The following is a 57,671-nucleotide window of genomic DNA, read 5'->3' on the forward strand; positions in this document are numbered from 1 at the left end:
ATTTTATTCTGCAAATTACCAAATACTAATTGGTTTAACTTTTGAAAGAATGATTGGCGATTAAAATTTTTAACCGTTGCTATACCTTGCATAGAACTAATATAATTACTCTCACTGAGTGCGTAACTTTGCATTACTTCTTTTTGTGATTTTATAATTCTAGCATTAAAACCATACACAATAAAAAAGTAAATAGGTAAACTTATTAAAGCTATCATTCCTACTTTCCAAGAGTAAAAGAATAAGAAACCAAAAGAAACCAATACTACTAAAACATCAATAATAAAGTTACTCGCTATGAATTTAATTACTTTTTGTACCCTATTAGTATCATTTAACCTTGCTACAAGCTCACCTATTTTTCTGGTGTCAAAAAAAGCTTTGGGTAAGTGTAGCAACGATGAATAAAAAGAATCAATAATTCGGTTATTAAAATGTTTAGATTGCCGTATAAGCAACAATTCTTTTAAAGCAGTAAAGCCAACCCTTACTAACAATAAGAAAGTTAATAGCCCAATACCAAAAATTAATTTTTTTGTGTTTTGAGAAGGTAAAATGTCATCAATTAATTTTTGAGAAAACACTGACATAGCCATACTTAATAAGGCAATACCAATTCCTAGAACAATACTTATTATTAATAATTTTTTATCTTCTTTGAGAAGTTTTATAAACCACTCTTTTTTTGATTTTCTTTTTATTGTTGCTTTTAAAAAACTGTCATTAGGAGTTAAGGTTAAACAAGTTTTAGACACCCATAGTTTTTCTAATTCTTCTTTTGAATACTGGACAATTCCTTTTGCTGGGTCACCAACAACAAACTGATTATTTTTATAACCATAGCACACAACATAATGCTGTAATTTATCATCAATTATTACATGTAAAATAACTGGCTCACCATGGTCAATTAGGGCTTGTATATCCGCTTCATTACCTTCTGCTGTAAAACCTATTTTATTTGCTGTTTGATATAACCCTAAAAGCGTAGTACCTTGTCTTGTAGTACCACTTAACTCTCTTAACTTTTCTATAGAGTTCACCCCTCCATAATATTGTATTAAAGAAAGTAAGCACGCTACTCCACAATCAGACTGATCATGTTGTAAAACATGTGATTTTATTATTAATTTCTGATTCATATAAATTATTATACCTGCTATTAGCAGGTATTTATTTTAATTATTAATGATATATTTTTATTCTAAGTACTTCAAAATATCATCAATTCTAGTTATTCCTTTAAATTTTTTGAGAAGTTTATGATTCTTATCATAAACAACAATGTATGGTATTGAATGTACATCGAAAAGCTTAGAAAACTCACCTTTTCTATCCTCTAAAAACACAATGTTTTTATAAACATTAAACCCATACTTATCTTCAAACAGCTTAATCTTTTCTTTAGCTTCTATAGAAATGAAAATTAACTGGCAGTTTTTAAATTCATTTAATCTTTCCTTAATTTTAGTAGCTTCTGAATGACAATAATCACAATCTGAATTAAAATATACAAAAACAACTGGTTTTAGTAGTAAATCTTTATCTGTGTAATTATCACCAACCATATTCTCGAATGTGAAAGTAGGTATGGTTTTAGTATTCTCTACAATTTGTTTTTTATAGTTTATTTTATTACTAATTTTATAACTTAAAAAAAACAAAATACTACTAATCAAAAGAATTAAAGCTAATTTAATTTTCCATTTCATTTGCTAAGTAATATTCAGTATTAAAAACATAACTAACCCTAACCATATAGCCAAACCAGTACCATAACTTACTGCTACTATTTCAAAACTTTTCCAATATTTATTTTTTAACAACTTGTGTAAACCATATACCAAAACAAAAAAATAAACTACTTCAAATAAGTTTATTGTTTGCAAAGGATATATAAGCCATGGAGTTAAACTTCCAATATCAAGAAAATTAATGTAGCTTAATGGATAATATTCTTCCACATCTCTTAATACAAAATCATTTTTAACAAAAGCAAAATAAAATAATTTAAAATATACTACTAAAACTAAAACAAACTCTCCTTGTAAAGTAATATTAAGAAACAATTTAAATTTCAAATCTTTATCAAGGTCATAAAAAAATGCTCCAACACTTAAACAAATGGCTACTAAACTGGATCTAGTAATAATTATTAAAGGAATAATTACAAAACCTAACCATTCCCATTTTTTTTGATTTGCTATAATAGCATCGACTTGATCTTGAGTAAAACTTTCAATTAAATCATTATAAACCAACCTATCCATTCCTAAGAAATAATTATTAATAAAAACAGAAAGTATATACAATGAAAATAAAATTAAAAAAAATTTAAAGTTATTTATTCTCTTTTCCAATCTCTAAATATTAAATAAATTATAGTAATAAATAATAATATGTAATCCCATTTATTTACTTTGTTTGAAAAAAAAATCATTCTTAAAACATAATAAATAAAAGGTATAGAGAAAATTATATCAAAAGTTTTTATTTTTTTCATATTGAACATATAATTTTAAATACAGGTAACCCCTATTTTAAGAAGAAGTTACCTATATTATTAAAAATATTAATTTTATGATGCATTTGCTACACCATAACTAAGTAAATAAACATAACATCCATAAGATAATCCCTTTAAAACTGGATGAGCATTACTAATAACCTTAAAAAGTACTAATCCTGTATAAGCTGAACATCCACCTGCTATCGTCTCCCATATATCTCCTCCTTGAAGATTTTCCATTTTATTAATTTCTAATTTTTTCATATTATATTCTTAATTAATGTTGACTAACTTTTGCTCCAACTGTAGCGATACAACCTCCTCCTCCTATAGAGCTGATTAACAAAGGTGCAACAGCAATTGCTCCACCACCACTAGCAATCATAAATGCAGCAAAACCTCCAATTGCTGCTACACAAGTTAAGCCCATAATAAAATCATTACTTCCCTGAAATTTTTCCATTTCATTTAATTCTAATTTTTTCATACTTAAATAGTTTTTAATAAAACACTATTAATTATCATTTTATAGTATTTTAAATTCATAACATTCTACGATTTCTTTTATGTCACTCATAGCTTTATGACTTGTCATTGCAATAACTAGGATAAATTTCAAACTTTATTTTATTTTACACAAACCACTCAGGTTTTAAATAATAGCCTGTAGTTTTAAAATACAACCTTAGGTTTTGATTTTCTTAAAATTCACTTTTTAAACTGTTTTTATAAACTTTAATTTAATAAATTTGTTAGGCTATATTCTCCCAACTTATACAAACTAATTATTTATTGTCTTGATATATAAGACATATTGAAAAGTATGGATGAGAATATTAAAATTATTACAGAAAATATACGCTTAGAACGTTTAAGGAAAGGACTCTCTCAAGATAAGATGGCTAATCTACTTCAAATTAGTCAAAATGCTTACAGTAAGATAGAAAGTGGTAAAACTACCTTAACTATTATTCGCTTGCATCAAATAGCTAAAGTATTAGAAATACCATTTGAAAAACTATTTTTAGGATAATTAACATCACAAAAAAAGCTACAATGATTATTATTCATTATAGCTTATATAGTATTCTTAGTTTGTACTAAATTTTTATTCTATTTTTCTCCACTTATCTTTATAAGTTGGTGCTACTTTTTCTAGTACGCTTCTCATTTCTTGAACTTTTCTAGTTGGTTTACCATCAGAAAATATTCTTGCTATTTCATCTCCTTTAGCATCTAAGAAAACACGAATCATATAATTTCCGATAGCTACATTATGTAACTTATCTAAGTTTATAACACTCGATTCTATAACTTCTTTTGCTCCATCAGGGCTATCAGCAAAATTATCAAAACCTTTTCTATGGTAATCGTAATAAATAGTACGCAAAGGAGTAAAATTTGACGATAATAAATTATCTATCAACGCAAACCTATTTTGTTTTCCTACTTGGTTTTGCCAACCTGTTTCTCCATTTGATTGAGCTTGTAACATTACATTTTCGGCTTGTTGCAAATAATTGGTCCCTCCTTTTAAAGCAAAGGTATCTGCATCAACTCCTAAAATAACATATACATAAAATGCAATTGTAGATATTAAATTTGATTCATAAACATTAGGATTAAAGTTTAACGGATCAAATTCATTATAACGAAAATTAAAATTAGTATCGTTAATATTTAAAATTGGCGATGCATATGTTGAATTATAAACTGGTCGTGTAGATTGTATTTGTAAGCTAGCTTTAAAATTATTTCCGCTTTGCTCGTCTACTATAATTGTAAATGCACAATTAATACGTTCCTGTTGTTTAAATTTTTTATTTGTCCATTGCTTATCATTAATAAATTCTGTTAATGCTTTTTGCAATGTTTCATAAACTTGTTTATTACTACTCTGAACTTTATCTGCATTAATAGTTACTAAAGCATTTAATTCTTGTGATTGAATTGTAAAAACTGATGATAAAATAAAAATTAAAAAAAGAAACTTACGCATTTAGTTTATGTATTATTTCGTTAATTATATCTTTTGATACTTCTTTCTTCGATTTTAAATCGAATGATTTTTCGTTGAAATTGGCATCAATTATAGTTATCTTATTAGTATCGGTAGCAAAACCAGCACCTTTATCTTGTAACGAATTTAATACAATTAAATCTAAATTTTTACGTGCAATTTTACTTTTTGCATTTTCTACTTCATTATTTGTTTCTAATGCAAATCCTACCAACAATTGATTTTCTTTTATCTCACCAAGTGATTTTAAAATATCCTTTGTTGGTTCTAACTCAATTGTTAACGCTGTTTCTTTCTTTTTTATTTTCTGAGTAGCTATATTTTTTGGTCTATAATCAGCAACAGCCGCAGATAAAATTGCAATATCTACATCTTTATAGTATTTATGACAAGCCTCATACATGTCTTGTGCCGACTTTACATCTATTCTATGAATAAATGAATGGCTAACCTTTTGATGTGAAGGTCCTGCTACTAAATAAACTTCAGCACCTAAGTTAGCTGCTGTTTTGGCTACTTCAAACCCCATTTTTCCTGAGGAATGATTTCCAATAAAACGAACAGGATCTATAGCTTCATAGGTAGGTCCTGCTGTTAACAATACTTTTTTTCCTCGGAGTGGTAATTTTGAAACAATATCATTTTCAATAAACGATACTATATCCTCTGGTTCAGCCATACGACCTTCTCCTACAAGTCCACTAGCCAATTCACCTGAAGCTGCTGGTATTAATATATTACCAAAGCTTTCCAAGCTATTTATACTGCCTTTTGTTGATGGATGTTGATACATATCTAAATCCATTGCAGGAGCAAAATATACTGGACATTTTGCAGATAAATAAGTTGCTAACAACAGATTATCGCAAGTACCATTAGTCATTTTAGACAAGGTATTTGCAGTTGCTGGGGCAATTATCATTAAATCTGCCCACAATCCTAAATCGACGTGATTATTCCAAAGTTCATTTTCATCTTCTTTTTCATAAAAAGTTGAATGAACTGGATTTTTAGATAATGTAGATAATGTAAGAGGAGTAATAAAATCTTTAGACGCAGGAGTCATTACTACTTTAACTTCTGCGCCTGATTTTATAAATAAACGAACTAAGTTCGCTGTTTTGTATGCAGCTATACCAGCGGTAACGCCAAGTAAAACTTTTTTACCGCTTAATACAGACATATTATTCTGAGTCTGGAGTTCTGTGATATACTCTATCATTTAACCATTCTTCCACTGCAATTGCGTGTGGCTTTGGTAAACGCTCGTAAAACTTAGAAACTTCAATTTGTTCTTTATTCTCAAAGATTTCTTCTAAACTGTCATTATAAGTAGCAAATTCGTCTAACTTATCTACCAATTCTTTCTTTAAATCAGAATTGATTTGTGCAGCTCTTTTAGCTATAATTGAAATAGCTTCATAGATATTATCAGTTGGAGCTTCGATAGCTTCTTTGTCATAAGTTATAGTACTTAATGCTGCTTTCGTTTCTTTATAATCCATTTTCTAACTTTTAACTAATTGTTCTTGTTCTTTATTTAATGTAGATAACATTATATCAGATTCTTTCATGAATTTAGATTCAGGAAAGCTCTTCTTTAATTTTTCGTAAGCTTTAATAGCCGCTTTAATTCTTTCTGCTTTTCTACGTTCTGTACTTTTTAAAACAAAATCATGAGCTGCTTTTAAACGATAGAATAAAGCTTCTTCTTTATATTTTGTTCCTAAATAATCTGACAACAAATTATCGAAAGCAACTATTGCTGCTCTATAATTTCTTGAGTCATAATCTGCCGTACGATAATATGTTTTTGCTATTTCAAAAGCTTTCTTTTCTAATTTACCACGCAACTCTGCATAATATTTATTAGCCTCTACTAATTTTTCTGAATTAGGATAATTATCTATAAAATCTTGAAAAGATTGTAAAGCTTTTTTAGTGTCTGAAGGATCTAAACTAAAACGAGGAGATGCTTTATAATAACTTAATGCCGATAAAAAAGCAGATTCTTCCTTTTTTGAGCTTTTAGGATAATTTCTTGTAAATCTCTTGAAATAATATCCTGCTGATGTATAATCTTTTACATTAAAACTTGATTGAGCAATCATAAACTGTATACGTTCCATTTGTGGTTTTCCTCGATAAGAAGGTGTTATCTTTTCAAATAAACGTAAGGCCTTACTGTACTTTTGCGCTTCGTACATTCTCACAGCCATTTTATATTGTTCTTCTACAGTTCCTCTATTCAATACTTTTTGATATTCCCCGCAAGAAGATAATACTAAAAGCATGACAAATAAGTACGCTAAATTTTTAATTTTTTGCATCTGGCAAAATTAGTGATTATTTATGGATTATTAAAACGATTTTTTACTCTAAATAGAGCATTGCAATAAACTATAAAATCTGTTATAAAAAATCCAAAGATTTCCTAAATGTTTGTTAATCTTACTCTGCCGTATTATCAGCTCCTTGAACAACTATTTGCTTTACATCATTATCAAACAAATATAACCCTCCTTTATCATCTCCAATTAAATTGATTTTATCTAAAATAGTTCTTGCTAATGCTTCTTCTTCTATTTGCTCAGAAACATACCACTGTAAGAAATTATGTGTTGCATAGTCTCTTTCTTCCAATGTAATATGCACTAAATCGTTTATTGATTTTGACACCATTACTTCGTGATCGAATAATGTTTGAAACATATCTTTAAATGACCCAAATTCTGTTGGTGGTGCTGCTAATTCTGATACATGAGCATGCCCTCCTCTTTCATTTACAAACTTTACCAATTTCAACATATGCATACGTTCCTCATCTGAATGAGCATACATAAATTGTGCAACTCCTTCAAATCCTTGAATTTCTGCCCAACATGCCATTGATAAGTATACTTGTGATGATTCTGCTTCTATTTTTATTTGCTCGTTTAAAGCTTTTTCGATTTTTTTTGATAACATATTTACTCTCTATTCTATTTAACTAGATCTTTCTTTATACAAAGATGCTAAAAAAAGACTACAATTAAACAATTGTAGTCTTAGTTATATTGAATTTTTCTTTAGACAAATTATAGATTATCTATAAAGTCTGAAATTTTAGTTTGTAACTCTTCTGTAGCAGTAACCAAAGGTAAACGCACTTTATCTAAACAAATTCCTTGTTTTTCTAATACTGCTTTTATTCCTGCTGGATTATTTTCTTCAAAAATATAATTTACAATATCCATTAATTTATAATGAATTTCATACCCTTCTTTATTTTTTCCTTCTAAACCTAATTGAATCATTCTAGAAAATTCTTTAGGTAACCCTTGACCTATTACAGATATTACTCCCGATCCTCCTGCTAATACTACACCTAATGCTAAATCATCATCACCAGAAATGATTAAAAAATCTTCAGGTTTATTTTTTAATAATTCTAAATATTGTTGTTGGTTATTTCCTGCTTCTTTTACCGCTATAATATTTTCAAAATCATTCGCTAAACGTAAAGTTGTTGCAGGCTCCATATTCTTTGAAGTTCTACCTGGTACATTATATAAAATAATAGGTTTCGGGCTTGCTAATGAAATTGCTTTATAATGCTCATAAAAACCTTCTTGCGTAGGTTTACTGTAGTAAGGTGCTACTGATAAAATTGCATCTATATCTGATAAATCTAACGATTTTAACTCATCTACAACTATTTGAGTGTTATTTCCACCTACCCCTAACACTAAAGGTAATCGTCCTTTGTTCTCTTCAACTATTACCTTAATAATTTCTTCCTTTTCTTGTTTTGTTATAGTACCGCTTTCTCCGGTTGTTCCATTAATAACCAAATAATTAATTCCGTTATCAATATTAAAGTTTACTAACCTTCTTAGTGCATCAAAATCTACACTTAAGTCTTCGTTAAAAGGAGTAACTAAAGCAACTCCAGTACCAACAAATTTTTGCATTATATTTTATTTAAAATCGTTAAATATTTTTTTAGTTCCTGATTTAAAATTGCTTCATTTTGACCTTCATCTGATATAACAATATCATATAATCTATCGTCAATATTTGCAAAACCTGCTTTTAAATCAGATTGTGATAACAAAGTTACCATATTCGTATATAAATTAGGAGTCTTTGTATAATTAATAAGTAAATCATACTCTTTTTTAACGAACTCTTTTAAATTGTCTGATTTTAAACTCGCATTAAAGCCAAAATCATTGTCTGAAAAAAACAGTGGAGATTCTTCATCTTTTTTAGAATACTCTCTAAATATTAGTACTGTAATATTTTCTTTTTTAAAAGGTAATTTACTTGTTAAATTAGATATCATTACATTAACCAGAGACTCATTATCTAATAAAATAGCAACCTTTTTTATTAAATTACTTTTATGGTTTTTATGTATATTCTTGTCTACAAAACCATTATAAGCCTTCTGAATCGATTTATATTTGAATTTACTTATCATTTTAAAAAATTACGAATGCTAATGTACATTATTTATCCACTATTTCTAATAATAAAAACTGATTTAGTTGTTTTCCATATACTTGAAAATTATCATCAGCAACTAAAATTAATGATTGATTACCATTAGATAATTTAGGCCCTAAAGTAATACCTTCAATATTATCTATAAATCCTTCTCCCAACTGATTCTTAACATTGTTGAAATCGAAAAGCAACTCTTTTTTTAAAGGCACATATTTTTCATTTTTTAACGATGACATACTTAGAGTGTTTGTTGATTCTTTTGTTATTCTAGCTTTGAAAATTCTAATCGTATTTCCATAACTTCCATAACCACTTTGGTATATCCTTTCAACAATAAAAAAACTATTTTCAGCATACTCTAAAATGGCAGTAGCTCCATTTAAATTTATTTTTCCTTTTGCTGGTTTATCAATTTTTTCTAGTTGATACGCAAACTGTTTAGTTGCTTTTTGAGTTACATTGTCAAAATATGTAATTCTAATAGGTGATTTAGTTTCATGAAATGTTGGTTCTTCTCCATCTGCTTCTAATGGTGCTTCCATTGCTGCCCAAAACCCTTTGTTATCAAAACTTTTAGATGAACTTTCAAAAGCTCCATTATGTTTTGGTTTTGCTTTAGAATTTGCTTCAAAGTAACTTGGTATTGTTATTTCTTCTTCAAATTCACCTTGCATATTTGTTGTAAATATCGATGGATTTTTCCCTCTTCTTATAGAACCTTCACTAACTAAATTAAACTGATTATTGTGTACTAAAACTGACTCTAAATCCAATACATTATCCTTATAAAAAGAACTTGTGGTATCTTTTATTTCAATTGTTTTTTTGAATTCTACCGATTTTATTGAATCTTTTTCAATAAGTATATCTCCAACTAAAATTCTTGGATTTCTGGCATCGTCAACTACCATATAATACTCATTATTATAATAATCTATTCCTGAAATTCCTCCAACAATTGCATTTTCAAACTGTAAAGAATCTTTAACAACAAATTCATTCAAAAAATTTAATGACATTTTTTCGGTTTTGCATCCTGTTAATACCGAAAATACTAGTAGGTAAAATATAATTTTTCTCATAAAGCAAAAATAGTACTTTATGTATATGTAAGGAATAAAAAAGAGCTCGTCTAAAACAACAAAACCAATAATAATGAAAAAATATTTACCACTTATTTTAAAACTGATAGCTGCTATTATTATGCTACAAACTTTGTTTTTTAAATTCTCTGGTGCTCAAGAAAGTATAGATTTATTTACTAAACTAGCTGGAGAAAATGAAGCTAGTATGAGAATAGGAACCGGAGTTTTAGAGTTGATAGCTTCAATTTTATTATTCATTCCTAAAAAAACATGGCTAGGAGCTATTTTAACTGTTGGTCTTATGGGTGGTGCTATTATGGGACACTTGACAAAGCTAGGAATAGAGCATAATAATGATGGAGGTGCTTTATTTATTAGTGCAGTTATAACTTTAATTGCTGGTATTATTTTATTAATTATAAATAGAAAAGATATTCCTTTTATAGGAAACAAATTATAATTTCCTTTTTTGAATTTGTTAACTGAAAAGCGAGTTTAGAACTTTCTAAACTCGCTTTTTTTAATGCAATTTCATTGCCATATCAAAAATCTGATGAATCTTTTCTATAGGAATATCTTCATTCGGATTTATTAGTAACAACTTTACAAAAGTTCTATTTCCTTGAATCAAATCTGGATGTTCTATTTTAACTCCATTTCCTATAGCTATATACGGGAACTGAGTTTTTCTATCTAACCACAAATAACAAAATATTTTATTCTTTAACATAAAACAAGGCAACCGATACTTCCATTGTTCTTTTAAATCTGAATGATAATTTTGGATAATACTTTTTAACGCCAATAAACAACCTTTAACTGGTTCTTCTTTATCGAAATAAAAGTTATCTAAATTTGTCATTTATTGAACTGCTATAAATATTTCTGCTTCTCCATTTGTTGGGTCTTGAGCTTTGCTCCCGTAGACTTCAAAATCGGATGTATAAGTTCTGTTAATATCCGAATTCCATATTTTCATCCATTCATCAACAACTGCTGTTTTTGTTAAATCACCCTTCGCTACAAATTTTTCATAACTAGAGGCTTCTATTTTTTTACCAATCATTCCTTCTGGGATGCTTTCTAAGTTTTCTACTTCGTATCCTAAAATCATTGTATAAGGCTTTGTATGATCTTTTTCATAGTCTGTATAAACAGCATAACTTTCATCTCCTACTCTATTTGAAAGCTTGTTTATAACACCCTCTTTCATAAACCGTTGCCATAATGCAGGAATATCTTGCATTGCTTTTCCGTTTTCATTTGTAGTTCTTATTGAAATTCCAACTACATAAAATGCTTCTTTTTTTAATGTGTTCATTGTTATATTTTTTAATGTTTACACAAAAATAAAAGCAGCTTATGACAAGGGTTTGTCAGGGGTATCAGAATATTTTTGAATATACATCTTAAAATAATCTTCCAAAGTCATATTATGAGACTCAAAGTGTTCTCCAGTTACAACAACTTTTTGTATACAATCTATTCGAAATGCTCTAAATTCATTACGCAACCTACAAAAAGCTATTAACAACCAATTTAAATTGGTACTATACATGGCAAATGGTTCAACAAACCTTTTGGTTGTTTTATTTTGAAGTGAATGATATTCTATTTCTAACAACTGAAAATTTGTAATTGCTGTTTGTAACTGCATCAAATAATTACTCGATTGCTCTTTTTCTTGATTGAATCGAAATACAATTCTTTTTGAAAGTAAATCTGCTTTATCTTTTTGTGAATATTTTAAAACAGCTTTTATTTTAGTAATTGCATTTGAATAGTTTTCTACAAATGAGGTATCCTTGTTTTTTATAATTAATTGTTCAGCTGTAATTAAAGCATTTGCTTCTTCTTCCGAAAACATTACTGGCGGTAACTGATACCCTTCCTGTAAAAAATATCCTTTTCCTTCCTCAGTAACAATAGGCACTCCTGAATTTTCTAAAGTTCTAATATCTCTATAAATAGTTCGGATACTTACATTGAACTTTTCTGCCAACTCTCTTGCTGTTATCAATCGTTTAGATTGTAACATAGTTACTAATTGTGTTAACCGAGAAAGTCTTGGCTTTTCCATTTTAAAATTACTGTTTTTTAGCTATCATAGCTTTTACTATTAAGTATTGAGATACCACATATAATACTATAATAGCTATTACGAATAATTTTTTAGGTGTATAGAAATTATTTAAAGCGATTAAACTATCAGAGGCAATAAATAAAATTGCTCCTAATAATAACCAGGTGTTTTCTGTTGATTTTTCTTGTTGATAATTTAATAAAGCACTTGTTCCAAAAGCTGAAATTGCCACACCATACACTATTACTGGCAACAACATCTCTCCTAAGTTATCAATAATTAAGAATAATACTCCTCCAAATAATGCAATAAAAATAATTGCTGCTTTTAGTATCTTATTTATAGATGGCTTTTTTAAAAGCTGCGATGTCATTTTGATATACATTATATGTGCTATTAAAAATGACCCTAGCCCAAACACAAAATAATTTGCTTCATCTAACAAAAACACATCTCCCCAAAATGAAAAAAACAACGCGGAAATCAGCCAAAAATTAGGCTTTTTTACTGAAACCAAGTACACTATTGCTAGTGTTGTCATTAATAATGGTTTAAAAATTATTTCTAAACTTTTAGTTTCTGTTATCACTGCATATACATCTGCTATGGCTACTAACAAAAATAATATTGATGTAATAGCGATTTTGGTTTGTTTGGTCATGTTAATTATTTAAACGTTTTTTATTATTTAAACTTTTAGATATCAGAAATAAACCTATAAAAAATAAAAGAACTCCAATCATTTGAATAACTGACCCAATAGAACTTACTTTCTTCCATTTTTCTATATTTTCTATATCAAACGCTAAGCCTCTAATCAATCCTCCTACTATAAAAGTTAATATACTACAGGCTATAAGTATTATTGCTTTTCTTTTACTCTTGTTATTCATTTTTTAATCAATCATATCAATAAAATCTTGTTCTGAAATAATCGGAATTCCTAAGTTTTCTGCTTTTGTTAGCTTGCTAGGCCCCATATTATCTCCTGCTACTATGTATGTTGTTTTTTTAGAAATTGATGAACTTACCTTACCTCCGTTGTCTTCAATTGCTTTTTTCAATTCATTTCGGCTCATCTGATGAAAAACTCCTGAAACTACAAACACTTTTCCTTGTAATTTATCGGTTTGATTTTCTAAACTTTCTGCTGAAACTTCCAATTGCACTCCATAAGCTTTTAGTCGATCTATCAACTGAATATTTCCTAAATCGTTAGAAAAATCAATAATACTTTGAGCTATTCTATCTCCTATTTCATCAACAGCAACTAACGTTTCAAAATCGGCAGCCATTAAATTATCTATAGACTTAAAATGTTTTGCTAATTTTTTTGCTACTGTTTCTCCTACAAATCGAATTCCTAGTGCAAATAATACTTTTTCAAATGGAATCTCTTTCGACTTCTCTATTCCATCTACCATATTTTGAGCTGACTTTTCAGCCATTCTCTCTAAAGGAATTACTTGCTCAACTTTTAAATCATATAAATCGGCATAATTCTGAATCAAACCTTCTTTACGTAATAAATCAACAGTTTCTCCTCCTAAACCATCAATATCCATAGCTTTTCTACTGATATAATGCTGAATTCTTCCTGTTATTTGTGGTGCACAACCAAACTCATTTGGACAATAATGTTTGGCATCACCTTCTGTTCTTATCAACTCAGTATCACATTCAGGGCAATTTGTAGCGTATTTGGTAGGTTCTGAATCTTCTGGTCTTTTTGATAAATCTACCTTAATAATTTTAGGAATAATTTCCCCTCCTTTTTCTACAAAAACGGTATCATTTATTCGAATATCTAATTTCTCTATCTGATCAGCATTATGCAATGAAGCTCTTTTAACAATTGTTCCCGCTAATTCTACTGGCTCTAAATTTGCTACTGGAGTAACAGCTCCCGTTCTTCCTACTTGATAAGTAATTTCATTTAAAACTGTAGAAACTTGTTCTGCTTTAAACTTATATGCTATTGCCCAACGTGGAGCCTTTGCTGTATATCCTAATTCTTCTTGCTGCTGTAAATTATTTACTTTGATTACAACTCCATCTGTTTCATAAGGTAAATCATGCCGCTTTTCATCCCAATGATTGACAAACTCAAAAACTTCATCTATCGATTTTGCCAATGCAATTGTTTTTGGAACTTTAAATCCCACTTTCCTTGCATTTTCTAAACTTTCAAAATGTGTTTTATATTTACGCTCATCGGTAACTACTTGGTATAATAAACAATCTAACGGGCGTTTTGCTACTTCAGCGCTATCTTGCAATTTCAAACTTCCACTTGCTGTATTTCTAGGATTCCTATAAGCTTCTTCTCCTTTTGCTAAACGCTCTTCATTCATTTTATTAAACCCATCGAGTGGTAAAATAATTTCTCCTCTCATTTCAAAATCAGAAACAAAATCACCTTTTGGTTTCAGTGGAATTGATTTTATGGTACGAATATTAGTAGTTACATTATCTCCTTGAAAACCATCTCCACGAGTTACTGCCTTTACAAACTCTCCTTTTTCAAAAGTTAAATTTATAGAAGCTCCATCATATTTTAATTCACAGGTATACTCAATATCTTCTGTTCCTAAAATCTTTTGAATTCGTTTTTCCCAGTCTAACAAATCTTCTTTTGAATAAGAATTATCTAAAGAATACATTCTGTTTTTATGAGTAACCGTTTCAAAGTTTTTAGTAATTCCTCCCCCAACTCGTTGTGTTGGTGAATTCGCATCAAAAAACTGTGGATTTTCTTCCTCTAGCTTTTCAAGTTCTTTTAATTTTATATCAAACTCATAATCAGATATTGTTGCATTATCCAACACATAATAATTATGATTATGTTCTCTTAATTCCTCTCTTAATTGTTGTATTTTTTGTTCAGTTGTCATTAATTTGGATTAAAGTTCTCCATTGAGATTAAAACACCTTTTAGTAAATCCGATTTTTTAGTCTTTTCTTTTAAAAACACTAAATCTGGCCCATAAGAATTATAAATACCTAAAACTCCATACTCTTCATTAAATAAAATTGGTTGAGTTTGGTGGCTAGCATTAATTCCTTGCCAATAAAAATTAAACTTATTTTTAGTCTCCTTAACTAAAAGCTCTCCTTCTTTTTTTGTAAAAAATTGCGAACCAAAATTTAAAGTTTTTTCTTTATTATTAAACCTAAGAATGATATTCTTTTTTCTATCATCAAGATTTTCATAGAAATAAACAGTATATTTTTCTTTGCTTTTTATTGATAAACTATAGTTCTCTATTCTTATTTTATCAAACGACGTAAAAAAATACAGAACTCTTTTTTCTTTTATTTCACTTATCTCTTGCTTATTAATACTTGATAAAACTTTATCAGTTCTATTTTCACTCTGCTCACAAGAATAAAATAAAAAAACTAATACAAAGAAAGAAACTACTTTCATTTATTTCCTAACTGTCCCTGTTAAAAAACTAGGTCCTTTTGGTAATGGATTACCAGCTGTACGTCTGAAAGAAACTACTTGTCCTACGTGCCAGATTGCATCTGCTATTGGTCCGTTTAATTGATTCCAGAATGGATATTCTTGTACTTTTCCATTTCCTCTATTTATTTTCATTACGTATTTTGAAAGATCATTAGAGGTTCTTAAAATATCGCTTGACTTTTTAAAGTTTTCTAATGTTAGTTTACGCATCTCAGCAAACGTTAACGAACCTTCTTTTGGAAACTTCATTTCTGTTTCTTCAACAGCGCTTAAAGTCATTATTGACAACACTAAAATATGATCAAGGGTATCAAACATATTTCTAGCCTCTTTACTTGGCTTGTATTGTAAATCTTTTTCTTTTAATCCTTCAGTAGCCCAATAATAACGAAACCCTAATCCATCTATCATTCTACTTGCTACAGTTCCTTCTGTGTATTCTTTAGGTGCTTGAGGAATCTCATAATAAGGTAGTTCTTGTGAATTCATAGTTTTTGTAATTAATAAAAATAATAGTGTTGTTATTAGTGTTCTCATATACGTAGTTTAATTGCTAAATTAAGGAAAAGATTTTTAGATTTTAACTCCATAAAAACATCTTATAAACAAAAAAGCCGAAGTCTAAACTTCGGCTTTTTAAATACTTTTAAGATTAATACTACTTACTCAACTTCATTGAATAAGCAACATCACCATCGGTTGCAGAAAATAAAAGTTCTGTTTCGCTTAAAACTTCAATTTTTAAATCTGTCTCTTGGCTTTCTTCTTCTAAAATTACTTTATGCTCTTTATTCAATTTCCAATGACCATTCTTTTCATGGCTACTCATAACCACTTGATAATTTCCATCGGCATGAAAAACCATCCAACTGTCTTTTTGAGAAAATTTTTGAACTTCATTACCTATTTGAACAGTTTCTACAAACCATTTACCTGAAGTTAAAAATTCTTTTTCGTTAATTTCTTGAGAGTTGGCTTCTTGAGAATAAGAAACAGAAGCGAAGCTAAGTATCAACACAAATATTGTGATTACTTTTTTCATTTTTAGGGGGTTTTAGGGGATTAATCTACCCAAAAATAAAAAAAAAGCCGAAACAAACAAATGTTTCGGCTTTTATTATTAATTTCTTAATATTCTAATAATATGTATAACGACGAACTTTAGCTATGTGTTTAGCTAAACGCATTACTTGATGAGAATACCCATATTCATTATCATACCATATATATATTACAATTGTATCTCCGTCTGCAATTGTAGCTTTACTATCAAAAATTGATGGTGCAGTTGTCCCTACAATATCAGAAGACACTAATTCATTACTTAATGAATATTGAATTTGCTCTACTAAATCTCCTTCTAATGCATACTGTTTCATAATAGCATTAACTGCTTCAACAGTTGTGTTAGAATTTAACTGTAAATTTAAAATTGCTAAAGATCCGTTTGGCACTGGTACACGAATAGCACTTGAAGTTAATTTTCCTTCTAGTGCTGGTAAAGCTTTTGCTACTGCTTTCCCTGCTCCTGTTTCTGTAATTACCATATTTAAAGCAGCTGCTCTACCTCTACGGTATTTTTTATGCATGTTATCCACTAAGTTCTGATCGTTAGTATATGCATGTATTGTTTCTAAATGCCCTTTCTTAATTCCGAAATTATCTTCTAAAACTTTTAAGATTGGTGTAATTGCATTTGTTGTACAAGATGCTGCTGAGAAAATATCTACATTATCAGGATTGTTTTCTTTATGGTTTACACCATGTACGATGTTAGGAATTCCTTTCCCTGGTGCCGTTAACAATACTTTACTTGCTCCATTAGGCACTAAGTGTCTTGCTAAAGCTTTATCGTCTCTAAAAGCACCTGTATTATCAATAATTAAAGCATCGTTAATTCCATAAGCTGTATAGTCGATATCTTCTGGTTTAGCAGCAGAAATCATATACACAGTAGTTCCGTTAATAACTAATGCGTTATTATCAGCATCAACTTGAACAGTTCCTAAGAAATCTCCGTGAACAGAATCAATACTTAATAAAGAAGCTCTTTTTTCTAATACCGCTTCGTTAATTTCACCACGAGTAACTACAGCTCTTAATCTTAACTGAGAACCTTTACCCATTTTAGTCATTAACTCACGAGCTAATAAACGTCCAATACGTCCAAAACCATATAATACTACATCTTTTGGCTGAATACTTTCTGCTCCAGTAGCATCACTTAATTGATTTTGTACAAATGAAACTTTGTCAGCACTCTCATCATCTTGTAAATGATACTCGTAAGCTAATTTACCAATATCTAATTTTGATGGTGGTAAATCGATTGACTGAATTGCCTTTGCTATTTCTAAAGCATCGCTAATAGAAATTGGCTTAGCTACGAATTCTTTTGCGTAATCAATTAAATTTAAAACTTCACTAGCTCTTTTATCTACTAATGGATTTCTAAATAAAACTAATTCGATAGACTTATCGTACCATAAATCGTTAACGATGTTAATAAACTCAACCGTAGCTCTTCGAACTTGCGCTTGACTTACTACTTCTTTTTCGTAATTTGTTATTGTTGACATAGTTGTGTGTTAACTAAAATTTTTAAATTTTGCTGCAAAAATACTTATTTCAAACGATTTCGTAAACGTTTATAAATAAAAAATCTCGTTAAAATTATTTAACGAGATTTTGTTTATTTTAATAACATATAAAGCTTAATACCTAAATCTTTCTATTTCTCCTGAAGGACTAATCATTTCGATAAGGAATCTTCTATTAGTATTACTATCTAATATTCTAACTGCTTCAGCGGCTGAAGAAATCTTTTTTCCATTAATTTTTGTTAAGATATAGCCTTTCCCTATGCCATATTCTTTAAAATCTCTGTTTTCTGTTCTTTTAATCTTTGCTCCACCATCAACACTATACTTCTTTTTATCTTTAGAATTTACATCCTCAAACTCAGTCCTTAAGTATCTACTTATAGGTAATTTAACCAACTTTGTTAGTTTTACAACTTTAGTTAACTCTTCTCCATCTCTATCCACTGTAACATTAATATAATCACCTGGTCGTTTTGCTGTTAACTGTCCTTTTAAATCTGAGAACTTAGATATTTTCACATTATTTACTCCTTTAATAACATCTCCTTTTCTTAACCCTGCTTTTAATGCTTCACTATCTTCAGTAATTTCTCCAATTTTCACTCCTTCAATATCATTAGCACTAGTATCAATATTAATTCCAATAATTGCTTGTTGCACAGAACCAAACTCTAATAAATCATCTACAATTTTCTTTGCAATATTAGATGGTACTGCAAAAGAATACCCAATAAAAGAACCTGTTTTAGAAGATATTGCAGTATTAATCCCTACTAACTCTCCTCTTGTATTTACTAAGGCTCCTCCACTATTTCCTGGATTTACTGCAGCATCAGTTTGTATAAAAGCTTCTATATTTCCATTACCTTTTAAATCTCTTCCTTTTGCACTTACAATTCCAGCTGTTACTGTTGATGTTAAATTATATGGGTTTCCAACCGCTAATACCCATTCCCCTATTTTTGCATTATCTGAATTTCCAAATGGTAAATTAGGTAAATCCTCATCTGTTTCTACTTTTAATAAAGCAATATCATTATCCTTATCTGCACCTACTAATTCAGCCTTTAATTTCTTACGGTTATTTAATGTTATTTCAATTTCACTAGCTCCCTCAATTACATGATTGTTTGTTACAATATATCCATCAGGAGAAATTATTACTCCACTTCCTGTTCCTACTTGTTGATATTTTTTAGTTCCGCTTCCACTTCCATAAAACAATTCTGCCCATGGATTTTGCTGCGTTCTAATTGCTGTATTTTTTACGTGTACTACCGCATTTACCGTTTTTTCAGCCGCTTCTGTAAAATCAGTTGGTTTAGACGATGAATTAATTACGGTTGGTGTATAACTCGCCTTTACTGTTTGTAAAGTTGGTTCTACAGTTTTTTCTACTATTACTTGAGGTTTCTCAATGGCTATTTTATATCCTGCAAGTGCAACAACTCCACCAAAAAACGCTATCCCTAAGGTTCTAAATACTTTTTTCATATTCTTACAAAATTTAATATCTCAAATATACTATTTTAACATTTTCGTCAAATCTGTTTAACTTCTTTTTAACTGATTTTAACCGCTATTTAACACTGCTGCTCAACAAAGAAAATATGTATCTTTGCCTCGTATGAAGATGACATTTTACAAATATCAAGGAACAGGAAATGACTTTATTATAGTCGATAATAGAACAAAAACCTTTCCAAAAAATAACGTTGACATTATTACTAAATTATGTGACAGACATTTTGGAATTGGTGCAGATGGTGTGATTCTTTTAGAAAATGATACTGCTACAGATTTTAGAATGATTTATTTTAATGCCGATGGTAGTGAAACAATGTGTGGTAATGGTGGAAGATGTGCCGTTGCTTTTGCTAAACAGTTAAACATTATTGATTCTAAAACAACCTTTACTGCTTTTGATGGTAAGCATTATGCTGAAATAAACAATGGATTAGTTTCTCTTCATATGATAGATGTTAATGAAATAATCGTAAAAGACACCTATACATTTGCGAACACTGGTACTCAACATCATGTAGAAATGGTAGACAACTTAGATAACTTTCCTGTTTTTGAAAAAGGGAAAGACATTCGTTATAACATATATGGTGAAACGGGCAGTAATGTTAATTTTGTTGAACAACTTACCACCGATACTTTTAGAGTTAGAACCTATGAAAAAGGTGTTGAAGACGAAACCTTAGCTTGTGGCACTGGCGTTACTGCTGTTGCTATTGCTATGCATGCCACTAAAAAAACAACTGAAACCTCAATTAACCTTCCTGTTGAAGGTGGTTTATTAAAAGTTCATTTTGAAGAAAACAATGGTAATTATTCTAATATATTTTTAGAAGGACCAGCTGTTTGTGTATTCAAAGGTGAAATAGAATTATAATGAATACTTTAAAAGGTACACATATAAACTTAAGAGCTCTTGAGCCTGAAGATTTAGAGTTTTTGTTTCAAATTGAAAACAATGAAGCTTTTTGGGAAGTGAGTCATACACAAGCACCCTTTTCTAAATACCTTTTAAAACAATATTTAGAAAATGCTCATTTAGATATTTTTGAAGCAAAACAACTACGTTTAGTTATTGAAGATCAAGCCTCACTAAAAACTATGGGAATGATTGATCTTTTTGATTTTAATCCTTTACACAAAAGAGCAGGAATAGGTATCTTAATTCACCCTGACTTTCAAAAAAACGGATTTGCTTCAGAAGCTCTTCAACTTTTAATTAATTATAGTTTTACACATTTGCAACTACATCAATTGTATGCTAATATTACTTTTGATAATACTAACAGTATAGCTCTTTTTTCGAAACATAACTTTCAGAAAATTGGTATCAAAAAAGACTGGATTTTAAACAAAGGAATTTATAAAGACGAAATTTTATTTCAATTAATCAATGAATAAAAAAATAATATACGGAGTAATCGCCATCTTATTTGTAGTTGGTGGAATTATTGGTTTTAACTTTTACCAAAAAATATTTGGAAACGCAGTAAAAAAAGATGGAGCCATTTATATTGGTTCCAACTATCATCTAATAGATGTGAAAAAACTTTTGACCGAATACATTAATAAACCTGAAAATTTTATTTGGGTGGCCGAAAAGAAAAAGTTTACCAAACCTAAAGGTGGTAAATACATTCTTAAAAAAGGAATGAGCATGAATGATGTTGTAAACTTATTAAGAAGCGGTAATCAAACTCCTGTAAAAGTCTCTTTCAATAATCAAGATACCTTAGAAAAATTAGCAGGAAGAATTGCGCAACAAATTGAAACCGATTCTATTTCTTTATTACAAGCTATGATAGATGAAACGTTCTTAGCTAAAAACGGATTCAACAAACAAACCGCTTTAGAAATCTACATTCCAAATAGCTATCAATTTTACTGGAATACTTCTGCAAATAAGTTTCGTGATAAAATGTTGCGTGAATACAAACGTTTTTGGAATCAATCAAGATTAGATAAAGCTAAAAAACTAAACTTAACTAAAAGTGAAGTTATAGCACTTGCTTCAATTGTACAAAAAGAAACAGCTCAAAAAAGTGAGCGCCCTATTGTAGCTGGATTATATCTAAATCGATTAAAAGATAATTGGCCATTACAAGCCGACCCAACTCTTATATACGCTATAAAACAATTAAAAGGTCAGGATTTTGTTGTAAAACGTGTATTGAATAAAGACAAAGAAATAAAATCTCCCTACAATACTTATATGCATACAGGGCTTCCACCGTCTTTAATTGCAATGCCTGATGTTTCTTCTATAGACGCTGTTTTAAACTATAAAAAACACAATTATTATTACATGTGTGCAAGTACAGAAAAAATTGGTTTTCACGATTTTGCAAAGTCATTAGCGCAACATAACAGAAACGCAGCTAAGTATCAAAAATGGATTAGTCAAAGAGGTATAAGACGTTAAATTTAACAAAAATTTATTTTCATAAAAAAATCTTAATTCCTGATAATAAATCAAAAAAAGAGGTTTTTCTTTATTCAATTCTCAGAAAAAAAATGATTTTATTTTTATTTTGACAATTCACAAAAACACCTAACATACTGAGTTATAAATAGTTACAAAAAATAGTTGTATATTTGCAGCGCTAAACAGAAAGTAACTAATTATCAGATATTTAATATTTGTTTTTATAGGTTTTGTATTATTTGCTAGTTTTACAACACCAGGGGAAAAAAAAGAAAAAGAGATTACTACCAATACTACACCAATAGTCGAATATCGTACTACTGGAGTTAACATACCTTTTTTATTAAAAGATTTTGTTGGTTTTAAAGAAGCATTAGCTTTTAAAGAATCTCAAGGAAGGTACCGAGTTATTAATAAACTTGGTTATTTAGGTAAATACCAATTCGGAAAAGAAACTCTAAAAAGATTTAGAATTTACAACACTAATCAGTTTTTAAAAAATCCAGAATTACAAGAAAAAGCTTTTATAGCTTACTGTAAAGTAAACAAATGGATTCTTAGAAAAGACATCAGAAGAAGTGTTGGTAAAACTATTAACGGAGTAAAAATAACCGAGTCTGGTATTTTAGCCGCAGCACATTTAAGTGGTGCAGGTAATGTTAAAAAGTATTTACGCTCAAATGGAGTGTTCCAATTCAATGATGCATTTGGTACTTCTATACAATCGTACATGAAGAAGTTTGCTGGTTATGATGTTTCAAACATTACAGCAAATAAAAAGCCCACTGTATAAACCAAAATTAATTAATGTTATAAAAAAAGACATCTTGATAAGATGTCTTTTTTTTATTTATGAATTATAAATATCGTAGGTCGTTTGTGTAAATCTGGCTTTACGCTTTTCCATTGTTTTGCCGTATGTGTTTTAATATACTCAGATGGTAATGTTATATCACAAGCCACACAAATACGAGTATCCGGCGATAAGGTAGCACGTAAATCGTCTAACATTTTTTCATTTCTATAAGGCGTTTCAATAAAAATTTGAGATTGATTTTTATCCCTAGAAAGCTTCTCTAAATCTTTAATAGCTCTCTTTCTTTCTGATTTATCTATAGGCAAATATCCATTAAAAGCAAAATTTTGTCCATTCATTCCAGACCCCATCATTGCTAATAAAATAGAAGAAGGTCCTACTAACGGTACCACTTGCACTCCTTTTTCATGTGCTAATTTTACAATTGTAGCTCCAGGATCAGCAACAGCAGGAACTCCTGCTTCAGATAACAAACCTATAGAAACTCCTTTATCACAAATATCTAAATAATTTTGTGTTTCAAAATCATCAGAATACTTATCTAATAACATTAATTGTAATGAAGATTGAGCTTTTGTAGGCGTAATTCTTTTTATAAATCTTCTTGCTGATTTTTCATTTTCAACAATAAAATAATCAAGATGCTCAATTACTTTTTTTACCGATAATGGCATTACCTCTAAAGGTTCTGTATCTCCTAATGTAGTAGGAATTAAGTATAATTTCCCTTTCATTATTTCTCTAATTTTGATGCAACAATACTACATGCTTCATCTAACATTCTATATACATTCTCGAAACCTTGATCTCCTCCGTAGTATGGATCAGGTACACTCCTATTTTCATTAGGATATAACTCGTTCAAAATCATTTTTACTTTCTGAATTTCATTATAATCATCAGTCATAGAAACGATGTTATTATAATTACTCTCATCCATAGCATAGATTAAATCAAAATCTTCAAAGTCTGATTTAACAAACTTTCTCGATTGTTGATTGGTAATATCAATACCATATTTCTTTGCTACTTCAATTGATCTTCTATCAGGTAACTCACCTACATGATATCCAGCAGTACCAGCAGAATCAACAAAAAATGATTGTGACGATAATTTAGATTGTAAAATACCTTCGGCTAAAGGGGAACGACAAATATTCCCTAAACAAACCATCAGTATTTTTTTCATAAAATCGTATTACAAAGTTAATTTCTTTCTTAAATCTTCTACGTATTTCTTAAACTGTTTATCCGTCTCAGTTAAGTTATCAACTGTTTTACAAGCATGCAATACAGTAGCATGATCTCTCTTACCTATCTGACTTCCAATACTAGCTAAAGACGACTTAGTCATACGTTTTGCAAAATACATTGCTAATTGACGTGCTTGAACTATATGTCTTTTACGTGTTTTTGACTGTAAAGTAGCAACATCCATATCAAAATATTTAGATACTACTTTTTGAATGTAATCTATAGAAAGTTCTTTCTTAGTATTCTTCACAAACTTATCTACAATTTGTTTCGCTAACTCAATTGTAAATTCTTTTCTATTAAAAGACGCTTGTGCAATCATAGAAATAATAACACCTTCTAATTCACGAACATTCGATTTAATATTCTTTGCAATATATTCAACTATTTCTTCAGGCATTTCTACTCCATCTCTATATAACTTATTTTGAAGTATAGAAATACGAGTTTCAAAATCTGGAGATTGTAGTTCAGCAGATAACCCCCATTTAAAACGAGATAATAATCGCTGCTCAATATCTTGCATGTCAACAGGCGCTTTATCAGAAGTTAAAATTACCTGTTTACCATTTTGATGTAAATGATTGAATATATGGAAAAACACATCTTGTGTACCTGCTTTTCCTGAAAGGAATTGTACATCATCAATAATTAATACATCAATCATTTGATAGAAATGAATAAAATCATTTCTAGTATTTGATTTTACCGAATCGATAAACTGTTGTGTAAATTTCTCAGAAGAAATATATAAAACTGTTTTATCTGGGTATTTATCTTTTATTTCAACACCAATAGCGTGACCTAAATGTGTTTTACCTAATCCAACTCCACCATATATTAATAATGGATTAAATGAAGTTCCTCCAGGCTTGTTAGCAACTGCCATACTGGCAGAACGAGCTAACCTATTAGAATCACCCTCTACAAAATTTGCAAAATTATAGTTTGGATTTAATTGAGATTCTATCTTAACTTTTTGTAATCCAGGAATTATAAAAGGGTTTTTTAATTCTCTTTTAGATTCCAAAGGCATTGTTACCTTTTGAGGCTTCAATGGGTTACGATTAGAACTTGGAATTTTAACTGTTTGTGGACTATTACTGCTGTATGTATTTTCCATACGAACATCATAAATCAGTTTAGCATCATTTCCTAATTCACGAACTAGAGCTACTCTTAATAACTTAATATAATGTTCCTCTAACCATTCATAAAAAAATTTACTTGGCACTTGTACCGTAAGCGCTTCCCCGGCCAATTTTATAGGCTTAATAGGTTCGAACCAAGTTTTGTATGCTTGGGGTTTAATATTATCTTTTATAAAAGATAAACATTCCATCCAAACTGAATCAGCAGTTTTTGTCATTTGAGTTAAAAACTATTTTAAAGTTGTTAAATTTTTATTCAGATCTATTGGGGACTCCAGACTCTCCGTCTGGCTGAACAAAAGTGTGAATAAAATTCAGTATAAAAAAATCAAATTGCTATTGATTTTTAATTATTTTTTCCGTAACGTTAATTATAATTAAAATACAAAAAACATTTTGAAAAAACATAAAACTTCGGTTCGAGTACGATATGCAGAAACCGATCAAATGGGCGTTGTTTACCATGGTAATTATGCGCAATTTTTTGAAATTGGCCGAACCGAGTGGCTACGCTCTTTAGGCGTTACATACAAATATATGGAAAAAACAGGTGTGATGCTTCCTGTAATTTCATTATCTTGTAAATTTAAAAAATCAGCCTTATATGATGATGAATTAACTATTAGTACATTTATCAAAAAAGCACCTTCTATAAAAATAGAATTTGACTATGAAATCACAAACCAAGAAGGAGAGTTAATATGTACAGGTAATACTATTTTGGCTTTTATTGATATGAAAACAAAAAAGCCAATTCGTTGTCCAGAATATATAATGGAGAAGTTAAATAAATACGAACACGAATATTAAAAAATAATTAATGAAAATATACACTAAAACAGGAGACAAAGGTTCTACTTCTCTTTTTGGAGGAACTCGAGTTCCTAAACATCATTTAAGAATAGAAAGTTATGGTACTGTAGACGAACTTAATTCTTATATTGGTTTAATTAGAGATCAAGATATTGATACGTTAACAAAAAGTACACTTTCCAAAATCCAAAGTGATTTATTTACTTTGGGAGCTATGTTAGCTACACCTCCAGAAAAAGAAACTTTAAAAAGTGGAAAAGAACGATTAAATATTTATAAAATCTCTGATGATTCTATCCAGTTTTTAGAAAATGAAATTGATTTAATGAATAAAACATTACCTCAAATGACTCATTTTATTTTACCTGGAGGACATCAAACTGTGTCATTTTGTCACATAGCACGATGTGTATGTCGTAGAGCCGAACGTTTATCGGTGGCTTTAAACGAAGAAGAAACCATTAATGACAGTATTTTAATGTATTTAAACAGACTTTCTGACTATCTTTTTGTACTGGCACGAAAGTTGACCCAAGATTTAAAAGCGGAAGAAGTTAAATGGATTCCGGAAAAATTATAACTAAGTTCTTTTTTTATTGATTTAACATTTTTTAAAAAAAACTTGACTTTTTACAAAAAAAAATTATTTTTGCGAAAATCTTAATAAACAGATAAAGAAATGTATTGGACACTTGAACTAGCATCATATTTAGCAGATGCACCTTGGCCTGCAACTAAAGACGAATTAATCGATTACGCTATTCGTACTGGGGCACCCTTAGAAGTGGTAGAAAATTTACAGGATATTGAAGATGAAGGTGAGGCATACGATTCTATAATTGAAATTTGGCCAGATTATCCGACTGAAGAAGATTATCTTTGGAACGAAGACGAATACTAAAAATACAACCATAAAAAGTCTCTATTAGAGGCTTTTTTTTTGCTTACTTTTAAGCACATAAATTATAAACATACAGCAGTAGATTAAAAACAACTTTAATCTACTATAAAACAATATTTTACAAATGAGCGTTTTAAATTCGATTCTAAAACTATTTGTTGGTGATAAACAACAAAAAGACTTAAAGTCTCTACAACCGATCGTTGAAAAAGTACGATCTTTTGAGAGTTCATTAAACAATTTATCTAATGATGACCTTCGGGCTAAAACAATCGAATTTAAATCTAAAATAAAGGAAGCTACTAAATCATTCAATGATTCTATAGCTACTTTAGAAGAAGAAGCTTTAAACGCAGACATAGATCGTCAAGAAGAAATTTATGCAGAAATTGACAAATTAAAAGACGAAGCTTATGAAGCTTCTGAAGCTGTATTATTAGACATTATGCCTGAAGCTTTTGCTCTTGTAAAAGAAACAGCTAGACGTTTTACCAAAAACGAAGAATTAGAAGTTACTGCAACTGCTTTTGATAGAGAATTATCTGCAACCAGAGAACACGTAAATTTAGAAGATGATAAAGCTTACTGGGCTAATTCATGGGATGCAGCAGGTAAAGAAGTTACTTGGGATATGATTCATTACGACGTGCAGTTAATTGGTGGTTCTGTTTTACACCAAGGTAAAATTGCAGAAATGATGACTGGGGAAGGAAAAACATTAGTATCTACCCTACCAGTATACTTAAACGCTTTAACAGGTAACGGAGTTCACGTAGTAACTGTAAACGATTACTTAGCTAAACGTGACCGTGCTTGGATGGCTCCTATATTTGAGTTCCATGGATTATCTACAGACTGTATCGATTTCCACCAGCCAAATTCTGAAGCTCGTAGAAAAGCATATAACGCAGATATCACTTATGGTACAAATAACGAATTTGGGTTCGATTATTTACGTGATAATATGGCTAGCTCTAAAGAAGATTTAGTTCAAAGAGCTCCTAACTATGCAATTATTGATGAAGTTGACTCGGTTTTAGTTGATGATGCTCGTACTCCTTTAATTATTTCTGGACCAGTTCCTCAAGGAGACCGTCATGAATTTAACGAATTAAAACCTTTAGTTGCCGATTTAGTTTCTCTTCAAAACAAATATTTAGTTGGTGTATTAGCAGAAGCTAAAGCCTTATTAAAAGAAGGTGATACTAAAGAAGGAGGATTCTTATTATTGAGAGTTTACAGAGGTTTACCAAAAAACAAAGCTTTAATCAAGTTTTTATCTCAAGAAGGAATCAAACAAATTCTTCAAAAGACTGAAAACTTCTACATGCAAGATAACAATAAGTTAATGCCAGAAGTAGATGCTGAGTTATGGTTTACTGTTGAAGAAAAAAATAATCAAATTGATTTAACCGATAAAGGTATTGCTCACTTATCAGAAAAAACGCAAAACAATACTTTCTTTGTTTTACCTGATATTAGTGTTAAAGTTGGAGAAATTGACAATAGTGATGTTACTCCAGAAGAAAAAGCAAACCAAAAAGAAGAATTATACAGAGATTTTAGTGTAAAGAGTGAGCGTATTCATACTATGAATCAACTTTTAAAAGCATATACTGTTTTTGAAAAAGATGTTGAGTATGTAGTTATGGACAACAAGGTAATGATTGTAGATGAGCAAACAGGTCGTATTATGGACGGTCGTCGTTACTCAGATGGATTACACCAAGCAATAGAAGCAAAAGAAAATGTAAAAATTGAAGATGCTACTCAAACTTTTGCTACTGTTACACTACAAAACTACTTCAGAATGTACCGTAAGTTATCTGGAATGACAGGTACGGCAATTACGGAAGCTGGTGAATTCTGGGAAATCTATAAATTAGATGTAGTTGAAATCCCTACTAATAAACCAATTGCTCGTGACGACAAACAAGATTTAGTTTATAAAACAACGAGAGAAAAATACAACGCTGTAATTGAAGATGTTGTTGAATTATCTAAGCAAGGGCGTCCAGTTTTAATTGGAACAACATCAGTAGAAATTTCAGAATTATTAGGTAGAATGTTACAAATGCGTAAGATTCCCCACAATATATTAAATGCAAAATTACACAAACGTGAAGCAGATGTAGTTGCTGAAGCTGGTAAACCAGGAGTTGTAACAATTGCAACCAACATGGCAGGTCGTGGTACAGATATTAAATTATCAGACGAAGTAAAAGCTGCCGGAGGTTTAGCTATTATTGGTACAGAGCGTCATGACTCTCGTCGTGTTGACCGTCAGTTACGTGGTCGTGCAGGACGTCAAGGAGACGTTGGTTCTTCACAATTCTATGTTGCCTTAGACGATAACTTAATGCGTTTATTTGGTTCTGATAGAATTGCTAAAATGATGGATAGAATGGGATTAAAAGAAGGTGAAGTAATTCAACATTCTATGATCACCAAATCTATTGAAAGAGCACAAAAGAAAGTAGAAGAAAACAATTTTGGTATTCGTAAGCGTTTATTAGAATATGACGATATTATGAATGCACAACGTGAGTTTGTTTACAAACGTCGTCGTCATGCATTAGATGGACAACGCTTACAGATTGATATTGCAAACATGATTTATGACACTTGCGATTCAATTGTAAAACAAAACAAAATGAATAGCGATTATCAAAACTTTGAGTTTGAATTAATTCGTTTTTCATCAATGACTTCTCCTTTCTCTGAAGAAGAGTTTAATAAATTATCAGAACAAGAATTAACAGATAAGTTATACGTTATTGTTTCTGATCATTATAAAAATGATACTGAAAGACACGCACACAATGCTTTCCCAGTAATTAAAAATGTTTTTGAAACTGAAGGTGATCGTTACGAGCGTATTGTAGTTCCTTTTACGGATGGTACTAAAACTTTACAAGTAGTTACTAACTTAAAAGAAGCATACGAGTCTGAAGGAAAATCATTAGTAAACGATTTTGAAAAGAACATTACTTTATCAATTATAGATGAAAACTGGAAAGATCATTTACGTAAAATGGACGAGTTAAAACAAACTGTTCAAAATGCTACGTATGAACAAAAAGACCCTTTATTAGTTTATAAGTTTGAAGCTTTTGAGTTATTCCAAGAAACTATAGATAAGGTAAATAAAGAAGTATTATCTTTCTTATTCAAAGGTCAATTACCAAGTCAAGATGCATCACAAGTATCTGAAGCTCGTGAACAAAAACGTGAGCAATTAGATACTCGTAAAGATGAAGTTCAAAACTCAACTCAACAAGCAATGAGTAGAGCTAGAAATCAGCAAACTCAAGAACAACAAGTTGTAGAAACTATTGTTCGTGAGCAACCAAAAATTGGTAGAAACGAAAGAGTTACCATCAAAAATGTAATGACTGGTGAAGAGAAAGAAGTAAAGTATAAACAAGCACTTCCTTTACTAGAACAAGGAACTTGGGTATTACATAACAGATAATACTTTTAGAACACATCATAAAAAAGCTCGGACATTCCGAGCTTTTTACTTTTACATAACTTTCCCATTACAGATTAATGATTTTCTAATTACCAACAGTTTACAATTAGTTTAACATTCAAAAACATTTGAAAAGTACATTTGTTTAAACGCAATAGTACATTTCAGAATGAAGAAAAATAAAAAACGTAAACTAGATGTTGTTGTTATTTCCGATGTCCACTTAGGTACTTATGGTTGTAGAGCTACCGAACTTCACAATTATTTAAAAACGATCAATCCAAAGATTTTAATTTTAAATGGAGATATCATAGACATTTGGCAATTTAAAAAACGTTATTTCCCTAAACCACACATGAAGATTATAAAACAAATAATGTCTTTTATAACTTCAGGTACTAAAGTGTACTACATTACAGGAAACCATGATGAAATGCTTCGAAAGTTTAAAGGCTTTAGACTTGGAAGCTTTGAAATAGTTAATAAAGTAGTTTTAGATCTTGATGGCAAAAAAGGATGGTTTTTCCATGGAGATGTATTTGATGTAACTATGCAACATTCAAAATGGTTAGCAAAATTAGGTAGCATTGGTTACGATACCTTAATCATTATAAATACTGCTGTCAATTGGTTTAGCAAACAATTAGGATACGGTAGATTGTCTTTTTCAAAAAAAATAAAAAACAGTGTTAAAAGCGCTGTAAAATTTATTAATAATTTTGAAGAAACAGCTTCAGACATAGCCATTTCTAAAGGATATGATTATGTTGTTTGTGGACATATTCACCACCCAGAAATTAAACATATTGAAAACGAAAATGGACATACAACATATTTGAACTCTGGCGACTGGATAGAAAATTTATCCGCTTTAGAATACCATAATAAATCCTGGTCATTGTATGAATATGAAAAAGATGAGCTTGTACAAAACCAACATATGAATCTACAAGTAAACGATGCTGAATTTATTGCTTCAGAAAGCAGCAACAGCATGCTATTTGAAGAACTTTTAAAAGAATTCAATATTGAAAAACACTAAGAGGTAATTATGAAGATTTTATACGCTTTTCAAGGAACAGGTAACGGACATGCTAGTAGAGCAATAGAAATAATTCCATATTTACAACAAAAAGCAGATGTAGATATCCTAATTAGTGGCTACCAATGTGAACTTCAACTTCCTTTTGAAGTAAAATATAAATACTACGGATTGAGCTTTATATTTGGTAAAAAAGGTGGTATTGATTTTTGGAATACTTTAAAAAAAGCTAAGCTTAAAAATCTATATTCAGAAGTTAAATCTGTCCCTTTAGAGAACTATGATTTAGTAATCAATGATTTTGAACCTGTTACAGCTTGGTCCGCAATATTTAAAAACATTCCAATCATATCCTTAAGTCATCAAAATGCAGTATTAGACAAAAACGCACCTAAATACGGAACATATAGATTTGAACGATTAATTTTAAAATACTATGCCCCAGCTAAAGTAAAATTTGGTTTTCATTTTAGCACATACTCGTCAGCTACCTTCCCTCCTATAATTCGAAAAAAGATAAGATATAGCAACGTAACTAAAAAAGGTCATTATACAGTTTATCTTCCAGCATATGGAGATAAAAAAATTATAAAAGTATTATCTCAAATAGAAGACGTTAAATGGGAAGTATTTTCTAAACACACTAAAAAACACATTTTTAAAAATAATATTATTATAAAACCCATTAACGGAAACGATTTTATAAAAAGTATTAGCTCTTCTAAAGGGGTTATCTGTGGCGCGGGATTTGAAACTCCAGCAGAGGCTTTATTTTTAAGAAAAAAACTACTTGTTATCCCAATGAAAAACCAATACGAACAACAATGTAATGCCTTAGCGTTAAAACAAATTGGAGTACCTGTATTGAAAAAATTCAATAAAAAACAATTACCTAAAATATCTAAATGGGTAAATTCTAAAAAAATTGTAGAGGTAAATTATCCAGATGTTACAGAAGATATTCTTGAAGCCTTAATTTTACCTTATTACAATCAAACAATTTTACCACAAATTACCATTGTATAGTAGCTAAATTTAAATCTTTTAAAATGGCATTCGTTTTAGAAAAATGTTTATTTCCAAACCAATAACCTCTATTTGCACTTAAAGGAGAAGGATGTCCAGATGTTAATACATGATGTTTTTTAGTATCAATTAACTTCACCTTCTTTTTAGCAAAACCTCCCCAAAGTAAAAAAACCACATCTTTTTTCTCGTCAGAAACTTTTCTAATTACTGCATCTGTAAACTCTTCCCACCCTTGTTTTTGATGACTTCCTGCTTCTGATTCTCTTACTGTTAAAGTAGCATTCAACAATAAAACACCTTGCTTGGCCCAACGAGATAAATCACCTGATTTAGGATAAGAAATACCTAAATCAGTTTCAATTTCTTTAAAAATATTAATTAATGATGGTGGATGCTGAATTTGATCATGTACCGAAAAACACAAACCATTTGCTTGTCCTTTTCCATGATAAGGATCTTGTCCTAAGATAACAACTTTCAAATCATCCAATGAACAAGCATCAAATGCTGCAAAAACTTCTGAACCTTTAGGATAACATACTCTTGTACTGTATTCGTTCTTAACAAACGATGTTAAGTTTTTGAAATAATCTTTTTCAAATTCAGACTGTAAAATATTTTTCCAACTATCTGCTATTTTTACTTGCATTCTTTCCTATTTTTGCTTTGGTTTCAAATATACTATTTTGGCTAAAAACATTTCAGAAAAGACACTTCAAGATTTAGAATTTACAACAGTTTTAGAACAAGTTGCGGAATACAGTATTTCAAATTTAGGTAAGGAAAAAACCTTACAAATACAGCCTATTTCCAATAAAAGAAAATTATTTTTCGAACTAAACCTTGTAAATGAATATCTTTCTTCTTTTGAAAATGAAAATAGGATTCCAAATCATTATTTTGAAGATATTACTGAAGAAACCAAACGTTTAGCTATAGAAAATAGTTTTTTAGAAACAGAAGCATTTTTAAAAGTAGCGACAGTTTCTGATACTGTAAACGAACAAAAAAAGTTTCTAAAAAAATTTGAAACCTACTACCCTACTCTTTTTACTTTAAGTGAAAATATTGAGTTTACTACTTTTGTTTCCGACAGTATCAAAAAAATAATTACTTCTTATGGTGAAGTCGCAGATAACGCCTCACCTGTTTTAAAACAAATAAGAAAAGATATTAATAGTGTTCGTGGAAAAATTTCAGAAAGTTTTTCTAGAGCGCTAAGTAGAAACTTGACCAGTGGTTATTTAGATGATATTAAAGAAACAATTATTGACAACCAACGTGTTTTAGCCGTTACTGCTATGCATCGTAGAAAAGTTAAAGGAAGTTTACTAGGTTCATCTAAATCAGGAAGCATCGTTTATATTGCTCCACAAGCCACTTTAGCTTATAGTAGAGAGCTACAAAATTTAGTATACGAAGAGAAACAAGAAATTGTAAAAATATTAAGAGCTTTAGCAGACGAAATTCGTCCTTATACTTCTTTACTAAACGAGTATGTAGACTTTCTAACTCATTTAGATGTTATTGCTTCTAAAGCTAAATATGCACATAGCATTAATGGTTTACTTCCAAAAATTACGAAAGAGAAAAAAGTATTTTTAAAAGACGCTTTTCACCCTGTTTTATGGAAGAAAAATAATGAACAAAACATTAAAACTATTTCACAAACCATTAGACTAGACGAAAAACAACAAATAATTGTTATTTCTGGTCCAAATGCTGGTGGAAAAAGTATTACATTAAAAACAATTGGACTTCTTCAACTTATGTTACAAAGTGGATTATTAATCCCTGTACATGAACGAAGTGAAACAACTCTTTTTAATACTATATTAACTGATATTGGTGATAACCAATCTATAGAAAATCAATTAAGTACTTATAGTTATCGATTAAAAAACATGCGTTATTTCTTAAAAAAATGTAACGACAACACTTTATTTTTAATTGATGAATTTGGTACTGGTTCTGATCCTGAGTTAGGTGGTGCTTTGGCTGAAATTTTCTTAGAAGAATTTTATGAGAATAAAGCTTTTGGTATTATTACCACTCACTATGCTAATTTAAAGGTATTAGCCAACGAATTAGACAATGTTACTAATGCTAACATGCAATTTGACGAACGTACTTTAGAACCGCTTTATAAATTGTTTATAGGACAAGCTGGTAGCTCTTTTACTTTTGAGGTTGCTCAAAAAAATGGAATTCCTTTTAGTTTAATTAATCGAGCAAAAAAGCGTGTTGAAACTGAGAAAGTTCGCTTAGACAAAACCATTTCTAAACTTCAAAAAGAACGTAATCGTTTACAAAAAACTTCAGATAGCTTAGTAAAACAAAAAACAAAAGGGAAAGAACATATTGAAAGCCTACAAGAAAAAGAACAAAAGTTACAAGATAAACTTTCTGGTTTTCAAGAATTATATGATAACAACCAACGAATGCTTTCTCTTGGAAGAAAGATTAATGAACTTTTAAATAAGTATTTCCAAACCAATAACAAAAAAGAACTTTCTGCTAACTTTTTTAAATGGGTAATGGCTGAAAAAACAAAGCACATAAAGAAAAACCCACCTAAAAAGAAAACAAAACAAGAAAAGAAAAAGGATTTAGAGCTTGTTAAAAAGCAAAAAGAGATTATTACTAAAGTAGAGAAAGAAGTTCTACAAAAGGTTGTAAAAGTTAGAGAAGAAAAGAAAAAAATAGCTGAAAAAGTTGCTAAAGAAAAAGCAGCTTATATTTTTAAAGTGAATGACAGGGTACGTTTAACAGATGGAAACTCTGTGGGAACAATTGATAAAATTGAAAAGAAAAACGTTTTTATCAATTACGGTTTATTTACTACAAAAGCTAAAATTGAACAATTAGAATTAGTAGAAAAAGCTAAGAAATAACTTTCTCTTTTACATAGAAATACCTCTTATTTCATTTGTTAAAAAGTTTTTTATACATTTATAGGGTTAATTAACTATCCCCTTAAAACTATGAGAAACTTTTTAAAAGCTTTTCTCTTATTTCTGTGTTGGGCTACAACAGCCTTATTAATACATAATCATACTTTAAATGATAATGTAGAAGAAAATGTTGCGAATAACGTAAAAATAGAGAAAAAACCTCTTGTTACTAATAAAACCACAACTTCCCAGAATAAAGAGAAAGATACAATTCAAATTCACAAAGAAAAGCAGAAAGAACCTCTAAAAAAGGTAATTACAACACTTCCTTTCAACGATAAATTTATCACTAGCTCTCATAATACTCGAGTTCTTTTTCCTAAAAAATTTCACTACTTCAAAGATTCAATCTTTAATTTCTTAAACAATAACCCTCAAAAAGAAATTACAATTAAAGCAACTTATTTAAAAAACGAATTACTTAACAATAATTCTAATTTTGGAAACGAGAGAGCTTTGTATTTAAAGAAGAAACTTGTTCAGTATGGAGTTAATCCAAAAAGAATTAACATTGAAAGTATCGTTGACGAATATGAATATGACCCAGAAGGTTTTTATGCAGAAGGAATTACTATCGCTTTTAACACTATGCCTAGCAACAAAATAGCTAACATAGAAAAAGAGATAACCAACAAGACACTATACTCCTACTTTGGTAATAATTCTTTTAAACCAGACAGAACCTTATACTCTTACACAAAAGAGGTAAAAAACTACTTACTTAAACACCCCAATAAAAAAATCACAATTATTGGACACACCGACAATTTTGGTGAAGAAGAAGCTAATAATTGGATTGGCTTAGAACGTGCCAAAAACGTTTCTGATTACTTTGTTAAACAAGGTATCGACAAAACAATAATCAATTCTACTTCTAAAGGAGAAACAGCTCCTATTGCTGATAATAATACTAGAGAAGGCAGAGCTAAAAACAGAAGAATTGAAATTTTAATCAACTAACTCCCCGTTAAAAATGACTTTATTTATCACTAATCAAACAATGCATCTTTTAGAACTATTCTTCTGGATGCTTGGTGCCTTTTTAATAGGCTACATATTTTCTTGGTTTTACTATAAAAACAAATATGAATCAGAACTAACAGAAAGTACTCAAACCATTTCAGAGTTAAGAGACGAAATGCAATCTACCATTAGAGCAAAGAAAACGGTTGAACGTGGTGGTATAGAAATAAAACAACCTAAACAACTTAACTTAAAAGCTATTGGAGAAGCTTCAGAAGACGAAAAAGACGATTTAACACAAATTAAAGGTGTAGGCACCTTTATTGAAACCAAACTTAACAGCATTGGAATTTATACCTACAAACAAATCACTAATTTAACTTTGGAAGATATAGAAACTGTTACCGATTTGATTCAGTTTTTTCCTGGCAGAATTGTTAGAGACGACTGGAAAGGTCAAGCCAAAAATCTTTTAAATAAATCATAAAAAAAATAAAATCTCGAAACCAAAAGGTCTCGAGATTTTCAACTATAACTAACAACAAAATTCTTTTATAGTTTAATTCAAACTATAAACCCCTTTTGTGTCTTGTACAAATGAACAAACGGTTCTTCGTTCATTTTTTATATTGTAATGTGGTAAGTGACCATACTTTTTGAAGGCAGAATTAATAATTTCAGCATCTTTTTCATTATCAAAACTTGCTACAAGATTTTTAATTGAGTTTTCTACTGAATTAAACGAATCAAAACCTACAATTTTTAAGATAGCATAATGAATTGAAGTATCTAATTTACCTATCTTTTGCAACTTCTTTATTCTTAGCAACACACTCTCTAAAGCATATACATTAATAAGTAAGTCGGCTATATGCATTGATATTTCTTGCTCTTCAGCTAACTCCGCCATGAATGTTTGCATACATACTCCTGATGTAATCACTGTTAAATCTTTTAAGTTCTGAACTACTTGTTCGTATTGTTCAATTACATCAGCAGAAAATGATTCGATAGGGTTTGACAAACCAGAAGTTATTTGAGTATATGGAGAAAAGAAGTCTAACTCTCCTTTCATTCCTTTTTTCAAAAACTCTTTTATAATTACTAAACGATTTATCTCATTTGTTCCTTCAAAAATCCTACTTATACGAGCGCTTCTATATAAATGTTCTACTGGAGACTCAGCAGAAAACCCCATTCCTCCATAAATCTGAACACTTTCATCTACAATAGTATCTTGCACTTCTGATCCATAAACTTTAGCTATAGCACATTCAATACTATATTCTTTTAAAGCTTCTATTTTAGCATTAGAAAAAGCCATTCCATTTCCAGCTAATTCATCAGTAAGCATATCAATATCATTAGCTACTCGATATACAATTGCTTCGTTTACGAAAATATTCGTTGTTATTTTAGATATTTTCTCTCTAATAGCTCCAAAATCTATTATTGGCTTTTTAAATTGTTCTCTTTGTAAAGCATACTCTACAGAATGTAATAATGCTTTCTTACCAATACCAATACATGAAGCTCCCAATTTAATTCTTCCTGTATTCAGTGTATTTAAAGCTATTTTTAAACCTTTATTTCTCTCTCCTAAAAGATGAGTAGCTGGAACTACTGTTTTTTCCAAAAACACTTGTCTTGTACTCCATCCAGATAACCCCATCTTCTTTTCCTCTGGACCTAAACTGATACCTCCAAAGTCTTTATCAACAACAAAAGCTGAAAGATTTTTATCATCTTCAATCTTAGCAAACACTATAAAAATATCAGCAATACCAGCATTAGAAATCCATGCTTTTTGACCACTAATCACATAATCTCCATTTTCATTAATCGTAGCCAAGGTTTTTCCTGAGTTGGCATCACTTCCTGCATTTGGCTCAGTTAAAGCAAAAGCAGAAATCAACTCCCCTTGCATCATTTTGGCTACATACTTTTCTTTTAAAAATTCAGAACCATACAATAAAACTGGAGCTATACCTATACTTGTTTGAACACCAATAGCACCTGCAAAAGAATGTCCTTTACTAAAAGCTTCTACAAAATGTAAGACTTCTTTTAATGAAACATTAATTCCTCCATACTCTTCCGACACTTCCAGTCCTAAAAAACCTAACTCACCACATTTTTTAAGTAACTCCGGAGTTTCTTCAATCCCTGAAACAGTTTCTAACTCTTCTTTACGAGTTTCTATTTCTGTTTTTAAAAATTGTTTTGCTGATTCTTGAATCATTTCCGATTCTTGACTTTTTATTTCAGGAATATAAAAAGTATCTAAATTTTCATTCTGAAATAAAAAAGCTCCTCCTTTTTTAGTGTCGACTGCTGTGTTCATTTATAATATTTTTCAGTAATTAGGCAAAAATGCCTAGACAAATATATAAATATATTTCAAAAAATAGGCTTAAATGCCTAAATTTGAAAAATGAATACAAAGCAACGCATCCTAGAAACCGCTCTAACTCTTTTTAATAAAGAAGGTTACTCAAATATATCAAGTAAAAAAATTAGTGAAGAGATTGGTATGAGTTATGGTAATTTATGCTATCACTTTCCTAAAAAAGACGATATTGTAATGCGGCTACATCAAAACTTACTTGATGAAATGGATGAGTCTATTCAAAATCTTGAAGGTGAAATTTTTGAATTTGATTTTATGCTGAAAAGCTTAAAGCAGTTAATGGATTTGACTTTAAAATACCGTTTCTTTCTTCTAAATAGTTATGATATTACTACTAAATATCCGAGAATTAAGGAAAAAACTATAGAGAGAGCCAAAGTATATCATAATGTAATTTATCGAATTTCTAAGTTTTTAATGGAAAATGGCTATATGACTCCTTCAAACGATGAAAAACTTTTAAAAAAGAAAATACACGGTTTATTAATTATATTTAATTCATGGACTGTTGATTTGGCTGTATTTTATAACAAACCTTCATCAGCAAGTAAAAGCTCTAAGTATTATATTCAGTTATTATTTGCTATGATAGATTCTTCGCTTACCAAAAAAGGAAGAGATTCATTTTCATATGTTTACGGAACAATTGTAAACAAATAACCCATTGAAAATATTCAATGGGCATCTTTTATTAAACTTAATTGTTATTTAAGTTTATTCGTATTTTTTCATTTCTTCATCATAAAACTCTCCAGCCTTATCCATTAAACTAGCTAGTTCTGTTGTAATATCATCTTCTCTTTCTCCTGTTAAATCTTCAAACCACTCAATTTCATCATCTTTTAAATTAATCAAAAAACGAGGAAATTCAGTATGCAACACAAAAATATCATCAGGATGATTGCTATTATCTGCTAATAAAAATTTAGGTAAGTTCATTATGTTTTGTTTTAATCAATTTTAAAGTTAGTTTATTAAATCGTATGAATAATAGAATTGAAGCCGTGGTAAGTCCAGCAAGTAAACCTAACCAAATACCAAAACTTCCATATTTATCTTCTGAACCAAAAAAGTAGCTTACAGGAAACCCAACTACCCAATACGAAATAAAGGTAATTACTGTTGGAATTTTTACATCTTGTAAACCACGTAAAGCTCCTAAAACCATTACTTGAATGCTATCTGATATTTGAAAAATAGCTGCAGCTATTAATAAATTCGCAGCTATTTTCATTACTTCCATATTATCTGCATAATTGGTAGCATCATTTAAATCTACATATAAATTCGGTAAACTTTTATGAAATACAAAAAAGATTGTTGCAAAACCAATTGCTAAAATAATCCCTAATAAAAATATTGAGAAAGCAATTCTTCTCAGCGCTTTATAATCCTGTAATCCTTTTTGATTTCCTACTCTAATCATTGAAGCTACACTTAATCCCATAGCCACCATAAAAGTCATAGAAGATAAATTTAAGGCAATCTGATTAGCTGCTTGAGGATTCTTTCCTAATAAACCGCTTAACCAAATAGCTGCAGTAAATATGGCTACTTCAAAAAACATTTGCATGGCGCTAGGTGCTCCTAGATTGATAATCTTTTTAATCATTAGTTTATCTAACACAAATAATTTAATGTTTGTTACCAATCGCTTAGAACGCTCTTTTTTTGTTAATAACCACCATAAATAGAACACCATTACAAATCGTGATAATAAAGTTCCATATGCAGCTCCGATTATACCTAACTCGGGAAATCCAAACTTCCCAAAAATTAATAAGTAATTAAATATCACATTTAATACATTGGCTACAATAGTTGCATACATTGGATATCTGGTCATAGACATCCCATCACTAAATTGCTTAAATGCCTGAAAAGCAATCATAGGTATTAATGAAAATGCTACTAAATCTAAGTATGGAATTGCTAGTTTAACAACTTCTACTGGTTGTTTCATTAAATACATTAAAGGTTTCGAAAAGAAAACCATTAAAAACATTAATATTCCAATAGTAGTACACAAAAATAATCCATGTTTAAAAGTAGACTTTGCTTGTGTAAAATTATTAGAAGAATCTGCTTCAGCAATTAAAGGTGTGATTGCAGTAGAAAAACCAATTCCTAAAGACATTGCTATAAACATAAAACTGTTTCCTAAAGAAACGGCTGCTAACTCGGCTGTTCCCAACTGCCCCACCATAATATTATCAACAAAACTTACAAAAGTATGTCCCAACATTCCTAGCATTACTGGCGCAGCTAATTTCCAATTGTACTTAAATTCAGATGTATATTGTTGTAAATTCAAAACTTATATTATTTCGAGAGGCGAAGATAACTTTTTAATAGTCTACTACCTTTATCTTCTTAATTTTTTAATAAATTTAATTACCTTTGATTTTCTTAAAAACTGAAAAAAATGGCTTCAATAACATTACAAGGAAACCCAGTAGAAACAGTAGGTAACTTACCAAAAACTGGAAATAAAGCAATGGATTTTTCATTAGCAGCAACAGATTTATCAATCAAAAGTTTAAGTGATTTTTCGGGAAGCCGATTAATTTTAAATATTTTTCCAAGTGTTGATACTGGAACATGTGCTACTTCTGTTAGAGAGTTCAATAAAAAAGCATCTAGCATAGAAAACACTAAAGTTTTATGTATTTCTAGAGATTTACCTTTTGCACAAGGGCGTTTTTGTGGAGCTGAAGGAATAGAAAACGTTGTAATGTTATCTGATTTTTCTACAGGTAGTTTTGGTAAAGATTATGGCTTAGAAATTAAAGACGGGCCTCTTTCTGGATTACACTCTCGTTGTATTGTTATTATAAACGAAGAAGGTAACGTTACATATACTGAACAAGTTTCAGAAATTGTTGATGAGCCAAATTATGAAGCTGCTTTAAAAGCTCTATAGATTTATGAAAAACCCGAATGACGGATATTTTAAAGGCAGGCTCCGTAGTATGAAGTTTGCCTTAAAAGGAATGTGGCTATTAATTACCACAGAAGATAGTATCAAAGCACAATTTAGTATTGCTATTATAGCTACTATTGTTGGTTTTTATTTTGATATCTCTGCTTCTGAATGGATGTTTCAATGTTTAGCTATCGGAATGGTTTTAGTTGCTGAAGCTTTAAATACTGCAGTTGAAAAAGTTGCAGATTTCATCCATCCAGATTATCATAAAAAAATTGGTTTTATAAAAGACATCGCAGCTGGAGCACCTGCTTTTGCTGCTTTAATATCACTAGTAATTGCTGGTATTATCTATCTTCCTAAAATAATAGCTATATTGTAGCGTTCAATTTATTTCTAACAAAAATACATGGCAAAAAAAAAGACAACTGTTCAAAAAAAACAACCTAAAACCAATTTATTTAAAAAGGTTTCGTCTTTCTTTTCTAATAGACAAAATCAAACTATTACTGGTGCTTTTTTAATACTGTTTTCAATATTTTTAACAGTTGCTTTCATCTCTTTTTTCTTTTCTTGGCAAGAAGACCAAAGCACTTTAACACAATTTGCAGATAAAAAAATTCCGACTAAAAATTTACTAGGTAAAATAGGAGCTAAATTGAGTAACTTTTTTATTTATAAAGGTTTTGGATTGGGGTCTTTTCTTATCCCTCTTACTTTATTTTTAACTGGTTCTAGAGTTTTACTTCAAGCAAACCTAAAAAGAATATTGCCTTCTTGGAACTGGGGATTATTAATAATGCTTTGGATTTCTACAGCCTTAGGGTTTGTAGAAAAAAAGAATGCATTATTATCAGGTGTTATTGGGTTTGAGCTTAATGAATACTTACAAACGTTTTTAGGTAAAACTGGTGTCATAATATTATTGTTATTCTTCTTAATCACTTATCTAATTACACGATTTAGCATTACACCTGAGAAAATAAACGAGCAAATAAAGTCAAATAAGGAAAAACAGGATGCTAAAAAAGCTGCTGCTGAAATAGCTGCAAAAGAAAAAGCTTCAGAAGAAATTAAAGAAGTAGAAGAAACTGAAGTAGAAAGTAAAAAATCTAGTTTCGAAATTTCAGTTGAAGATTTACAACCTACAATTTCTAAACATTCAGAAACACAAACTTCAACTCCCCCTCCTACTGAAAACAAAGAGGAAGTTGTTTTAGATCCTAACATAAATAGTGAACCAACTTTAACAGTTTCTGAAGAAACAAAGAAAGAAGTTGAAGTAGCTATCGAAAAAGTTTCAGAAGAAAAAAGTGTTACTGAAAACTTATCAAATCAATTAGTAAAAGATTTTGGTGAATTTGACCCTACTTTAGAATTAGGTAATTACAAGTTCCCTACATTCAACTTATTAAAAGAGTATAACGAAACAATTTCAATAGACCCAGAGGAACTTGAAGCTAATAAAAACCGAATTGTAGAAACACTTAAAAACTACAAAATTGGTATTGCTCAAATTAAGGCTACTGTAGGTCCGACTATTACATTATATGAAATTGTACCCGAAGCAGGTATTCGAATTTCAAAAATTAAAAATCTAGAAGACGATATTGCTTTATCACTTTCGGCATTAGGAATTCGTATTATTGCTCCAATTCCTGGTAAAGGGACGATTGGTATTGAAGTACCAAATAAAAAATCTACTATTGTTTCAATGCATTCTGTTATTTCTTCAAAGAAATTCCAAGAAAGTCAAATGGAACTTCCAGTTGCATTAGGTAAAACTATTGCCAATGAAACTCTTGTAGTCGATTTAGCTAAAATGCCACACTTATTAATGGCTGGAGCAACAGGACAAGGAAAGTCTGTTGGATTAAATGCTGTATTAACCTCACTTCTATATAGAAAACATCCTGCTGAAGTAAAGTTCGTATTAGTTGACCCTAAAAAAGTAGAACTTACTTTATTTAATAAAATTGAGCGTCATTATTTAGCTAAATTACCAGATACTGATGATGCTATTATTACAGATACTACTAAAGTAGTAAATACTTTAAATTCACTTTGTATAGAAATGGATGCTCGTTATGATCTCTTAAAAACAGCAATGGTTCGTAATATTAAGGAATACAATGCTAAGTTTAGAGCTCGTAAATTAAATCCTGAGAATGGACATAAATTTTTACCATATATCGTTTTAGTTATTGATGAATTTGCTGATTTAATTATGACAGCTGGTAAAGAAGTAGAAACTCCTATTGCTCGTTTAGCACAACTAGCACGTGCTATTGGAATTCACTTAATAGTAGCAACACAACGTCCATCTGTAAATGTAATTACTGGTATTATTAAAGCTAACTTCCCTGCTAGAATAGCATTTAGAGTAACTTCAAAAATAGATTCGAGAACTATTTTAGATGCACCAGGTGCTGATCAATTAATTGGTCGTGGAGATATGTTATATTCTGGAGGAAACGATATTACTCGTATTCAATGTGCTTTTGTTGATACTCCTGAAGTAGAAAAAATAACCGATTTTATTGGTTCACAACGTGCTTATCCAGAAGCTCATCTGTTACCAGAATACGTTGGCGAAGAAGGTGGCACAAATGTTGATATAGACATTGCAGACCGTGATAAGCTCTTTAGAGAAGCTGCAGAAGTAATTGTAACAGCACAACAAGGTTCAGCTTCTTTATTACAACGTAAATTAAAATTAGGTTACAACAGAGCAGGTAGATTAATTGATCAATTAGAAGCAGCAGGAATTGTTGGTCCTTTTGAAGGCAGCAAAGCCAGACAAGTATTAGTTCCTGATTTTGTTGCTCTTGAACAATTATTAGAAAACGAAAAAAAATAACAATTAAAAAATTCCGAAAAACGGAAGCAAAACAATATCATGAAAAAAATTGGATTATTATTTATTGGATTATTTATTACCTTAAATACCATCGTTGGACAAAATACTTCTTCAGAAGCCAAAAACCTTTTAGATGAAGTATCTACTAAGATGGGAGCCTATAAAAATATGATTATTGGTTTTAACTCTTCCTTAGTAAACCGAGAAGCTGGTATTACAAACGACCCACCTATTAGAGGAAAGATTACACTTTCTGGAGAAAAATATAACTTAGATTATTTAGGTAGTCATTTTCTTTTTGATGGAAAAAAGTTAGTTGTTATCAATCAAGAAGAAAAAGAAATTAGTATTACCAATGGAGATTTGGATGAAGAAGATGGATTTATCTACCCTTCTAAATTATTAACTTTTTATAAAGAAGGTTATAATTTTTCTATGGGGAAATTAAAAAATAGTAACGGTAGAAAAATTCAATTTGTAGATTTAACTCCTATTGATAGTAATTCTGATATTGTAAAAGTACAATTAGGAATAGATGCTAAAACAAAACATATATACAAGTTAGTACAAATAGGATCTAATGGTGCAGAAACAACATTTACTATCACAAAGTTTAAAAGCAATCAACCTATTTCTAAAAACTTATTTTCTTTTAATAAAGAAAAATATTTAAAACAAGGATACTATATCGATTAATGCTTAAAAAAAGTTTTGTTAATGATACTTTTAAAATCATTAACAAAACTTTTGTTTTTTTATTCACTTAACCTACTAACTTTGCATCTGTGAAAATACTAGACAGATATATTTTAAAAAGTTTTTTAAGACCTTTTTTAGCAACCTTCCTAATCATCTTATTTGTATTAGTAATGCAAGCCATGTGGCTTGCTTTTGATAATTTTGCAGGTAAGGGAATTAGTGTACCTATTATTTTAAAATTTCTTTGGTATACAACACTTCTAATGGCTCCCCAGGCTCTTCCTATCGGAGTATTACTTTCTTCAATCATGACTTTAGGTAGTTTATCTGAAAACTACGAATTTGCTGCAAGTAAATCTGCTGGTGTATCATTACCCCGAATGGTACGTCCATTAATTTTTTTAACATTCATATTAAGTGGAATTAATTTTCTGTTTTTAAATAACGTATATCCATACGCTATGTTAAAGCAATTAAATATGAAAATCAACATTAAAATGAAACAACCTGCCATAGCTTTAGTAGCAGGCAGTTTTAATGCTGAATTACCTAATTTCCAAATAAAATTTGATGAAAAATATGGAGAAGAAGAAAACCTATTAAAAAAAGTAATGATTTATGATTTATCAGGTAAAAGGGGAAATAATAAAATTATTACTGCTGAAAGAGGTAAAATTATTACCGAAGAAGGCAGTAGATATATGACATTAGTTTTAGAAGATGGATATTATTTTGAAGGTCATAGAAAAAGCAATATTCCTTCAAATAAAGATAAAATGCCAGCCTCTCATGCATATTTTGACGAATATATAATAAATATAGATATTTCTTCACTAACAGGTAAAGATGTTGAAAAAGAAAACTATACTAGGCAGTATAATATGTTAAGTTTAAATCAATTGAAAGATACCTTACCTACTATGAAAAAAAATTATGATGATTTTATTTCTAACAGGGCTAAAAATCTTTTTTTAAATATTGATGTAAGTGACCTACATAGTTATCCCGATTCTTTAACTAATAAAAAACTTTCTCTAAATCTATTAGATAATTTCGAATTAAGAGAAAAACAAACTATTATAAATAGTGCTAACTCAAAAATCCAGCGTGCAATTAAAAATAATGATTCAAACAAGCAAACTTTAAAAAATAAAAGAAAATATCTTAATCTTTACGATATTGAATTTTATAACAGAGTAGCTTTTTCTTTCTCTTGCTTATTACTCTTCTTTATTGGAGCTCCTCTTGGCTCTATTATACGAAAAGGAGGTATGGGGTTGCCTATGATTTTAGCTATAGGAGTTTATGTAACGTATTTTTTCAGTAATACTTTTGGAAGAAACTTAGCTGAAGAAAGCTCTCTTACAGCTATAACAGGATCTTGGCTAAGTGTATTTTTAATGCTACCTTTGGCATTAACATTAACAATTAGAGCAACTAAAGACAAAGGACTTTTTGACATAAAAGGGCTTTTTATAAAACTATTCAGTTTTTTTAACAACCTATTCTCTAAAAAAGAGAAAACAACATAAAAATGACAACACACACCACAGCTAAAGTTAAATTAAACACGATTGAAGAAGCTATTGAAGACATAAAAAACGGTAAAGTTATTATTGTCGTTGATGATGAAGATCGTGAAAATGAAGGTGATTTTCTTGCCGCTGCTAATAAAGTTACCCCAGAAATGATCAACTTTATGGCTACTCATGGTAGAGGTCTAATTTGTACTCCTCTTACTGAAGACAGATGTAAAGAATTAGAGTTAGGAATGATGGTAAATAACAATACCGATCCTATGGAAACTGCTTTTACTGTTTCTGTAGATTTACGCGGTAAAGGTGTTACCACCGGTATTTCTGCTTCTGATAGAGCTAAAACCATACAAGCACTAGTAGATCCAGAAACTAAACCTTTTGACCTTGCCAGACCTGGACATATCTTCCCTTTAAAAGCTAAAAACGGAGGTGTTTTAAGAAGGACTGGTCATACTGAAGCTGCCATAGATTTTGCCCGATTAGCTGGCTTAGAGCCTGCTGGAGTTATTGTTGAAATCATGAACGAAGATGGTACTATGGCTCGTTTACCTCAATTATTAGAAGTTGCTAAGAACTTTGATTTAAAAATAGTTTCTATTGAAGATCTAGTAGCTTATAGAATGGAGCATGATTCTTTAATTGAAAAGAAAGAAGATTTTAATATTCAAACACGTTTTGGAGATTTTCGTTTACGTGCCTACCAACAAACTACAAATAAACAAATCCATATTGCATTAACTAAAGGAACTTGGAGCAAGGATGAACCAATTTTAACAAGAATAAACTCAACTCTTGTTAATAATGATATTCTTGGAACTTTAACTAATAATGCTGACAAGAAATTGGATCAAATGTTTAAAGTTGTGAATGATGAAGGTAAAGGCGCTATTGTTTTTATAAATCAACAGAGTCAGGCTTTAAATTTATTAAACCGTTTACGTGGACTAAAAGAAAACCAAGCTAAAGGAATAATGAAAGCTCCTAAAGTAACCATGGATAATAGAGATTTTGGTATTGGTGCTCAAATATTACACGACTTACATATTCATAAATTACGCTTAATTTCCAATACCGAACAGACTAAGAGAGTTGGTATGATTGGTTACGGGTTAGAAATTGTAGATTATGTAAATTATTAAAAAATTACAACCAAATAAAAAAGAGGAAGTTTAAACTTCCTCTTTTTTATTTACAAGTAAAACTTTTCGAATTACAATGAGTTCATTGAAGTTTTAACTTCATTAAACTCAGCTATTATACTTTCTAAAACTTCTTTTGCAGGTTTTATTTCATGGATTAATCCAGCTACTTGCCCTATTTCTAACTCTCCTTCTTCCAAATCTCCTTCAAACATTCCTTTTTTAGCTCTAGCTCTACCTAATAACTCTTTTATTTCCTCTATTGAAGGATTTTGTTGATACAATTCTTGAACTTCATTATAGAACTTATTTTTAACCAAACGTACTGGTGCCAGTTCTTTTAAAGTTAAATGAGTATCACCATCTTTAACTCCAAGAATAGTTTGTTTAAAATTATCATGAGCAGAAGATTCTTTTGTTGCTGCAAAGCGACTTCCAATTTGGACTCCATCAGCACCTAAAACCATTGCTGCCAACATACCTCTCCCTGTTCCTATTCCACCTGCTGATATAACAGGAATTTTAACCTGTTCTTTTACCATTGGTATTAACGTAAATGTAGTTGTCTCTTCTCTACCATTATGCCCACCTGCTTCAAAACCTTCACAAACCACTGCATCAACACCAGCTGCTTCTGCTTTTAACGCAAATTTTACTGAACTTACTACATGCACTACAGTAATTCCTTTTTCTTTTAAGAAGTTTGTCCATGTTTTTGGATTTCCTGCTGAAGTAAAAACAATCTTCACTCCTTCTTCAACAATAATATCCATAATCTTTTCGATATCTGGATATAACATTGGTACATTAACTCCAAAAGGTTTATCTGTTGCTTTTTTACACTTCTGTATATGCTCTCTTAGCACTTCCGGATACATCGATCCAGCTCCAATTAAACCTAAACCACCTGCATTAGATACAGCAGATGCTAACTTCCATCCTGAGACCCAAATCATTCCTCCTTGAATAATTGGGTATTGTATATTAAATAATTTAGTAATCTTATTTTGCATAAGGTAAATGTACAATCATTAAATAGTAAGCACAAAAAAACCTCGAATAATTCGAGGCTTAATTTTATAATAAATTACTTTTTAAGAAATGACACCAGAACCTAAAAGCTCTTCATCTTTATACCAAGCAACAAATTGTCCTTCTTGAATAGCTGATTGTGGATTTTCAAAGGCAACATATAAACCTTTTTCTACACTATATAATCTTGCTTTTTCTAATTTCTGACGATAACGTATCCTTGCTTCAACTTCCATTTCTTCACCTGGATTTAATGCTAAATCGGTACGCACCCAATGTAGTTCCTCATTAGAAACAAATAAAACGTTTCTATATAAACCTGGATGATTTTTACCTTCTCCAGTATAAATTATATTCTCATTTACATCAGTTTCAATAACAAATAATGGTTCTTTTGTTCCTCCAACAGCTAATCCTTTACGTTGACCTTTGGTAAAATAATGAGCTCCTTGGTGCTTACCTACCACATCTCCATCTTCTTTTTTGTATGAAAATTTAGTTGATAAATATTCTAATTCTGCTTCTTTATTTTCAAATTTTGGAGCTACTCTATTATATTGCTCGAAACTATTTGGTATTCTTATGATTTGCCCCTCTTTAGGTTGTAATTTTTGTTGCAAAAAATCTGGTAATCTTACCTTACCTATAAAACATAATCCTTGAGAATCCTTTTTATCTGCTGTAATTAAATCAGCCTCTTTCGCTATTTCTCTAACTTCTGGCTTTGTTAACTCACCTATTGGAAACAATGCTTTTGATAATTGCTTTTGAGACAACTGACACAAAAAGTAGGACTGATCTTTATTAGTATCTTTTCCTGCTAATAATTTATATACTGGCTTTCCGTCAATTATTTCTTCTGATTTTCTACAATAGTGACCAGTAGCTACGTAATCTGCTCCTAAGCCTAATGCTATATCCATAAATACATCAAACTTAATTTCTCGATTACATAAAACATCTGGATTTGGAGTACGACCTTTCTCATACTCATTAAACATATAATCTACTATACGTTCTTTATATTGTTCACTTAAGTCTACAGTTTGGAAAGGTATTCCTAATTTTTCTGCAACAATCATTGCATCGTTGCTATCTTCTAACCAAGGACATTCATCAGAAATAGTTACCGAATCGTCATGCCAGTTTTTCATAAACAAGCCTATAACTTCATAACCTTGCTCTTTTAGTAAGTATGCTGTTACACTACTATCTACACCTCCTGAAAGTCCTACTATTACTCTTTTCATTCTTTCTTTTTGAAGGTGCAAATTTACGAAATCCTTTCCATTATTTACTATGGAAAGAATTGATGAAACTATTGAAGAAATTGATGTACTCTTACATAACTTAATTCCTCCTTATTATCTGTGGATCTTAATGTAAGTTTATCTTTTTCTACTGTAAATTTATAGAATTTGAATTTTGGTGTTTCTCCATAATTTACCATTTGTAGTTCTGGCTTATGTCCATGAATTTTATAAACACCATATTTTTTATTCTTTAAAGAATTCTCTATAACATAAATGTTATCCCATCTTAAATACAGCGTCGATTTCGGATTTACTAATTTTTTTGAATCAACACTATCTATCTTTTTAGATTTTAATTCCCAAAGTCCAAGTAATTTATTTCCTTCTGAACTAGGAATTTTATTGATTCTTTCTAAATATACTGTAACATCCTGACCTTCTTCTTTCCTTTCCCATAACATTTTATTCTCTTTCAATTCAACTTTAAAAGGCTCAGCTACATCGGTCACTCCATTTTTATTCGAAATTTTAAGTCTGTTATCTTTTAAACTCCAAGTTCCATAAGAATGCTGTAACCATCCATTACCGGATATTTGAGTAGAATCTTCTTTAAAGTTCATCCATCGAGCATTAGGAGTCATTTCTTCTTTACCTACTTTCACTTTTTTTACTAACCAAAGTCCAGTAAATTCATCAGTTTCTTTTTTTTCATTACAGGAAACTAAAAAACTCAGAATTAATAGTAAAATAAAACTCCTAAACATATTCTTCTTTTTATTTATTCTTAAGTTCTGACAATTTCATTCGCTTCTTTTTGTTTACTACTTCTCCATCCATATAAAACTCCCACTTCCCTATTCTTTTTCCTTCTTTATACATTCCTTTCTCTTTTATTCCTCCTTTTAAGTCATAATATTTGCCCTCGCCTTCTAACTTCCCATCTTTATAAAAAACATCTTCAATTAAAATACCAGATTCTGTAAAAGTTTTAGAAACTCCATTTTTCTTTCCATCTACATAAGAAGTTTCTTGGGTTACCTTTCCATTAGGATAATAGTTTTTAAGAATTCCATCTAACTTTCCATTTTTATATTCTTCTTCAGAAAACAGCTTTCCATTAGCAAAATAGTATATCCATTTTCCAATACGCTTTTTTCCTAACATTTTACCTTCACTCTTCAATTTTCCTAAATCGTTATAAAATTTAACCGTAGCTGTATCCTTTTTATATGTTTTTACAATTACTGGTTGTGTTGAAGAAGTATTAGAATAAAACTTAAAAACTCCTACTTCTTTACCATTTTTAAACTGTCCAGAATAACGAACCTTACCATTGTCATAAAATTTCTTCCATACACCTGTTCGTTTTCCATTTGCATCAAATTGATTTATTTTTTGTGCCTCAGTTGAAACAATAAAAAAAGCTGATAATAAAAGTGCAATTGAAAATATCCTTTTTATATTTAGCATTGATAATTCTTTTTATTTAGTTGTATAACTTACTTATTTCAAAAATACATAAACCATACCAATATGAGTATTGATTTTTTAGTTTCTGTTTTAAATGATATGGAGAACCCTGCTAGGGTAAACAGAAACAATGCTGCTATTATTGTATTAGAGCAGCCAAAATTAATAAAATCTTTAGTTGAATTAACTTTTGATGTTGATAATAAATTGTCTATCAAAGCAGCATGGGTATTGGAATGGATTTGTACACATCATGGCATTGAACATATCCATCCTTACCTAAATTTCTTTACTGAAAATATTTCTAAAGTACATTTTGATAGTGCTATTAGACCTTGTGCTAAAATTTGTGAACATTTGGCAGTTGCTTATACTTCAAAAAAAGAAAGCAACACTCAAAAAATATTAACTCAGAAGCACATTGAAAGTATTATTGAAGCTGGGTTCGACTGGTTAATTACCGATCAAAAAATAGCCGTTAGAGCCTATACCATGACTTCTTTGTATTTATTTGGCTTAGAAAAAGATTGGGTTCATCCTGAATTAAAACATTTAATTAGTTCTAAAATAATTCATGAAAGTAAGGGCTGTAAAGCTCGTGGTAAGAAAATTTTAGAAATGATTGAAAAAACAAAATAAACCTATGAAAACACGAATTAACTTATTATCCCTATTTCTTTGTTTTACAATATTATCAAACGCTCAATTTAAAGAAGAAGCTATACTTTTGACTCAAAATTTTATGGAGGAACAAAAAATTCCTGGGCTCTCAATTTCAGTATCAAAAAAAGGTAAAATTATTTGGTCTGAAGGATTTGGTTATTCAGACCTTAGTAGTAAGATAAAAGTATCTCCAAAAAACACTCAATTTAGAATTGCTAGTATTTCAAAAACACTAACAGCTGTTGCTTTAGCAAAACTTATTGATGATAATAAATTGAACTTAAACAATAGCTTATATACTTATGTTCCTGATTTTCCTAAAAAAGATTACGACTTTACCATTCGTCAAATTGCAGGACACACAGCTGGAATTAGGCATTATAAAGGTTCAGAATTTTTGATAAATGATAAAATGTCTATTGTTGAAGGCTTAGATATATTTAAAGAGTCTGATTTACTCTTTAAACCAGGAACCGATTTTAAGTATAGTACTTATGGATGGAATTTGCTGAGTGTTGTTATTCAAAACGCTAGTAATAAAGATTTTTTTGATTTTATGAATGATGAAGTTTTTGTTCCTTTAAAAATGACTAAAACTATCCTAGATGAATCTGATAAAGAAAATATAAATAGAACTCAATTCTATTTAAAAAGAAGAGGAAAAATAGTTATTGGTCCTAAAGTAAGTAATGAATTTAAAGCTGCTGGTGGTGGTTTTTTATCTACTTCTGAAGATTTAATTTTATTTGGAAATGAATTTATAAATCCGCAAATAATAACAAAAAATTCATTAGCTAAACTTACTACTTCTAATAAAACGAATAATGGTAAAAAAACAAATTATGGAATTGGTATAAGCGTCCGTAAAACTAAAAATAATACAACTAAATTAAGTCATTCAGGAGGTGGTATTGGAGCTTCTTCTATGTTACTAATTTATCCTGAGGAAGAAATTGTAATTTCTATTCTTACCAATTTATCTAGAGTAAAAATGCGTGATTATATAAAAGGACTAGAAAATATATTTATTCAATAATATTTTTTGCCTACTTCATTCGGAAGATTAATCACTTATCTTGAAAATTTATACAAAAAAATCGGTGTAAATAATCATATTTTAAAATCAATATTAATAATTAAACTATAAAATTATGCCGAAAAAAATTTTAAAATTAAATGATGTGAAAAAGCTTAACAATGAAACAATGAAACAAATTTCAGGAGGACAAGCAACTGGAACATACCCATATGTTTGTTATGATTCGAGTGGAAGTTTCGATTCTAGTATTAATGTTTCAGGTGATGGTGTAATATGTAATAGCACACAAAGTAGTACTATTGATTTTGGTACACCAGGACCAGGGCATGATGTTATGATGTTTTAAAGACAAAAGAAAAGCGAGCTATATGCTCGCTTTTTTATTATTTTATTAAATCTCTTCTATATTTGTAGGTTTTCTATATCCTGCAAATGGTTGTCTTAACAACTCTTTTAAATTGGAATTTTTTTCTTCATCTGGAAAAGTATCTACACCATAAACTATTTTTTCACGATCTAATTCCATATAAGTTCCAAATAATCGATCCCAAATAGAAAAAATATTCCCATAGTTAGAATCGGTATAGGGTAATAAATTATGATGATGCACTTTATGCATATCGGGTGAAACCAACACATAACTTAATATTTTATCAAGTTTTCTAGGCATTTTAATATTTGCGTGTGTTAATTGTGTAAATATTAATGACATTGACTGATATAACATAATAATTGCAATCGGGGTTCCCACTAAAAAGACTCCTAACAAAGTAAATGTAAAACGTATTACACTTTCTAAAGGATGATGTCTATTGGCAGTAGTAGTGTCTACCTTATGATCTGAATGGTGTACTAAATGTACCATCCACAAAGGTTTTACCTTGTGTTCTACATAATGTGCCAAATAAGCTCCAAAAAAATCTAAAAATAATACACCTAAAACTACATATAACCATAAAGGCATTGTAGGTAACCAATTGATTAAACCAAAATTATTAGCTTGGACCCAATCGGCAGTTTTTAATAATAAAAAAGCAAGTGTAAAATTTATAATAACTGTTGTCCCTGTAAAAAACAAATTAGGCCATGCATGCTTCCATTTATTGTATTTGAACTTAAACAAAGGAACAGCACTTTCTAATAGCCAAAAAAAAGTAATTCCTCCTACTAAAATTATGCTCCTATGACTTGATGGAATTGTTTCAAAATAATTAATTATAGTGTCCAATATGAAATATTTTTTCTAAAAATAAGAAAAAGTTTTGAGTAGCTATTTTTCTATACTCTATCTTCAATAATCAAAAAACCTTAAAAAGAGTTGTTACAATAATACCTTTATTATTAGGTAAAGGAATAGATAATAATTGTTGTTTTTTTTTAATTTTAAAATTAAATGGAGGAGCTAATAAATTTAAGCCGCTTTTCTTTTTTAGCCTAATCCCTTGCCCTGAAATAATATCTTTATTTGGTTCAAAATCTCCTTTTGGTAAATGCTCCGTTAAAATAATGTATTTAAAAGCTAATAGCTTAGCAACTATTTTTTGTACCTCTGCATTTGATAAATGCTGTAAAACTTGACGAATCATCACACAATCTGCAATTGGTAATTCTTCTTCTGCAATATCTAGACAATAAAATTCTAAATTTTCTTCTTTAAATTTTTCTTTATTATAAGTTATTAAGCTTGGTACAATATCTACTCCAACATATTTTTTGGTGTGCTTAACTAATTGTTTTCCTACATTAAAATCGCCACAACCTAAATCACATACAGTTAAACCATTTTTAAAAGAATTTAGAAAGGAAGTTACTATTTCTATATAAGGTTTTACAATGTTAATATCATGAGAACCATCTCCTGAATAAAACTCTGAAGTATTACCTCCCCAAAGATTCTTTTCATAAACTTGTACCATAGCATCTTTAGTAGGCCATGGTTTCTTTTGCTTTTTAGATTTCATTGCTTTCTTTTTCTTAGATAGTTTTCTAGAAACAGAAAACCTTAAAAACATTTTTAAGACCTTTTCTCTCTAGAAGATCTCCTCACTTTTTTATTAGATTGTAAAGGCACACGTTTTTTTAACTCTTCAACAATTCTATAAGTAGCTGGACAAACCTCCGTGTTTTTAACCGTCAAATCTGTTAATTGAATAAACTTTCTACGGTTGGTATGTGGATATTCGGCACATGCTTTTGGACGTACATCATAAATAAAGCAAGTATTATCACGTTCATCTAAAAAAGTACAAGGAGCAGATTTTAACACCATAAAATCGTCCGAATCACGTTCTAAATATTGATTTGTAAAATCACGAACCTTCATTCTTAAGTGCTTAGAAATACGTTCAATGTCTTTATCAGTAAACATTGGACTGGTAGTTTTACAACAGTTACCACAAGTTAAACAATCGGTACGTTCAAACTCTTTATCATGTAATTCTTGCATGATAAGGTCTAAGTTTTTAGGCGTACGTTTTTTTAATGTAGCAAAATATTTTTTATTCTCTTTTTCTACATCTTGTGCTAACTTTTGTAAGTTTTCTAGGTCTTTATCCATGTTGCAAAAATACCTATATAAATTGTTAGAATCAGTTTAAATATCATCCAAATAAATTATGTAATTTTGCACTTCAATTTTTAATAACTAATGAGCATACAAACCTTAATAGAAACTAAAGTAAAGGAAGGTTTTTTAACCTTGTATAATATTGAAATTCCAAGTGTTGAGTTTCAAGCAACCCGTAAAGATTTTGAAGGAGACATCACTGTTGTGGTATTTCCTCTTTTAAGGTACAAGAAAGGAAATCCTGTACAAATTGGTGAAGATTTAGGAGCTTATTTAGTAGAAAATGTTGAAGATATTAGTAGTTATAACGTAGTTAAAGGTTTTTTAAACTTAGTTATAAACGATAGTTTTTATACTAAATTCTTTAATGAAATTGCTAAAGAAACTACTTATGGATTTGTTACTCCTTCAGCTGATGAATCATCAAGAATGGTTGAATATTCATCTCCTAATACCAACAAACCATTACACTTAGGACATGTTCGTAATGTATTATTAGGTTATGCTGTTTCTGAAATTTTAAAAGCTTCAGGAAAAAAGGTTTACAAAACTCAAATCATAAACGATAGAGGTATTCATATTTGTAAATCAATGCTAGCTTGGCAAAAGTTTGGTAATGGTGAAACTCCTGAATCAACTGGCTTAAAAGGAGATAAATTAGTTGGTAATTATTATGTAAAGTTTGACCAAGAATACAAAAAAGAGATTGCTGATTTAGTAGCTAGTGGTACTTCTGAAGAGGATGCTAAAAAGCAAGCTCCTTTATTTGTTGAAGCACAAGAAATGTTGCGTAAATGGGAAGCTGGAGATAAAGAAGTTGTTACCCTATGGGAGACAATGAACTCTTGGGTTTATGAAGGTTTTGATGTAACCTATAAAAACATTGGAGTTGATTTCGACAAGTTATATTATGAAAGTAATACCTATCTTTTAGGAAAAGATGTAATTGAAGAAGGGTTGAAAAACGGTGTTTTCTTCAAAAAAGAAGATGGTTCTGTTTGGTGCGATTTAACTGATGAAGGTTTAGATGAAAAATTAGTGTTACGTTCTGATGGAACTGCTGTATATATGACTCAAGACATTGGTACAGCAATTCAACGTTCTAAAGACATGCCAGATGTTGGAGGAATGGTCTATACTGTTGGAAATGAACAAGACTATCACTTTAAAGTATTATTCTTAATTCTTAAAAAATTAGGATATTCTTGGGCTGAGCAATTATACCATTTAAGTTATGGTATGGTTGATTTACCTTCTGGAAAAATGAAATCTCGTGAAGGAACAGTTGTAGATGCTGATGATTTAATGACTGAGATGACCGATACTGCTCGTACAATTTCACAAGAATTAGGGAAGTTAGAAGGTTATTCTGAAGAAGAAAAAGAAGAGTTATATAAAATTATTGGATTAGGAGCTTTAAAATACTTTATCTTAAAAGTAGACCCTAAAAAGAGAATTTTGTTTG

Annotated in this window: 64 protein-coding genes (2 of these 64 cut by a window edge); 25 read left to right on the top strand and 39 right to left on the bottom strand. The window is 29.9% G+C overall.

Annotated features, from left to right (window positions below; genetic code table 11):
• From F7018_RS04910 to F7018_RS04930, 5 genes are all read right to left on the bottom strand, one after another.
• Positions 1 to 1,142, bottom strand: the 5' portion of a protein-coding gene (locus F7018_RS04910; RefSeq protein ID WP_150898899.1) for a peptidase domain-containing ABC transporter. Its footprint begins 1,015 nt before the window's first position; only the first 1,142 of its 2,157 coding nucleotides appear in the window; the start codon lies at positions 1,140 to 1,142; its stop codon lies beyond the left edge, outside the window.
• Between the two features lie 57 nt (positions 1,143 to 1,199).
• Complete coding sequence (locus tag F7018_RS04915) at positions 1,200 to 1,712, bottom strand: TlpA family protein disulfide reductase (RefSeq protein ID WP_150898900.1); 513 nt, start codon at positions 1,710 to 1,712, stop codon at positions 1,200 to 1,202.
• 3 nt (positions 1,713 to 1,715) lie between these two features.
• The gene (locus tag F7018_RS04920) at positions 1,716 to 2,360 is read right to left on the bottom strand and encodes a hypothetical protein (protein ID WP_150898901.1); all 645 of its coding nucleotides are present in this window, start codon (positions 2,358 to 2,360) and stop codon (positions 1,716 to 1,718) included.
• Between the two features lie 218 nt (positions 2,361 to 2,578).
• Complete coding sequence (locus tag F7018_RS04925; protein ID WP_150898902.1) at positions 2,579 to 2,773, bottom strand: hypothetical protein; 195 nt, start codon at positions 2,771 to 2,773, stop codon at positions 2,579 to 2,581.
• 13 nt (positions 2,774 to 2,786) lie between these two features.
• Positions 2,787 to 2,996, bottom strand: coding sequence for a hypothetical protein (locus F7018_RS04930; RefSeq protein WP_150898903.1), 210 nt, complete (start codon positions 2,994 to 2,996; stop codon positions 2,787 to 2,789).
• Between the two features lie 336 nt (positions 2,997 to 3,332).
• Between F7018_RS04930 and F7018_RS04935 the strand changes: the two genes are divergently transcribed.
• On the top strand, positions 3,333 to 3,542 hold the full coding sequence (locus F7018_RS04935; protein WP_150898904.1) for a helix-turn-helix domain-containing protein: 210 nt from the start codon (positions 3,333 to 3,335) through the stop codon (positions 3,540 to 3,542).
• A gap of 75 nt (positions 3,543 to 3,617) precedes the next feature.
• Here the strand turns inward: F7018_RS04935 and porD are convergent, their stop codons facing one another.
• The 8 genes from porD to F7018_RS04975 all read right to left on the bottom strand — a co-directional run bounded on the left by porD (position 3,618) and on the right by F7018_RS04975 (position 10,039).
• On the bottom strand, positions 3,618 to 4,508 hold the full coding sequence (gene porD / locus F7018_RS04940; RefSeq protein ID WP_150898905.1) for a type IX secretion system protein PorD: 891 nt from the start codon (positions 4,506 to 4,508) through the stop codon (positions 3,618 to 3,620).
• Complete coding sequence (gene coaBC, locus F7018_RS04945) at positions 4,501 to 5,712, bottom strand: bifunctional phosphopantothenoylcysteine decarboxylase/phosphopantothenate--cysteine ligase CoaBC (protein ID WP_150898906.1); 1,212 nt, start codon at positions 5,710 to 5,712, stop codon at positions 4,501 to 4,503. The genes porD and coaBC overlap by 8 nt, the downstream gene beginning before the upstream one ends.
• Before the next feature lies 1 nt (position 5,713).
• Entirely contained in the window at positions 5,714 to 6,034 is a 321-nt protein-coding gene (locus F7018_RS04950; protein ID WP_150898907.1) for a DNA-directed RNA polymerase subunit omega, read from the bottom strand.
• A 3-nt stretch (positions 6,035 to 6,037) separates the two neighbouring features.
• Positions 6,038 to 6,859 carry an outer membrane protein assembly factor BamD gene (locus F7018_RS04955; protein ID WP_150898908.1) on the bottom strand — a complete coding sequence of 274 codons (822 nt, stop codon included), beginning with the start codon at positions 6,857 to 6,859 and terminating at the stop codon, positions 6,038 to 6,040.
• Between the two features lie 121 nt (positions 6,860 to 6,980).
• Positions 6,981 to 7,496, bottom strand: a complete 516-nt coding sequence (locus F7018_RS04960; protein WP_150898909.1) for a ferritin — start codon at positions 7,494 to 7,496, stop codon at positions 6,981 to 6,983.
• 110 nt (positions 7,497 to 7,606) lie between these two features.
• On the bottom strand, positions 7,607 to 8,482 hold the full coding sequence (dapA, locus tag F7018_RS04965) for a 4-hydroxy-tetrahydrodipicolinate synthase (RefSeq protein ID WP_150898910.1): 876 nt from the start codon (positions 8,480 to 8,482) through the stop codon (positions 7,607 to 7,609).
• Entirely contained in the window at positions 8,482 to 8,994 is a 513-nt protein-coding gene (locus tag F7018_RS04970) for a DUF6913 domain-containing protein (protein ID WP_150898911.1), read from the bottom strand. The genes dapA and F7018_RS04970 overlap by 1 nt, the downstream gene beginning before the upstream one ends.
• 28 nt (positions 8,995 to 9,022) lie before the next feature.
• A complete protein-coding gene (locus tag F7018_RS04975) occupies positions 9,023 to 10,039 on the bottom strand; it encodes an esterase-like activity of phytase family protein (protein ID WP_175578646.1) in 1,017 nt (338 codons plus the stop codon).
• Positions 10,040 to 10,175: 136 nt separating this feature from the next.
• On the opposite strand from F7018_RS04975, the gene F7018_RS04980 reads away from it, so the two are divergent.
• Positions 10,176 to 10,565, top strand: coding sequence for a DoxX family membrane protein (locus F7018_RS04980; protein WP_150898913.1), 390 nt, complete (start codon positions 10,176 to 10,178; stop codon positions 10,563 to 10,565).
• Positions 10,566 to 10,625: 60 nt separating this feature from the next.
• On the opposite strand, the gene F7018_RS04985 is transcribed toward F7018_RS04980, so the two are convergent.
• The 11 genes from F7018_RS04985 to F7018_RS05035 form a co-directional block, all read right to left on the bottom strand.
• The gene (locus F7018_RS04985; RefSeq protein ID WP_150898914.1) at positions 10,626 to 10,967 is read right to left on the bottom strand and encodes a DUF1801 domain-containing protein; all 342 of its coding nucleotides are present in this window, start codon (positions 10,965 to 10,967) and stop codon (positions 10,626 to 10,628) included.
• Positions 10,968 to 11,426 (bottom strand): GyrI-like domain-containing protein, encoded by a 459-nt coding sequence (locus F7018_RS04990; protein ID WP_150898915.1) that lies wholly within the window; start codon positions 11,424 to 11,426, stop codon positions 10,968 to 10,970.
• A gap of 39 nt (positions 11,427 to 11,465) precedes the next feature.
• Positions 11,466 to 12,185 carry a helix-turn-helix transcriptional regulator gene (locus F7018_RS04995; protein WP_150898916.1) on the bottom strand — a complete coding sequence of 240 codons (720 nt, stop codon included), beginning with the start codon at positions 12,183 to 12,185 and terminating at the stop codon, positions 11,466 to 11,468.
• A 7-nt stretch (positions 12,186 to 12,192) separates the two neighbouring features.
• Positions 12,193 to 12,849 (bottom strand): lysoplasmalogenase, encoded by a 657-nt coding sequence (locus F7018_RS05000; RefSeq protein WP_150898917.1) that lies wholly within the window; start codon positions 12,847 to 12,849, stop codon positions 12,193 to 12,195.
• A gap of 1 nt (position 12,850) precedes the next feature.
• Entirely contained in the window at positions 12,851 to 13,081 is a 231-nt protein-coding gene (locus F7018_RS05005) for a hypothetical protein (protein WP_150898918.1), read from the bottom strand.
• A gap of 3 nt (positions 13,082 to 13,084) precedes the next feature.
• Positions 13,085 to 15,082 (bottom strand): NAD-dependent DNA ligase LigA, encoded by a 1,998-nt coding sequence (gene ligA / locus F7018_RS05010; protein WP_150898919.1) that lies wholly within the window; start codon positions 15,080 to 15,082, stop codon positions 13,085 to 13,087.
• Positions 15,082 to 15,618, bottom strand: a complete 537-nt coding sequence (locus F7018_RS05015; protein ID WP_150898920.1) for a hypothetical protein — start codon at positions 15,616 to 15,618, stop codon at positions 15,082 to 15,084. Before F7018_RS05015 ends, ligA begins: the two co-directional genes overlap by 1 nt.
• A complete protein-coding gene (locus F7018_RS05020) occupies positions 15,619 to 16,197 on the bottom strand; it encodes a hypothetical protein (RefSeq protein WP_150898921.1) in 579 nt (192 codons plus the stop codon).
• A gap of 121 nt (positions 16,198 to 16,318) precedes the next feature.
• A complete protein-coding gene (locus tag F7018_RS05025; protein WP_150898922.1) occupies positions 16,319 to 16,702 on the bottom strand; it encodes a hypothetical protein in 384 nt (127 codons plus the stop codon).
• Positions 16,703 to 16,796: 94 nt separating this feature from the next.
• On the bottom strand, positions 16,797 to 18,239 hold the full coding sequence (locus F7018_RS05030; protein WP_150898923.1) for a glyceraldehyde-3-phosphate dehydrogenase: 1,443 nt from the start codon (positions 18,237 to 18,239) through the stop codon (positions 16,797 to 16,799).
• Between the two features lie 135 nt (positions 18,240 to 18,374).
• A complete protein-coding gene (locus F7018_RS05035; RefSeq protein WP_150898924.1) occupies positions 18,375 to 19,757 on the bottom strand; it encodes a trypsin-like peptidase domain-containing protein in 1,383 nt (460 codons plus the stop codon).
• A gap of 133 nt (positions 19,758 to 19,890) precedes the next feature.
• Between F7018_RS05035 and dapF the strand changes: the two genes are divergently transcribed.
• From dapF to mltG, 3 genes are read left to right on the top strand one after another with little or no spacing between them, the layout of a single operon-like run.
• Positions 19,891 to 20,664, top strand: a complete 774-nt coding sequence (gene dapF / locus F7018_RS05040; RefSeq protein ID WP_150898925.1) for a diaminopimelate epimerase — start codon at positions 19,891 to 19,893, stop codon at positions 20,662 to 20,664.
• On the top strand, positions 20,664 to 21,188 hold the full coding sequence (locus F7018_RS05045; RefSeq protein WP_150898926.1) for a GNAT family N-acetyltransferase: 525 nt from the start codon (positions 20,664 to 20,666) through the stop codon (positions 21,186 to 21,188). Before dapF ends, F7018_RS05045 begins: the two co-directional genes overlap by 1 nt.
• Complete coding sequence (mltG, locus tag F7018_RS05050) at positions 21,181 to 22,209, top strand: endolytic transglycosylase MltG (RefSeq protein ID WP_150898927.1); 1,029 nt, start codon at positions 21,181 to 21,183, stop codon at positions 22,207 to 22,209. Before F7018_RS05045 ends, mltG begins: the two co-directional genes overlap by 8 nt.
• A 534-nt stretch (positions 22,210 to 22,743) precedes the next feature.
• On the opposite strand, the gene F7018_RS18815 is transcribed toward mltG, so the two are convergent.
• The 4 genes from F7018_RS18815 to dnaA all read right to left on the bottom strand — a co-directional run bounded on the left by F7018_RS18815 (position 22,744) and on the right by dnaA (position 25,652).
• On the bottom strand, positions 22,744 to 22,944 hold the full coding sequence (locus F7018_RS18815) for a hypothetical protein (RefSeq protein WP_175578647.1): 201 nt from the start codon (positions 22,942 to 22,944) through the stop codon (positions 22,744 to 22,746).
• 114 nt (positions 22,945 to 23,058) lie between these two features.
• The gene (locus F7018_RS05060; RefSeq protein WP_150898928.1) at positions 23,059 to 23,763 is read right to left on the bottom strand and encodes an SAM-dependent methyltransferase; all 705 of its coding nucleotides are present in this window, start codon (positions 23,761 to 23,763) and stop codon (positions 23,059 to 23,061) included.
• On the bottom strand, positions 23,763 to 24,218 hold the full coding sequence (locus F7018_RS05065) for a low molecular weight protein-tyrosine-phosphatase (RefSeq protein WP_150898929.1): 456 nt from the start codon (positions 24,216 to 24,218) through the stop codon (positions 23,763 to 23,765). The genes F7018_RS05060 and F7018_RS05065 overlap by 1 nt, the downstream gene beginning before the upstream one ends.
• A 9-nt stretch (positions 24,219 to 24,227) precedes the next feature.
• Entirely contained in the window at positions 24,228 to 25,652 is a 1,425-nt protein-coding gene (dnaA, locus tag F7018_RS05070) for a chromosomal replication initiator protein DnaA (protein WP_150898930.1), read from the bottom strand.
• Positions 25,653 to 25,830: 178 nt separating this feature from the next.
• Here dnaA and F7018_RS05075 point away from each other — a divergent pair, with 178 nt between their 5' ends.
• From F7018_RS05075 to F7018_RS05100, 6 genes are all read left to right on the top strand, one after another.
• Entirely contained in the window at positions 25,831 to 26,244 is a 414-nt protein-coding gene (locus F7018_RS05075) for an acyl-CoA thioesterase (RefSeq protein ID WP_150898931.1), read from the top strand.
• 10 nt (positions 26,245 to 26,254) lie between these two features.
• Positions 26,255 to 26,827: a cob(I)yrinic acid a,c-diamide adenosyltransferase gene (locus F7018_RS05080; RefSeq protein WP_150898932.1), complete on the top strand. Its 573-nt coding sequence runs from the start codon at positions 26,255 to 26,257 to the stop codon at positions 26,825 to 26,827.
• Positions 26,828 to 26,926: 99 nt separating this feature from the next.
• Positions 26,927 to 27,148, top strand: a complete 222-nt coding sequence (locus F7018_RS05085) for a DUF2795 domain-containing protein (protein ID WP_047789198.1) — start codon at positions 26,927 to 26,929, stop codon at positions 27,146 to 27,148.
• A gap of 124 nt (positions 27,149 to 27,272) precedes the next feature.
• Positions 27,273 to 30,623 carry a preprotein translocase subunit SecA gene (gene secA, locus F7018_RS05090; protein WP_150898933.1) on the top strand — a complete coding sequence of 1,117 codons (3,351 nt, stop codon included), beginning with the start codon at positions 27,273 to 27,275 and terminating at the stop codon, positions 30,621 to 30,623.
• Between the two features lie 169 nt (positions 30,624 to 30,792).
• The gene (locus tag F7018_RS05095; RefSeq protein WP_150898934.1) at positions 30,793 to 31,665 is read left to right on the top strand and encodes a UDP-2,3-diacylglucosamine diphosphatase; all 873 of its coding nucleotides are present in this window, start codon (positions 30,793 to 30,795) and stop codon (positions 31,663 to 31,665) included.
• 9 nt (positions 31,666 to 31,674) lie between these two features.
• Positions 31,675 to 32,691, top strand: a complete 1,017-nt coding sequence (locus tag F7018_RS05100) for a glycosyltransferase family protein (protein WP_150898935.1) — start codon at positions 31,675 to 31,677, stop codon at positions 32,689 to 32,691.
• Here F7018_RS05100 and F7018_RS05105 read toward each other — a convergent pair.
• The gene (locus tag F7018_RS05105) at positions 32,678 to 33,343 is read right to left on the bottom strand and encodes a uracil-DNA glycosylase (RefSeq protein ID WP_150898936.1); all 666 of its coding nucleotides are present in this window, start codon (positions 33,341 to 33,343) and stop codon (positions 32,678 to 32,680) included. The two genes, F7018_RS05100 and F7018_RS05105, sit on opposite strands and share 14 nt — an antisense overlap.
• 37 nt (positions 33,344 to 33,380) lie before the next feature.
• On the opposite strand from F7018_RS05105, the gene F7018_RS05110 reads away from it, so the two are divergent.
• From F7018_RS05110 to F7018_RS05120, 3 genes are all read left to right on the top strand, one after another.
• Entirely contained in the window at positions 33,381 to 35,588 is a 2,208-nt protein-coding gene (locus tag F7018_RS05110; protein ID WP_150898937.1) for an endonuclease MutS2, read from the top strand.
• Between the two features lie 90 nt (positions 35,589 to 35,678).
• Positions 35,679 to 36,608 carry an OmpA family protein gene (locus F7018_RS05115; protein WP_150898938.1) on the top strand — a complete coding sequence of 310 codons (930 nt, stop codon included), beginning with the start codon at positions 35,679 to 35,681 and terminating at the stop codon, positions 36,606 to 36,608.
• Between the two features lie 13 nt (positions 36,609 to 36,621).
• Positions 36,622 to 37,098: a hypothetical protein gene (locus tag F7018_RS05120; RefSeq protein WP_217701355.1), complete on the top strand. Its 477-nt coding sequence runs from the start codon at positions 36,622 to 36,624 to the stop codon at positions 37,096 to 37,098.
• A 72-nt stretch (positions 37,099 to 37,170) separates the two neighbouring features.
• Here the strand turns inward: F7018_RS05120 and F7018_RS05125 are convergent, their stop codons facing one another.
• A complete protein-coding gene (locus F7018_RS05125; RefSeq protein ID WP_150898939.1) occupies positions 37,171 to 38,955 on the bottom strand; it encodes an acyl-CoA dehydrogenase family protein in 1,785 nt (594 codons plus the stop codon).
• Positions 38,956 to 39,045: 90 nt separating this feature from the next.
• On the opposite strand from F7018_RS05125, the gene F7018_RS05130 reads away from it, so the two are divergent.
• Positions 39,046 to 39,681 carry a TetR/AcrR family transcriptional regulator gene (locus tag F7018_RS05130; protein ID WP_150898940.1) on the top strand — a complete coding sequence of 212 codons (636 nt, stop codon included), beginning with the start codon at positions 39,046 to 39,048 and terminating at the stop codon, positions 39,679 to 39,681.
• A gap of 54 nt (positions 39,682 to 39,735) precedes the next feature.
• Here the strand turns inward: F7018_RS05130 and F7018_RS05135 are convergent, their stop codons facing one another.
• Both F7018_RS05135 and F7018_RS05140 read right to left on the bottom strand, forming a co-directional pair.
• Positions 39,736 to 39,960, bottom strand: a complete 225-nt coding sequence (locus tag F7018_RS05135) for a hypothetical protein (protein ID WP_150898941.1) — start codon at positions 39,958 to 39,960, stop codon at positions 39,736 to 39,738.
• Positions 39,947 to 41,335: an MATE family efflux transporter gene (locus F7018_RS05140; protein ID WP_175578648.1), complete on the bottom strand. Its 1,389-nt coding sequence runs from the start codon at positions 41,333 to 41,335 to the stop codon at positions 39,947 to 39,949. Before F7018_RS05140 ends, F7018_RS05135 begins: the two co-directional genes overlap by 14 nt.
• 111 nt (positions 41,336 to 41,446) lie before the next feature.
• Here F7018_RS05140 and tpx point away from each other — a divergent pair, with 111 nt between their 5' ends.
• The 6 genes from tpx to ribB all read left to right on the top strand — a co-directional run bounded on the left by tpx (position 41,447) and on the right by ribB (position 48,183).
• A complete protein-coding gene (gene tpx, locus F7018_RS05145; protein ID WP_150898942.1) occupies positions 41,447 to 41,944 on the top strand; it encodes a thiol peroxidase in 498 nt (165 codons plus the stop codon).
• Between the two features lie 4 nt (positions 41,945 to 41,948).
• On the top strand, positions 41,949 to 42,329 hold the full coding sequence (locus F7018_RS05150; RefSeq protein ID WP_150898943.1) for a diacylglycerol kinase family protein: 381 nt from the start codon (positions 41,949 to 41,951) through the stop codon (positions 42,327 to 42,329).
• A 27-nt stretch (positions 42,330 to 42,356) separates the two neighbouring features.
• Positions 42,357 to 44,807, top strand: a complete 2,451-nt coding sequence (locus F7018_RS05155; protein ID WP_150898944.1) for a DNA translocase FtsK — start codon at positions 42,357 to 42,359, stop codon at positions 44,805 to 44,807.
• 39 nt (positions 44,808 to 44,846) lie between these two features.
• Complete coding sequence (locus F7018_RS05160) at positions 44,847 to 45,503, top strand: LolA family protein (RefSeq protein ID WP_150898945.1); 657 nt, start codon at positions 44,847 to 44,849, stop codon at positions 45,501 to 45,503.
• A gap of 89 nt (positions 45,504 to 45,592) precedes the next feature.
• On the top strand, positions 45,593 to 47,038 hold the full coding sequence (locus F7018_RS05165; RefSeq protein ID WP_150898946.1) for an LptF/LptG family permease: 1,446 nt from the start codon (positions 45,593 to 45,595) through the stop codon (positions 47,036 to 47,038).
• A 2-nt stretch (positions 47,039 to 47,040) separates the two neighbouring features.
• Complete coding sequence (ribB, locus tag F7018_RS05170; RefSeq protein ID WP_150898947.1) at positions 47,041 to 48,183, top strand: 3,4-dihydroxy-2-butanone-4-phosphate synthase; 1,143 nt, start codon at positions 47,041 to 47,043, stop codon at positions 48,181 to 48,183.
• A 71-nt stretch (positions 48,184 to 48,254) separates the two neighbouring features.
• On the opposite strand, the gene F7018_RS05175 is transcribed toward ribB, so the two are convergent.
• The 4 genes from F7018_RS05175 to F7018_RS05190 all read right to left on the bottom strand — a co-directional run bounded on the left by F7018_RS05175 (position 48,255) and on the right by F7018_RS05190 (position 51,938).
• A complete protein-coding gene (locus F7018_RS05175) occupies positions 48,255 to 49,196 on the bottom strand; it encodes an NAD(P)H-dependent flavin oxidoreductase (RefSeq protein WP_150898948.1) in 942 nt (313 codons plus the stop codon).
• 81 nt (positions 49,197 to 49,277) lie between these two features.
• On the bottom strand, positions 49,278 to 50,516 hold the full coding sequence (gene mnmA / locus F7018_RS05180; protein ID WP_150898949.1) for a tRNA 2-thiouridine(34) synthase MnmA: 1,239 nt from the start codon (positions 50,514 to 50,516) through the stop codon (positions 49,278 to 49,280).
• 17 nt (positions 50,517 to 50,533) lie between these two features.
• Positions 50,534 to 51,232 carry a hypothetical protein gene (locus tag F7018_RS05185; RefSeq protein WP_150898950.1) on the bottom strand — a complete coding sequence of 233 codons (699 nt, stop codon included), beginning with the start codon at positions 51,230 to 51,232 and terminating at the stop codon, positions 50,534 to 50,536.
• Between the two features lie 10 nt (positions 51,233 to 51,242).
• Positions 51,243 to 51,938: a toxin-antitoxin system YwqK family antitoxin gene (locus F7018_RS05190; protein ID WP_150898951.1), complete on the bottom strand. Its 696-nt coding sequence runs from the start codon at positions 51,936 to 51,938 to the stop codon at positions 51,243 to 51,245.
• Between the two features lie 63 nt (positions 51,939 to 52,001).
• On the opposite strand from F7018_RS05190, the gene F7018_RS05195 reads away from it, so the two are divergent.
• The 3 genes from F7018_RS05195 (at position 52,002) to F7018_RS05205 (ending at position 53,986) form a co-directional block, all read left to right on the top strand.
• Positions 52,002 to 52,577, top strand: coding sequence for an adenylosuccinate lyase (locus tag F7018_RS05195; RefSeq protein ID WP_150898952.1), 576 nt, complete (start codon positions 52,002 to 52,004; stop codon positions 52,575 to 52,577).
• A 4-nt stretch (positions 52,578 to 52,581) separates the two neighbouring features.
• Positions 52,582 to 53,637, top strand: coding sequence for a serine hydrolase domain-containing protein (locus tag F7018_RS05200; RefSeq protein WP_150898953.1), 1,056 nt, complete (start codon positions 52,582 to 52,584; stop codon positions 53,635 to 53,637).
• Positions 53,638 to 53,752: 115 nt separating this feature from the next.
• Positions 53,753 to 53,986 carry a hypothetical protein gene (locus F7018_RS05205; RefSeq protein WP_150898954.1) on the top strand — a complete coding sequence of 78 codons (234 nt, stop codon included), beginning with the start codon at positions 53,753 to 53,755 and terminating at the stop codon, positions 53,984 to 53,986.
• A gap of 45 nt (positions 53,987 to 54,031) precedes the next feature.
• Here F7018_RS05205 and F7018_RS05210 read toward each other — a convergent pair whose 3' ends face one another.
• The 3 genes from F7018_RS05210 to F7018_RS05220 all read right to left on the bottom strand — a co-directional run bounded on the left by F7018_RS05210 (position 54,032) and on the right by F7018_RS05220 (position 56,197).
• Entirely contained in the window at positions 54,032 to 54,868 is an 837-nt protein-coding gene (locus tag F7018_RS05210) for a sterol desaturase family protein (protein WP_150898955.1), read from the bottom strand.
• 70 nt (positions 54,869 to 54,938) lie between these two features.
• Positions 54,939 to 55,652: a class I SAM-dependent methyltransferase gene (locus F7018_RS05215; RefSeq protein WP_246175049.1), complete on the bottom strand. Its 714-nt coding sequence runs from the start codon at positions 55,650 to 55,652 to the stop codon at positions 54,939 to 54,941.
• A gap of 2 nt (positions 55,653 to 55,654) precedes the next feature.
• Positions 55,655 to 56,197, bottom strand: coding sequence for a YkgJ family cysteine cluster protein (locus tag F7018_RS05220; RefSeq protein ID WP_150898956.1), 543 nt, complete (start codon positions 56,195 to 56,197; stop codon positions 55,655 to 55,657).
• Positions 56,198 to 56,287: 90 nt separating this feature from the next.
• Here F7018_RS05220 and argS point away from each other — a divergent pair, with 90 nt between their 5' ends.
• Positions 56,288 to 57,671, top strand: partial view of an arginine--tRNA ligase gene (gene argS, locus F7018_RS05225; RefSeq protein ID WP_150898957.1) — the 5' portion only. 392 nt of this gene lie beyond the right edge of the window; 1,384 of the gene's 1,776 nt are visible here — the first part of the coding sequence; its start codon is at positions 56,288 to 56,290; its stop codon lies beyond the right edge, outside the window.

Origin of the sequence: Tenacibaculum aiptasiae (assembly GCF_008806755.1) — a bacterium.
GTDB lineage: Bacteria > Bacteroidota > Bacteroidia > Flavobacteriales > Flavobacteriaceae > Polaribacter > Polaribacter aiptasiae.

Coding starts and splice junctions, on each gene's coding strand:
- F7018_RS04915 (WP_150898900.1), bottom strand. CDS start 1,712: ATGAAATGGAAAATTAAATTAGCTTTAATTCTTTTGATTAGTAGTATT.
- F7018_RS04925 (WP_150898902.1), bottom strand. CDS start 2,773: ATGAAAAAATTAGAAATTAATAAAATGGAAAATCTTCAAGGAGGAGAT.
- F7018_RS04930 (WP_150898903.1), bottom strand. CDS start 2,996: ATGAAAAAATTAGAATTAAATGAAATGGAAAAATTTCAGGGAAGTAAT.
- F7018_RS04935 (WP_150898904.1), top strand. CDS start 3,333: ATGGATGAGAATATTAAAATTATTACAGAAAATATACGCTTAGAACGT.
- porD (WP_150898905.1), bottom strand. CDS start 4,508: ATGCGTAAGTTTCTTTTTTTAATTTTTATTTTATCATCAGTTTTTACA.
- coaBC (WP_150898906.1), bottom strand. CDS start 5,712: ATGTCTGTATTAAGCGGTAAAAAAGTTTTACTTGGCGTTACCGCTGGT.
- F7018_RS04950 (WP_150898907.1), bottom strand. CDS start 6,034: ATGGATTATAAAGAAACGAAAGCAGCATTAAGTACTATAACTTATGAC.
- F7018_RS04955 (WP_150898908.1), bottom strand. CDS start 6,859: ATGCAAAAAATTAAAAATTTAGCGTACTTATTTGTCATGCTTTTAGTA.
- F7018_RS04960 (WP_150898909.1), bottom strand. CDS start 7,496: ATGTTATCAAAAAAAATCGAAAAAGCTTTAAACGAGCAAATAAAAATA.
- dapA (WP_150898910.1), bottom strand. CDS start 8,482: ATGCAAAAATTTGTTGGTACTGGAGTTGCTTTAGTTACTCCTTTTAAC.
- F7018_RS04970 (WP_150898911.1), bottom strand. CDS start 8,994: ATGATAAGTAAATTCAAATATAAATCGATTCAGAAGGCTTATAATGGT.
- F7018_RS04975 (WP_175578646.1), bottom strand. CDS start 10,039: ATGTCATTAAATTTTTTGAATGAATTTGTTGTTAAAGATTCTTTACAG.
- F7018_RS04980 (WP_150898913.1), top strand. CDS start 10,176: ATGAAAAAATATTTACCACTTATTTTAAAACTGATAGCTGCTATTATT.
- F7018_RS04985 (WP_150898914.1), bottom strand. CDS start 10,967: ATGACAAATTTAGATAACTTTTATTTCGATAAAGAAGAACCAGTTAAA.
- F7018_RS04990 (WP_150898915.1), bottom strand. CDS start 11,426: ATGAACACATTAAAAAAAGAAGCATTTTATGTAGTTGGAATTTCAATA.
- F7018_RS04995 (WP_150898916.1), bottom strand. CDS start 12,185: ATGGAAAAGCCAAGACTTTCTCGGTTAACACAATTAGTAACTATGTTA.
- F7018_RS05000 (WP_150898917.1), bottom strand. CDS start 12,849: ATGACCAAACAAACCAAAATCGCTATTACATCAATATTATTTTTGTTA.
- F7018_RS05005 (WP_150898918.1), bottom strand. CDS start 13,081: ATGAATAACAAGAGTAAAAGAAAAGCAATAATACTTATAGCCTGTAGT.
- ligA (WP_150898919.1), bottom strand. CDS start 15,082: ATGACAACTGAACAAAAAATACAACAATTAAGAGAGGAATTAAGAGAA.
- F7018_RS05015 (WP_150898920.1), bottom strand. CDS start 15,618: ATGAAAGTAGTTTCTTTCTTTGTATTAGTTTTTTTATTTTATTCTTGT.
- F7018_RS05020 (WP_150898921.1), bottom strand. CDS start 16,197: ATGAGAACACTAATAACAACACTATTATTTTTATTAATTACAAAAACT.
- F7018_RS05025 (WP_150898922.1), bottom strand. CDS start 16,702: ATGAAAAAAGTAATCACAATATTTGTGTTGATACTTAGCTTCGCTTCT.
- F7018_RS05030 (WP_150898923.1), bottom strand. CDS start 18,239: ATGTCAACAATAACAAATTACGAAAAAGAAGTAGTAAGTCAAGCGCAA.
- F7018_RS05035 (WP_150898924.1), bottom strand. CDS start 19,757: ATGAAAAAAGTATTTAGAACCTTAGGGATAGCGTTTTTTGGTGGAGTT.
- dapF (WP_150898925.1), top strand. CDS start 19,891: ATGAAGATGACATTTTACAAATATCAAGGAACAGGAAATGACTTTATT.
- F7018_RS05045 (WP_150898926.1), top strand. CDS start 20,664: ATGAATACTTTAAAAGGTACACATATAAACTTAAGAGCTCTTGAGCCT.
- mltG (WP_150898927.1), top strand. CDS start 21,181: ATGAATAAAAAAATAATATACGGAGTAATCGCCATCTTATTTGTAGTT.
- F7018_RS18815 (WP_175578647.1), bottom strand. CDS start 22,944: ATGTACGATTGTATAGAAGTACCAAATGCATCATTGAATTGGAACACT.
- F7018_RS05060 (WP_150898928.1), bottom strand. CDS start 23,763: ATGAAAGGGAAATTATACTTAATTCCTACTACATTAGGAGATACAGAA.
- F7018_RS05065 (WP_150898929.1), bottom strand. CDS start 24,218: ATGAAAAAAATACTGATGGTTTGTTTAGGGAATATTTGTCGTTCCCCT.
- dnaA (WP_150898930.1), bottom strand. CDS start 25,652: ATGACAAAAACTGCTGATTCAGTTTGGATGGAATGTTTATCTTTTATA.
- F7018_RS05080 (WP_150898932.1), top strand. CDS start 26,255: ATGAAAATATACACTAAAACAGGAGACAAAGGTTCTACTTCTCTTTTT.
- F7018_RS05085 (WP_047789198.1), top strand. CDS start 26,927: ATGTATTGGACACTTGAACTAGCATCATATTTAGCAGATGCACCTTGG.
- secA (WP_150898933.1), top strand. CDS start 27,273: ATGAGCGTTTTAAATTCGATTCTAAAACTATTTGTTGGTGATAAACAA.
- F7018_RS05095 (WP_150898934.1), top strand. CDS start 30,793: ATGAAGAAAAATAAAAAACGTAAACTAGATGTTGTTGTTATTTCCGAT.
- F7018_RS05100 (WP_150898935.1), top strand. CDS start 31,675: ATGAAGATTTTATACGCTTTTCAAGGAACAGGTAACGGACATGCTAGT.
- F7018_RS05105 (WP_150898936.1), bottom strand. CDS start 33,343: ATGCAAGTAAAAATAGCAGATAGTTGGAAAAATATTTTACAGTCTGAA.
- F7018_RS05115 (WP_150898938.1), top strand. CDS start 35,679: ATGAGAAACTTTTTAAAAGCTTTTCTCTTATTTCTGTGTTGGGCTACA.
- F7018_RS05120 (WP_217701355.1), top strand. CDS start 36,622: ATGACTTTATTTATCACTAATCAAACAATGCATCTTTTAGAACTATTC.
- F7018_RS05125 (WP_150898939.1), bottom strand. CDS start 38,955: ATGAACACAGCAGTCGACACTAAAAAAGGAGGAGCTTTTTTATTTCAG.
- F7018_RS05130 (WP_150898940.1), top strand. CDS start 39,046: ATGAATACAAAGCAACGCATCCTAGAAACCGCTCTAACTCTTTTTAAT.
- F7018_RS05135 (WP_150898941.1), bottom strand. CDS start 39,960: ATGAACTTACCTAAATTTTTATTAGCAGATAATAGCAATCATCCTGAT.
- tpx (WP_150898942.1), top strand. CDS start 41,447: ATGGCTTCAATAACATTACAAGGAAACCCAGTAGAAACAGTAGGTAAC.
- F7018_RS05150 (WP_150898943.1), top strand. CDS start 41,949: ATGAAAAACCCGAATGACGGATATTTTAAAGGCAGGCTCCGTAGTATG.
- F7018_RS05155 (WP_150898944.1), top strand. CDS start 42,357: ATGGCAAAAAAAAAGACAACTGTTCAAAAAAAACAACCTAAAACCAAT.
- F7018_RS05160 (WP_150898945.1), top strand. CDS start 44,847: ATGAAAAAAATTGGATTATTATTTATTGGATTATTTATTACCTTAAAT.
- ribB (WP_150898947.1), top strand. CDS start 47,041: ATGACAACACACACCACAGCTAAAGTTAAATTAAACACGATTGAAGAA.
- F7018_RS05175 (WP_150898948.1), bottom strand. CDS start 49,196: ATGCAAAATAAGATTACTAAATTATTTAATATACAATACCCAATTATT.
- F7018_RS05185 (WP_150898950.1), bottom strand. CDS start 51,232: ATGTTTAGGAGTTTTATTTTACTATTAATTCTGAGTTTTTTAGTTTCC.
- F7018_RS05190 (WP_150898951.1), bottom strand. CDS start 51,938: ATGCTAAATATAAAAAGGATATTTTCAATTGCACTTTTATTATCAGCT.
- F7018_RS05195 (WP_150898952.1), top strand. CDS start 52,002: ATGAGTATTGATTTTTTAGTTTCTGTTTTAAATGATATGGAGAACCCT.
- F7018_RS05200 (WP_150898953.1), top strand. CDS start 52,582: ATGAAAACACGAATTAACTTATTATCCCTATTTCTTTGTTTTACAATA.
- F7018_RS05205 (WP_150898954.1), top strand. CDS start 53,753: ATGCCGAAAAAAATTTTAAAATTAAATGATGTGAAAAAGCTTAACAAT.
- F7018_RS05215 (WP_246175049.1), bottom strand. CDS start 55,652: ATGTTTTTAAGGTTTTCTGTTTCTAGAAAACTATCTAAGAAAAAGAAA.
- F7018_RS05220 (WP_150898956.1), bottom strand. CDS start 56,197: ATGGATAAAGACCTAGAAAACTTACAAAAGTTAGCACAAGATGTAGAA.